The organism is Streptomyces sp. NPDC003697 (genome assembly GCF_053587115.1).
In genome coordinates, this window is sequence record NZ_JBSFNN010000003.1 from 1 (window position 1) to 56,242 (window position 56,242).

At 72.9% G+C, this 56,242-nt stretch carries 52 protein-coding genes and 1 riboswitch (1 of these 53 cut by a window edge); of the genes, 27 read left to right on the top strand and 25 right to left on the bottom strand.

Going from position 1 to position 56,242, the window contains the following annotated elements; genetic code table 11:
* Positions 1-377 precede the first annotated feature (377 nt).
* The gene (locus ACWDNY_RS01610) at positions 378-908 is read right to left on the bottom strand and encodes a DNA-3-methyladenine glycosylase (protein ID WP_451643808.1); all 531 of its coding nucleotides are present in this window, start codon (positions 906-908) and stop codon (positions 378-380) included.
* On the opposite strand from ACWDNY_RS01610, the gene ACWDNY_RS01615 reads away from it, so the two are divergent.
* Together ACWDNY_RS01615 and ACWDNY_RS01620 are read left to right on the top strand one after the other, a co-directional pair.
* Positions 834-1,997 (top strand): recombinase family protein, encoded by a 1,164-nt coding sequence (locus ACWDNY_RS01615; protein WP_451643673.1) that lies wholly within the window; start codon positions 834-836, stop codon positions 1,995-1,997. The two genes, ACWDNY_RS01610 and ACWDNY_RS01615, sit on opposite strands and share 75 nt — an antisense overlap.
* Positions 1,985-2,281, top strand: coding sequence for a hypothetical protein (locus ACWDNY_RS01620; protein ID WP_451643674.1), 297 nt, complete (start codon positions 1,985-1,987; stop codon positions 2,279-2,281). Before ACWDNY_RS01615 ends, ACWDNY_RS01620 begins: the two co-directional genes overlap by 13 nt.
* A 220-nt stretch (positions 2,282-2,501) precedes the next feature.
* Here ACWDNY_RS01620 and ACWDNY_RS01625 read toward each other — a convergent pair whose 3' ends face one another.
* On the bottom strand, positions 2,502-3,113 hold the full coding sequence (locus ACWDNY_RS01625) for a DNA-3-methyladenine glycosylase (protein WP_451643675.1): 612 nt from the start codon (positions 3,111-3,113) through the stop codon (positions 2,502-2,504).
* 231 nt (positions 3,114-3,344) lie between these two features.
* Here ACWDNY_RS01625 and ACWDNY_RS01630 point away from each other — a divergent pair, with 231 nt between their 5' ends.
* The 3 genes from ACWDNY_RS01630 (at position 3,345) to ACWDNY_RS01640 (ending at position 5,605) form a co-directional block, all read left to right on the top strand.
* A complete protein-coding gene (locus tag ACWDNY_RS01630) occupies positions 3,345-4,127 on the top strand; it encodes a sporulation protein (RefSeq protein WP_451643676.1) in 783 nt (260 codons plus the stop codon).
* A 229-nt stretch (positions 4,128-4,356) separates the two neighbouring features.
* Positions 4,357-4,896, top strand: coding sequence for a YbhB/YbcL family Raf kinase inhibitor-like protein (locus ACWDNY_RS01635; RefSeq protein ID WP_451643677.1), 540 nt, complete (start codon positions 4,357-4,359; stop codon positions 4,894-4,896).
* 199 nt (positions 4,897-5,095) lie between these two features.
* A complete protein-coding gene (locus ACWDNY_RS01640) occupies positions 5,096-5,605 on the top strand; it encodes an HNH endonuclease (protein ID WP_451643678.1) in 510 nt (169 codons plus the stop codon).
* Positions 5,606-5,728: 123 nt separating this feature from the next.
* Here ACWDNY_RS01640 and ACWDNY_RS01645 read toward each other — a convergent pair whose 3' ends face one another.
* From ACWDNY_RS01645 to ACWDNY_RS01655, 3 genes are all read right to left on the bottom strand, one after another.
* Positions 5,729-6,688, bottom strand: a complete 960-nt coding sequence (locus tag ACWDNY_RS01645) for an SPFH domain-containing protein (protein WP_451643679.1) — start codon at positions 6,686-6,688, stop codon at positions 5,729-5,731.
* Between the two features lie 144 nt (positions 6,689-6,832).
* Positions 6,833-7,264 carry an NfeD family protein gene (locus tag ACWDNY_RS01650; RefSeq protein ID WP_451643680.1) on the bottom strand — a complete coding sequence of 144 codons (432 nt, stop codon included), beginning with the start codon at positions 7,262-7,264 and terminating at the stop codon, positions 6,833-6,835.
* Between the two features lie 53 nt (positions 7,265-7,317).
* Positions 7,318-8,115, bottom strand: coding sequence for an ABC transporter ATP-binding protein (locus ACWDNY_RS01655; protein WP_451643681.1), 798 nt, complete (start codon positions 8,113-8,115; stop codon positions 7,318-7,320).
* A 155-nt stretch (positions 8,116-8,270) separates the two neighbouring features.
* On the opposite strand from ACWDNY_RS01655, the gene ACWDNY_RS01660 reads away from it, so the two are divergent.
* Entirely contained in the window at positions 8,271-9,065 is a 795-nt protein-coding gene (locus ACWDNY_RS01660; RefSeq protein WP_451643682.1) for a hypothetical protein, read from the top strand.
* A 93-nt stretch (positions 9,066-9,158) separates the two neighbouring features.
* Here ACWDNY_RS01660 and ACWDNY_RS01665 read toward each other — a convergent pair whose 3' ends face one another.
* Positions 9,159-9,800, bottom strand: coding sequence for a response regulator (locus ACWDNY_RS01665; protein ID WP_451643683.1), 642 nt, complete (start codon positions 9,798-9,800; stop codon positions 9,159-9,161).
* Complete coding sequence (locus ACWDNY_RS01670; protein WP_451643684.1) at positions 9,793-10,938, bottom strand: GAF domain-containing sensor histidine kinase; 1,146 nt, start codon at positions 10,936-10,938, stop codon at positions 9,793-9,795. Before ACWDNY_RS01670 ends, ACWDNY_RS01665 begins: the two co-directional genes overlap by 8 nt.
* Positions 10,939-11,436: 498 nt before the next feature.
* Here ACWDNY_RS01670 and ACWDNY_RS01675 point away from each other — a divergent pair, with 498 nt between their 5' ends.
* Positions 11,437-12,192 carry a transglycosylase SLT domain-containing protein gene (locus tag ACWDNY_RS01675; protein ID WP_451643685.1) on the top strand — a complete coding sequence of 252 codons (756 nt, stop codon included), beginning with the start codon at positions 11,437-11,439 and terminating at the stop codon, positions 12,190-12,192.
* Between the two features lie 141 nt (positions 12,193-12,333).
* Here ACWDNY_RS01675 and ACWDNY_RS01680 read toward each other — a convergent pair whose 3' ends face one another.
* Positions 12,334-14,850 (bottom strand): FHA domain-containing protein, encoded by a 2,517-nt coding sequence (locus ACWDNY_RS01680; protein ID WP_451643686.1) that lies wholly within the window; start codon positions 14,848-14,850, stop codon positions 12,334-12,336.
* Between the two features lie 229 nt (positions 14,851-15,079).
* On the opposite strand from ACWDNY_RS01680, the gene ACWDNY_RS01685 reads away from it, so the two are divergent.
* Both ACWDNY_RS01685 and serB read left to right on the top strand, forming a co-directional pair.
* Positions 15,080-17,215, top strand: coding sequence for a streptophobe family protein (locus tag ACWDNY_RS01685; RefSeq protein ID WP_451643687.1), 2,136 nt, complete (start codon positions 15,080-15,082; stop codon positions 17,213-17,215).
* A gap of 219 nt (positions 17,216-17,434) precedes the next feature.
* A complete protein-coding gene (gene serB, locus ACWDNY_RS01690) occupies positions 17,435-18,643 on the top strand; it encodes a phosphoserine phosphatase SerB (protein WP_451643689.1) in 1,209 nt (402 codons plus the stop codon).
* Between the two features lie 210 nt (positions 18,644-18,853).
* On the opposite strand, the gene ACWDNY_RS01695 is transcribed toward serB, so the two are convergent.
* The 4 genes from ACWDNY_RS01695 to ACWDNY_RS01710 form a co-directional block, all read right to left on the bottom strand.
* Positions 18,854-19,372: a SixA phosphatase family protein gene (locus ACWDNY_RS01695; RefSeq protein ID WP_451643690.1), complete on the bottom strand. Its 519-nt coding sequence runs from the start codon at positions 19,370-19,372 to the stop codon at positions 18,854-18,856.
* A 121-nt stretch (positions 19,373-19,493) separates the two neighbouring features.
* Positions 19,494-19,700, bottom strand: coding sequence for a hypothetical protein (locus ACWDNY_RS01700; RefSeq protein WP_451643691.1), 207 nt, complete (start codon positions 19,698-19,700; stop codon positions 19,494-19,496).
* A gap of 170 nt (positions 19,701-19,870) precedes the next feature.
* On the bottom strand, positions 19,871-19,987 hold the full coding sequence (locus ACWDNY_RS01705) for an SGM_5486 family transporter-associated protein (RefSeq protein WP_451643692.1): 117 nt from the start codon (positions 19,985-19,987) through the stop codon (positions 19,871-19,873).
* A gap of 129 nt (positions 19,988-20,116) precedes the next feature.
* Positions 20,117-21,481: a CynX/NimT family MFS transporter gene (locus ACWDNY_RS01710; RefSeq protein WP_451643693.1), complete on the bottom strand. Its 1,365-nt coding sequence runs from the start codon at positions 21,479-21,481 to the stop codon at positions 20,117-20,119.
* Between the two features lie 67 nt (positions 21,482-21,548).
* Here ACWDNY_RS01710 and ACWDNY_RS01715 point away from each other — a divergent pair, with 67 nt between their 5' ends.
* Positions 21,549-22,241 (top strand): FadR/GntR family transcriptional regulator, encoded by a 693-nt coding sequence (locus ACWDNY_RS01715; protein ID WP_451643694.1) that lies wholly within the window; start codon positions 21,549-21,551, stop codon positions 22,239-22,241.
* On the opposite strand, the gene ACWDNY_RS01720 is transcribed toward ACWDNY_RS01715, so the two are convergent.
* From ACWDNY_RS01720 to fabG, 3 genes are all read right to left on the bottom strand, one after another.
* A complete protein-coding gene (locus ACWDNY_RS01720) occupies positions 22,219-22,569 on the bottom strand; it encodes a hypothetical protein (RefSeq protein WP_451643695.1) in 351 nt (116 codons plus the stop codon). The two genes, ACWDNY_RS01715 and ACWDNY_RS01720, sit on opposite strands and share 23 nt — an antisense overlap.
* Positions 22,570-22,851: 282 nt before the next feature.
* Positions 22,852-23,619 carry an enoyl-ACP reductase FabI gene (gene fabI, locus ACWDNY_RS01725; protein ID WP_451643696.1) on the bottom strand — a complete coding sequence of 256 codons (768 nt, stop codon included), beginning with the start codon at positions 23,617-23,619 and terminating at the stop codon, positions 22,852-22,854.
* 5 nt (positions 23,620-23,624) lie between these two features.
* Positions 23,625-24,329, bottom strand: coding sequence for a 3-oxoacyl-[acyl-carrier-protein] reductase (gene fabG / locus ACWDNY_RS01730; protein WP_451643697.1), 705 nt, complete (start codon positions 24,327-24,329; stop codon positions 23,625-23,627).
* 579 nt (positions 24,330-24,908) lie between these two features.
* Between fabG and ACWDNY_RS01735 the strand changes: the two genes are divergently transcribed.
* The 3 genes from ACWDNY_RS01735 to tyrS all read left to right on the top strand — a co-directional run bounded on the left by ACWDNY_RS01735 (position 24,909) and on the right by tyrS (position 29,158).
* Positions 24,909-26,432, top strand: a complete 1,524-nt coding sequence (locus tag ACWDNY_RS01735) for a TldD/PmbA family protein (RefSeq protein WP_451643698.1) — start codon at positions 24,909-24,911, stop codon at positions 26,430-26,432.
* Positions 26,429-27,823 carry a metallopeptidase TldD-related protein gene (locus ACWDNY_RS01740; RefSeq protein WP_451643699.1) on the top strand — a complete coding sequence of 465 codons (1,395 nt, stop codon included), beginning with the start codon at positions 26,429-26,431 and terminating at the stop codon, positions 27,821-27,823. Before ACWDNY_RS01735 ends, ACWDNY_RS01740 begins: the two co-directional genes overlap by 4 nt.
* Positions 27,824-27,889: 66 nt before the next feature.
* Positions 27,890-29,158 (top strand): tyrosine--tRNA ligase, encoded by a 1,269-nt coding sequence (gene tyrS / locus ACWDNY_RS01745; RefSeq protein WP_451643700.1) that lies wholly within the window; start codon positions 27,890-27,892, stop codon positions 29,156-29,158.
* Between the two features lie 141 nt (positions 29,159-29,299).
* Here tyrS and ACWDNY_RS01750 read toward each other — a convergent pair whose 3' ends face one another.
* Entirely contained in the window at positions 29,300-29,587 is a 288-nt protein-coding gene (locus tag ACWDNY_RS01750) for a GlsB/YeaQ/YmgE family stress response membrane protein (protein WP_451643701.1), read from the bottom strand.
* 338 nt (positions 29,588-29,925) lie between these two features.
* Here ACWDNY_RS01750 and ACWDNY_RS01755 point away from each other — a divergent pair, with 338 nt between their 5' ends.
* Together ACWDNY_RS01755 and ACWDNY_RS01760 are read left to right on the top strand one after the other, a co-directional pair.
* Entirely contained in the window at positions 29,926-30,366 is a 441-nt protein-coding gene (locus ACWDNY_RS01755; protein ID WP_451643809.1) for a DUF3099 domain-containing protein, read from the top strand.
* A gap of 222 nt (positions 30,367-30,588) precedes the next feature.
* Complete coding sequence (locus tag ACWDNY_RS01760; protein ID WP_451643702.1) at positions 30,589-30,801, top strand: hypothetical protein; 213 nt, start codon at positions 30,589-30,591, stop codon at positions 30,799-30,801.
* Positions 30,802-30,875: 74 nt separating this feature from the next.
* Here ACWDNY_RS01760 and moaA read toward each other — a convergent pair whose 3' ends face one another.
* The 3 genes from moaA to ACWDNY_RS01775 all read right to left on the bottom strand — a co-directional run bounded on the left by moaA (position 30,876) and on the right by ACWDNY_RS01775 (position 34,016).
* Positions 30,876-31,865, bottom strand: coding sequence for a GTP 3',8-cyclase MoaA (gene moaA / locus ACWDNY_RS01765; protein ID WP_451643703.1), 990 nt, complete (start codon positions 31,863-31,865; stop codon positions 30,876-30,878).
* 178 nt (positions 31,866-32,043) lie between these two features.
* Positions 32,044-33,663, bottom strand: a complete 1,620-nt coding sequence (locus ACWDNY_RS01770) for a solute symporter family protein (protein ID WP_451643704.1) — start codon at positions 33,661-33,663, stop codon at positions 32,044-32,046.
* Positions 33,660-34,016 (bottom strand): DUF485 domain-containing protein, encoded by a 357-nt coding sequence (locus ACWDNY_RS01775; RefSeq protein ID WP_451643705.1) that lies wholly within the window; start codon positions 34,014-34,016, stop codon positions 33,660-33,662. Before ACWDNY_RS01775 ends, ACWDNY_RS01770 begins: the two co-directional genes overlap by 4 nt.
* Positions 34,017-34,263: 247 nt before the next feature.
* Here ACWDNY_RS01775 and ACWDNY_RS01780 point away from each other — a divergent pair, with 247 nt between their 5' ends.
* The 8 genes from ACWDNY_RS01780 (at position 34,264) to ACWDNY_RS01815 (ending at position 45,314) form a co-directional block, all read left to right on the top strand.
* The gene (locus ACWDNY_RS01780; protein WP_451643706.1) at positions 34,264-35,790 is read left to right on the top strand and encodes a S8 family serine peptidase; all 1,527 of its coding nucleotides are present in this window, start codon (positions 34,264-34,266) and stop codon (positions 35,788-35,790) included.
* 82 nt (positions 35,791-35,872) lie between these two features.
* Positions 35,873-37,396 (top strand): S8 family serine peptidase, encoded by a 1,524-nt coding sequence (locus ACWDNY_RS01785; RefSeq protein ID WP_451643707.1) that lies wholly within the window; start codon positions 35,873-35,875, stop codon positions 37,394-37,396.
* A 100-nt stretch (positions 37,397-37,496) separates the two neighbouring features.
* Entirely contained in the window at positions 37,497-38,984 is a 1,488-nt protein-coding gene (locus ACWDNY_RS01790; protein WP_451643708.1) for a CoA transferase, read from the top strand.
* Between the two features lie 618 nt (positions 38,985-39,602).
* Positions 39,603-40,613 (top strand): DEDDh family exonuclease, encoded by a 1,011-nt coding sequence (locus ACWDNY_RS01795; protein ID WP_451643709.1) that lies wholly within the window; start codon positions 39,603-39,605, stop codon positions 40,611-40,613.
* A 229-nt stretch (positions 40,614-40,842) separates the two neighbouring features.
* Positions 40,843-41,634, top strand: a complete 792-nt coding sequence (locus ACWDNY_RS01800) for an SURF1 family cytochrome oxidase biogenesis protein (RefSeq protein WP_451643710.1) — start codon at positions 40,843-40,845, stop codon at positions 41,632-41,634.
* 143 nt (positions 41,635-41,777) lie between these two features.
* Entirely contained in the window at positions 41,778-43,565 is a 1,788-nt protein-coding gene (locus ACWDNY_RS01805) for a glycoside hydrolase family 15 protein (RefSeq protein WP_451643711.1), read from the top strand.
* Between the two features lie 4 nt (positions 43,566-43,569).
* Positions 43,570-44,325 (top strand): SDR family oxidoreductase, encoded by a 756-nt coding sequence (locus tag ACWDNY_RS01810; protein ID WP_451643712.1) that lies wholly within the window; start codon positions 43,570-43,572, stop codon positions 44,323-44,325.
* Between the two features lie 254 nt (positions 44,326-44,579).
* A complete protein-coding gene (locus tag ACWDNY_RS01815) occupies positions 44,580-45,314 on the top strand; it encodes a nucleopolyhedrovirus P10 family protein (protein WP_451643713.1) in 735 nt (244 codons plus the stop codon).
* A 200-nt stretch (positions 45,315-45,514) separates the two neighbouring features.
* Here ACWDNY_RS01815 and ACWDNY_RS01820 read toward each other — a convergent pair whose 3' ends face one another.
* From ACWDNY_RS01820 to ACWDNY_RS01830, 3 genes are all read right to left on the bottom strand, one after another.
* Positions 45,515-46,318: an enoyl-CoA hydratase/isomerase family protein gene (locus ACWDNY_RS01820; RefSeq protein ID WP_451643714.1), complete on the bottom strand. Its 804-nt coding sequence runs from the start codon at positions 46,316-46,318 to the stop codon at positions 45,515-45,517.
* Positions 46,319-46,485: 167 nt separating this feature from the next.
* Complete coding sequence (locus ACWDNY_RS01825; protein WP_003976983.1) at positions 46,486-46,707, bottom strand: helix-turn-helix domain-containing protein; 222 nt, start codon at positions 46,705-46,707, stop codon at positions 46,486-46,488.
* Between the two features lie 418 nt (positions 46,708-47,125).
* A complete protein-coding gene (locus ACWDNY_RS01830) occupies positions 47,126-48,724 on the bottom strand; it encodes an ABC-F family ATP-binding cassette domain-containing protein (RefSeq protein ID WP_451643715.1) in 1,599 nt (532 codons plus the stop codon).
* 361 nt (positions 48,725-49,085) lie between these two features.
* Here ACWDNY_RS01830 and ACWDNY_RS01835 point away from each other — a divergent pair, with 361 nt between their 5' ends.
* Entirely contained in the window at positions 49,086-49,496 is a 411-nt protein-coding gene (locus ACWDNY_RS01835; protein WP_451643716.1) for a VOC family protein, read from the top strand.
* A gap of 136 nt (positions 49,497-49,632) precedes the next feature.
* On the opposite strand, the gene ACWDNY_RS01840 is transcribed toward ACWDNY_RS01835, so the two are convergent.
* The 3 genes from ACWDNY_RS01840 to ACWDNY_RS01850 form a co-directional block, all read right to left on the bottom strand.
* Positions 49,633-51,069 carry a hypothetical protein gene (locus ACWDNY_RS01840; protein WP_451643717.1) on the bottom strand — a complete coding sequence of 479 codons (1,437 nt, stop codon included), beginning with the start codon at positions 51,067-51,069 and terminating at the stop codon, positions 49,633-49,635.
* Positions 51,070-51,259: 190 nt separating this feature from the next.
* A complete protein-coding gene (locus ACWDNY_RS01845) occupies positions 51,260-52,387 on the bottom strand; it encodes an alpha/beta hydrolase family protein (RefSeq protein WP_451643718.1) in 1,128 nt (375 codons plus the stop codon).
* Positions 52,388-52,773: 386 nt separating this feature from the next.
* The gene (locus tag ACWDNY_RS01850; RefSeq protein WP_451643719.1) at positions 52,774-53,496 is read right to left on the bottom strand and encodes a class II aldolase/adducin family protein; all 723 of its coding nucleotides are present in this window, start codon (positions 53,494-53,496) and stop codon (positions 52,774-52,776) included.
* Between the two features lie 341 nt (positions 53,497-53,837).
* Here ACWDNY_RS01850 and ACWDNY_RS01855 point away from each other — a divergent pair, with 341 nt between their 5' ends.
* The 3 genes from ACWDNY_RS01855 to ACWDNY_RS01865 all read left to right on the top strand — a co-directional run.
* Positions 53,838-55,070: an anion permease gene (locus ACWDNY_RS01855; protein ID WP_451643720.1), complete on the top strand. Its 1,233-nt coding sequence runs from the start codon at positions 53,838-53,840 to the stop codon at positions 55,068-55,070.
* Between the two features lie 28 nt (positions 55,071-55,098).
* The gene (locus ACWDNY_RS01860; protein ID WP_451643721.1) at positions 55,099-55,320 is read left to right on the top strand and encodes a hypothetical protein; all 222 of its coding nucleotides are present in this window, start codon (positions 55,099-55,101) and stop codon (positions 55,318-55,320) included.
* 149 nt (positions 55,321-55,469) lie between these two features.
* Positions 55,470-55,610, top strand: a riboswitch (cobalamin riboswitch).
* A 101-nt stretch (positions 55,611-55,711) separates the two neighbouring features.
* On the top strand, positions 55,712-56,242 hold the 5' portion of the coding sequence (locus ACWDNY_RS01865) for a cobalamin biosynthesis protein (RefSeq protein ID WP_451643722.1). Its footprint extends 444 nt past the window's final position; the window shows 531 of its 975 coding nt (coding positions 1-531); it begins with the start codon at positions 55,712-55,714; its stop codon lies beyond the right edge, outside the window.

Sequence of the window (56,242 nt, forward strand, 5' to 3'; positions counted from 1 at the left end):
GGCGTTGACTTTTGGCACGCTGTTGAGTTCTCAAGGAACGGACGCTTCCTTCGTACTCACCCTCTCGGGCTTTCCTCCGGGCGCTTCCCTTCGGTTTTTCCGACTCTATCAGATCTTGGCGATCCGATTCCCGGCCGGCGGGATATGCCGCTGAGTTTCCGGCTTCCGCCGTCGCCCTTTCGACATTCACTACGTTAGCCGATTCCCCGGCTCGATTCATAATCGAGGTCCGCGAGTTCGTATTCGGATGTGCGTGCACGTCCGAAGCGACCCCGCCGAGGGGTGACTGTGAGTAGTGGGTTGGCCGCTCCGGCTGCAGGCGATCGCCGTACCCGGTTCAGCGGCTTGGGCTACGTTACGCACCTCGCCCGCCCAAGTCAACCTCTACGCCGCCTCGGCGCATGAGCCCGGTAGGGGCTCACCGTCGGGTCGTCGGCGATCCAGTAGCGCCAGGGCTGCACGCCCCCGTCTCCGGCCACCCCTGTGCGCGGACCGTTGCGCACCTGGCCGGACGGAACCGGCGTGCCGGTGAGGACGCGCAGGGGTGTCTCGCCGGTGGCGCAGGCGTCGGTGCCGTCGAGGGCCCGGTCCACGTCGAGCGCCGTGGCCAGACGGGCGGGGCCCTTGGCCAGTTCTTTGTCGTTGCGGGCCGACGTCCGGCGGACACGGGCCAGCTCGGCGCCCTCGACGATCTCGCCGGCCCGCAGCAGAACCGCGCTCGCCCGACCCTGCGGTCCGCAGACCAGGTTCATGCAGTGCCACATGCCGTAGGTGACCCACCAAGCACGTGTGTCGTTTCCATCGGCAAGGCAACGACAAGCAGGAGACATGCAGTGCGAGCGATCATCTACGCCAGGCTCAGCCCCACCCCGAGGGGCGAAGAGTCCAAGGGTGGGAACCTGACACAGCAGGTCGAGCTGAGTCAGGCGCTGTGCGACCGGAACGGCTGGTCCGTCGTAGCCGTGATCGTCGAGAAGGACACGTCGGCCTCCACCAAGCGGGGAGCCGAGCGAAGCGACGAGTGGGAGCGCGTCAAGGCTCTGGTGCAGGACGGCAGGGCAGACGCCATCGTGTCTCGCCACTACGACCGCATGTACCGCACCCCCTGGGATCTTGAGGACCTGGTGGACCTGGCCGAGGCGACCGGCGTCACGCTGGCCGCCGCACAGGCTCCGGGAGTGCTCGACCTGTCCACCCCGTCCGGCCGGCTCGCTGCTCGCATAGGCGCTGTTGTGGCTCGCAACGAGACCGAGATGCGAGTAGAGCGTCAGATGCTCGGACACCAGCGCCGCAGAGAGTCGGGGAGGCCCTTCTGGAGTACTCGCCCGTTCGGCTTCGAGCGTGACGGCAGGCATCGTGAGGCAGAGGCGCAAGCCCTACGGCAGGCGTACCGGGATGTCCTGACCGGTGTCTCCCTCTGGTCCATCGCGAAGGACTGGAACGCTCGTGAACTGCTCTCACCGCACGGCAACGAGTGGCGCAGCTCGAACCTTCGGGGTGTCCTCCTGAAGCCGCGGAACGCGGGTATCCAGACGTACTCGCAGTGGGTCGAGAGGCCGGACGGGAAGCGCGTGCGGCTGACCGAGGAGACCGGCGCGGGCAACTGGGAGGCGATCGTCTCCGAGGGCGTGTTCCGGGCCGTGGTCAGCTACCTGAGCGACCCCGAGCGCAACACGGGCGGCGGCGGCAAGCGCAAGGCCCTGTTGTCCGGCGTGGTCCGCTGCTCGAAATGTCGGGCGGTCGCCACTCAGGGGTGGAGCAAGAAAACCGCGGCAGGCGAGCGATACCGCATCTACACCTGTTCAGGTGGCCGATGTATCACCTGCCCGGCAGATGCTCTTGACTCCCTCGTTGTCCGGAAGGTCATCGACAAGGCGGAGGAGGGAACGCGGCACCGGCCACGGATGCCGCAGCCGAGGAGCGAGAGGCCGAACTGCTGGCCGAGGAGACTGCCGCATCCGGGAGGCGCACCGCTCTGGCGGAGATGTTCGCCGTAGGGGATATCGACGCGTCGACCCTGCGGACGGGTATCGGCAGGTGTGACGCCGACCTGACCAAGATCCGGGCCGAGCTGGCAGACCTGGCAGCGAAACGGGTGCGCGTCGACCTGGGCGACATCGAGTACCTGTGGGAGGAACTGGACTACGAGGACCCCGACCGCATCGACTACGTGCGGACCGTCGTCACGCAGGTCTGCGAGCGGGTCGAGCTGATGCCGCGCGGTCGAGGGGTCCGAAGCTTCAAGGCCGAGCACTGCCGGATCACGTTCCGGAACCCCTGATCCGGTCACGAGGGCCGAGCCTGGTGCCGGCGCTCAGTGAGCATGGGCCCTGTCTGACGCAAGTCGGGCAGGTCCCATCGTCGTACTCGGCCAGGAAGAACCGGACATCCCTGAGAGCTTCTGTGCGCCTCCCTCGCCCCCCAGTTCATGCAACAACGTGCATTGGGTCGCGTTGCCGAGTCGGTTCCACCGGCGAGCCGGGAGCAAGGCGCACAGCGGCTCAGGATCCGGCGGACGGCTTGGCTCTCGGGCTCAGCCTGTACGCCGAGACCGTCGGATCACCGGCAAGATAGAACCGGTGCTGCCAGTCGTGGGCCTTGCTCACACCTACCCGAGGACCAACCTGGATGAGCGCGGCAGGTACAGGCTCGCCCTCGGACAACACGACCGAGGTACCTGTCAGGAGGTCCGCGCCGTTGTGCTCGCCCGTGATGCCAAGAGCCTGGCAGAAGTTTCCCGGACCTCGGGCAAGCCGTGGACTCTCGACCCTCTCCCCTCGCCGCTTGCGTGCCAGGTCTTCCCCCTCGATGACCCTGCCTGCCCGGATGAGGACCGCTGTGGCGATGCCGTCTGCCCCGGTGACGACGTTGGCGCACCAGTGGAGACCGTGAGACCGGTAGACGTACAGATGTCCTGCGGGTCCGAACATGACGGCGTTTCGGGGTGTTCTGCCTCGGTAGGCGTGGGAGGCGGGGTCGGCAGCGCCGGAGTACGCCTCGGTCTCCGTGACCGTGATGCTCACGGTTCCTTCGGGAGTCTTGTGGGTGAGGATGGCGCCGAGCAGTCTGGGGGCGACTTCTTCAGCGGGGTAAGCAAGATCCGCAACGTTCATGCTGACCGCCTTGACACGCCATAGGTGAAGTACACGTACACGTGGTCGAAGAACTCCCTGGGCAGGGGCATGCGGTCGGAGGTCGCGAACATGCCGTCCGAGCGTAGTGCAGGGGGATCGGTGCGCGCGGGGTGGCCAGGGGGCCCCGCGTCCTGCCAGGGTGCGGCACGGAACCGGCCGCGGCCGGGGCGCGTTTACAGGGATCAGGGATCCACACGTAGAGGGAGAGTCATGGCGTTCAAGAAGCTGCTCGCGAGCCTGGGGGCCGGCGGGGCTTCCGTCGAGACGGTGCTGCACGAGGACAACGTCGTGCCGGGCGGTGTCGTCCAGGGCGAGGTACGCATCCAGGGCGGGTCCGTCAACCAGCAGATCGAGGGGCTGTCGGTCGGTCTGCAGGCCAGGGTCGAGGTGGAGAGCGGCGACCAGGAGTACAAGCAGGACGTCGAGTTCACCAAGGTGCGGCTCGGTGGTGCCTTCGAACTGCAGGCGGGGGCCGTGCACGCCGTGCCGTTCGGTCTCGAGATCCCGTGGGAGACGCCGGTCACGATGATCGACGGGCAGTCCCTGCGCGGCATGCACATCGGTGTGACCACGGAGCTGGAGATCGCGCGCGCCGTGGACTCCGGTGACCTGGACCCGGTCAACGTGCACCCGCTGCCGGCGCAGAAGGCGATCCTGGACGCCTTCATCGGTCTGGGCTTCCGCTTCAAGAACGCGGACATGGAGCGCGGTCACATCCGCGGCACGCGCCAGCGGCTGCCGTTCTACCAGGAGATCGAGTTCCACCCGCCGTCCCAGTACCGGGGCCTCAACCAGGTCGAGCTGAGCTTCGTGGCCGACGAGCACGCGATGGACGTCGTACTGGAGATGGACAAGAAGCCGGGTCTGTTCAGCGAGGGCAGCGACACGTTCCGGTCGTTCCAGGTGGGTCTGCACGACTACCAGGGGACCGACTGGGCGGCGTATCTGCACCAGTGGATCTCCGAGGTCGGCAGCAGGCGCAACTGGTTCTGAGGGCTGTCGCGTAATCCGCGGTGGATCAGCGCGCGGCGTCGGATGCGGTGCATCGCACGGCGGAGGGTCGTCCTCGTACCGGGGGGTGTTCGGGTGATCCGACAACGCGGCGAGGTGCCGGAGCTGTCGTCGTGCGCCCGCCGGGGAGTGCGGGACAGCCCTTATAGGCTCTGGAACCGGTGACTCCGTTGCTCGCGAGTCATCCCAGAACCGATCAGGAGGTACCGAGGTGACCGAGCTCAAGAGGCGGCCGCTCCCCCATGACTTCCATCCGCCCGTGCCGTCCTTCACGGTGACGAGCGACGACGTCCAGGAAGGGGCGACGCTCAAGGACGCTCAGGTCCACGCGGCGGGGAACACCTCGCCGCACCTGCGCTGGGAGGGCTTCCCGGCCGAGACCAGGAGCTTCGCCGTGACCTGCTACGACCCGGACGCCCCGACGGGCAGCGGGTTCTGGCACTGGGTCGTGTTCGACATCCCGGCCTCGGTGACGGAGTTGCCCGCCGGTGCGGGCAGCGGGAGGTTCGAGGGTCTGCCCGAGGGCGCGGTGCAGGCGCGGAACGACTACGGGACGAAGGACTTCGGGGGTGCCGCGCCGCCGCCCGGGGACGGACCGCACCGTTATGTGTTCACGGTGTACGCCGTGGACCAGGACCGGCTCGGTCCGGATGCGGATGCCTCTCCCGCGGTGGTGGGCTTCAACCTGCGGTTCCACGCCATCGCGCGGGCCCAGCTGATCGGCGAGTACGAGAACCCCGCGCAGGGCTGAGCAGCCGGCCGGGCGTTCACCGGACGTTTGCCCGCCTTCGGTCATGGAAGTGATCGGGGGCGGGCACTTTTGTCTCGGGGGACGCGCGGGTCGCCCTCCCGGGGGGAAGGGATATTGCGTTGTCCCTCCCGGCGTGCCCGGCCAGAGTTGGTCCCAGCCCGCCAGGGGGTGGGCCGGTGCACACGGGAGGTGGGCAGGTATGCGGGACACGCTGGTACTCAACGCGAGCTTCGAGCCGCTGTCGACGGTGACTGTGAATCGAGCCGTCGTTCTGGTGCTCCAGGACAAGGCCGTCGTCGAGCAGGCCCACCCCGAACTGCGGATGCGGGGAGCCGCGGTCGACATACCCGCGCCCCGGGTGATCCGGCTGTGCAGGTACGTGCGCGTGCCCTTCCGAAGACGAGCACCGTGGTCGAGGCGGGGTGTGCTGGTGCGGGACCGGCACCGGTGCGCGTACTGCGGCGGCCGGGCGACGACCGTGGACCACGTGGTGCCGCGGTCGAGGGGCGGGCAGGACACCTGGCTGAACACGGTGGCGTCGTGTGCGCAGGACAACCACCGCAAGGCGAACCGGACGCCGGAGGAGGCGGGGATGCCGTTGCTGCGGCAGCCGTTCGAGCCGAGCCCGGCGGACGCGATGCTGCTGGCGCTGGGGCAGGCGGAGTTGGAGGCGCTGCCCGGGTGGCTGGCGCACGGCGCCGCCGCCTGACGGCCGGCCTGGGCGGCCGAGGTGCTCGCTCGGCAGCGGGCGGCCGGTCGTGGGCGCGTGGGGCGGCTGTCCCCGCGCTCCGGTCGGGGGCGCGGGGACACTTCGCGGTCGTGGGGGCGGGCCTCAGTCGATGCGCGGGCGCTCGCGGCGTTCCGTGCCGCCGCTCTCCGCGGCAGCGGAGGGGCCACTGCCGCCCGAACCGCCGCCCATGGGGCCGAAGTTGCCCATGGCGCCGGACAGGCCCTTGAGGGCGTCACCGATCTCGCTGGGGACGATCCAGAGCTTGTTGGCGTCGCCCTCGGCGATCTTCGGGAGCATCTGGAGGTACTGGTAGGACAGGAGCTTCTGGTCCGGGTCGCCGGCGTGGATGGCCTCGAAGACCGTGCGGACGGCCTGGGCCTCGCCCTCGGCGCGCAGGGCGGCCGCCTTGGCCTCGCCCTCGGCGCGCAGAATCTGGGACTGCTTCTCGCCTTCGGCGCGCAGGATCTCGGACTGCCGGACACCTTCGGCCTGGAGGATGGCGGCGCGCTTGTCGCGGTCGGCGCGCATCTGCTTCTCCATGGAGTCCTGGATGGACGTCGGCGGCTCGATGGCCTTGAGTTCGACGCGGTTGACGCGGATGCCCCACTTGCCGGTTGCCTCGTCGAGGACGCCGCGCAGGGCGGCGTTGATCTCCTCGCGGGAGGTCAGGGTGCGCTCGAGGTCCATGCCGCCGATGATGTTGCGCAGCGTGGTGACGGTGAGCTGCTCGATCGCCTGGATGTAGCTGGCGACCTCGTAGGTGGCGGCCCGGGCGTCGGTCACCTGGTAGTAGATGACGGTGTCGATGTTGACGACCAGGTTGTCCTGGGTGATGACCGGCTGGGGCGGGAAGGGTACGACCTGCTCGCGCAGGTCGATGCGGTTGCGGATGGTGTCGATGAACGGGACGACGATGTTGAGCCCCGCGTTCAGCGTGCGTGTGTAGCGGCCGAAGCGCTCCACGATGGCGGCGCTGGCCTGTGGAATGACCTGGATTGTCTTGATCAGGGCGATGAAGACCAACACCACCAGAATGATCAAAACGATGATGACCGGTTCCATCGTCCCGCTCCCCGTCTCCTTCTCCGCCTCGGCGTTCTCGGAAGATCCTATGGACTGCTGAAGATCTTGCTGGTCGAGTCTGACAGACCGTCGCGTGCCGTGTGGGGTGTTCGGTCCAGTTGCGCCATCCCGCGTTGTCCGAGGTCACATGACGATCGCGGTGGCTCCCTCGATGTCCACGACGTCGACTTCCTCGCCGGGTTCGTAGCTGCGGCCGGTGTCGAGCGCGCGTGCCGACCAGACCTCGCCGGCGAGCTTGACGCGGCCCCCGGAGCCGTCCACACGCTCGAGGACGACGGCCTGTCTGCCCTTCAGTGCGTCGACGCCGGTGGCGAGTTGGGGGCGCTGCCTGCCGTGCCGGTTGGCGATGGGCCGCACGACGGCGATGAGGGCGACGGAGACGACAGCGAACGTGAGCACCTGGGCCACGACGCCGAAGCCGAGTCCCGCGACGACTGCCGCGGCCACGGCGCCCACCGCGAACATGCCGAACTCCGGCATCGCGGTCACCACGAGCGGGATTCCGAGCGCTGCCGCGCCGACGAGCCACCACACCCATGCGTCGATGTCGTTCACACGCTCATGGTAGGTCCGCCGGTCTCACGCGGACAGGGCACGAGGGGGCCGGATCAGGTCAGCGGCAGGCCCTGGGCGGTCCAGCGGTCGCCGACCTGCTCGACGACCAGCGGCAGGCCGAAGCACAGGGAGAGGTTGCGCGAGGTGAGTTCGAGCTCCAGTGGGCCGGCGGCGAGGACCTTGCCCTGGCGGATCATCAGGACGTGGGTGAAGCCGGGAGCGATCTCCTCCACGTGGTGCGTGACCATGATCATCGAGGGGGCGATCGGGTCGCGGGCGAGCCGGCCGAGGCGGCGGACCAGGTCCTCGCGGCCGCCCAGGTCGAGCCCGGCGGCGGGCTCGTCGAGGAGCAGCAGCTCGGGGTCGGTCATCAGGGCGCGGGCGATGAGGGTGCGCTTGCGCTCGCCCTCGGAGAGGGTGCCGAACCTGCGGTCGAGGTACTCGGTCATGCCGAGGCGGTCGAGGAAGGCGCGGGCGCGCTGCTCGTCGACGGCCTCGTACTCCTCCTGCCAGCCGGCGGTCATGCCGTACGCGGCGGTGAGCACGGTCTGCAGGACGGTCTGGCGCTTGGGGAGCTTCTCGGCCATGGCGATGCCGGCGACGCCGATGCGGGGGCGCAGCTCGAAGACGTCGGTGCCGGGCCTGCCGAGGGTCTCGCCGAGGATGGTGGCGGTGCCCTTGGTGGGGTAGAGGTAGCTGGAGGCGACGTTGAGGAGGGTGGTCTTGCCGGCGCCGTTGGGGCCGAGGATGACCCAGCGCTCGCCCTCCTTGACCGACCAGGAGACCTGGTCCACCAGAGCCCGGCCCTCACGGACCACGGATACGTCCTGAAGCTCCAGAACATCGCTCATGAGCGCGTTGTCTCCCCTTGCAGTGTGCCGGTCTCGGCTGTCGCTCGCGTACGCCTGCGGCTCGGTCAGCCGCGCCGGTGGGCGCAGCCCACTGGAAAATCTACGCCACCGGCCGGGGACACCGTTCCGGCGGTCCGGTCCTTAGGGTGGAGGGCATGTTCTCGGAACCGCGTTCTGGACGCCTCGCCGCTTGGGGAAACGCACTCCTGGCCGGGATCGTCTCACCGGACGACGCCGTACTGGCGATCGTCGGGGACGATGCCGTCCACCGGGTTCAGGGGCTGCCCGGCGAGTCGGCGCCGGTCGGGCTGACCCTGGCGCTGGGGCGGTTGCGCGCGCTGGGGGTGAGTGGGCTGCGGGTGGCGCTGCCCGCGCCGGGGCATCCGCTGGGGCTGAGCGGGCCCCCGGAGTTCAACGCGCGGGCGCTGGAGGCCGAGGAGGCCGTGGTCTGTCACGGCGCCGCCGTCGGCCTGGTGCCGGAGGTGTACGAGGCCGGGCCGGAGGGTGACGTGCACGTCGAGGTGGTCTGGCATGTGCTGCCGGTGCGGGAGGCGCCGCCGGCGGACGTGCCGGCGCTGGGCGAGGCCGAGCGGGAGCTGGCGGAGGCCCTGCGGGAGGCCACCGAAGTGTTGTCGCGGCTGGACGTCGCCGGGTCGGGGCCGGTGGCGGAGGCGGCGATCGACGCGTACCGGGCGCGGGCCGAGGGGACACGGGGGCGGGGGGTACTGGCTCCGGGGTATCCGCCGCGGGCGGTGCGGGTGCTGGAGCTGGCGCAGCGGGTGGGGCTCCTGGTGTCGCTGGCCACGGAGAACGGGCACGGGGGCGCGGTGAGTGCGTCGGAGATGGGGGCGCGGGCGGCGGCGTTGCGTCCGGTGGAGCGGACGGCCCGGCGGGCGCGGGTCGCGGCGTACAACTCCGTCGTGGAGGAGCGGGAGAGAAGGGCGTACTGAGGCGGGTGGTGGGCGGCGCCGCGGTCGGGGCGTTCCCGCGACGGTGGGCGTCTCGGAGCGGAGGGGGATCTTCCGTACGCCTGGAGGAGAGGGTCAGCCGGTCACGCCGTGCCGTACGGCCCACAGCGCGGCCTGCGTACGGTCCGCCAGGTCGAGCTTCATCAGGATGTTCGACACGTGCGTCTTGACGGTCTTCTCGGAGAGCACCAGCGCACGCGCTATCTCACGGTTCGAGCGGCCGTCCGCGATCAGGCCGAGCACCTCGCGTTCCCGCTCGGTGAGCGAGCCCCCTCTGCCGTGGCCGGACTGGCCCTCCTCCTGGGACAGCAGGGCACCCGCGACCTCGGGTTGCAGCAGGACGTGCCCGGCGTGCACGGAGCGGATGGCCGCCGCGAGCGCGTCGGGGTCCACGTCCTTGTACACGTACCCGGCCGCGCCCGCCCGCAGGGCCGGCACCACGGTGCGCTGTTCGGTGAAGCTGGTGACGATCAGCACACGTGCCGGGTTGGCGAGTTCCCGCAGCCGCCGCAGGGCCTCGACGCCGTCCATGACCGGCATCGTGACGTCCATGAGGACGACGTCGGGCCGCAGTTCCTCGGCCCGGGCGACGCCGTCCGCGCCGTCCGCGGCCTCGCCCACGACCTCGATGTCGGCCTGCACCTCCAGGAAGGTGCGCAGGCCCCGGCGTACGACCTGGTGGTCGTCGACGACCAGGACCCTGATCGGTTCAGCCACCGGGGACCTCCATCTCGATCGTGGTGCCCTTGCCGGGCGCCGATTCCACCGTCAGCGTGCCGCCGACGCCGCTCGCCCGGTCGCGCATGGAGACCAGGCCGAGATGGCGTCCCGCCCGGGAGACCGTGCCGGGCTCGAAGCCGGCGCCGTCGTCGGCGACCCGCAGGACGGCGCCGTAGCCGCGGCGCTCCAGGGTCACGTCGACGTGCCGGCCCCCCGAGTGGCGCAGCGCGTTGTGCAGCGCCTCCTGGGAGACGCGGAGCAGGGCCTCCTCCTGCGCGGCCGGGAGCGCCCTGACGCTGCGGGCGGTGAAGGTGACGCGTGCGGTGTGGGCGCGGTCGAGGACCTGGATCTGGGTGCGCAGGGTGGCGACCAGGCCGTCCTCGTCGAGGGCCGCCGGACGCAGCTCCACGACGGCGGCGCGCAGTTCGTCGGCGGCCTCCGCGGCGAGCGCGGCCACCTGGTGCAGTTCCTCCCTGGCGCGCGCCGGGTCGCGGTCGACGAGCGCGGTGGCGGCCTGGGCGGTCAGACGCAGGGAGAACAGCTTCTGGCTGACGGCGTCGTGCAGCTCGTGCGCGAGGCGGGAGCGCTCCTCGGCGATGGTGAGCTCACGGCTGCGTTCGTACAGGCGGGCGTTGGTGAGCGCGATCGCGGCGTGCTGGGCGAGGATCGACAGCAGTTCCTCGTCCTCCTCGGTGAAGCCGCAGCTCCCGAGCGGTTTCCGGCAGTCCTTGTTCGCCAGGAACAGTGCGGCGATCACCTCGTCGCCGTCGCGGACCGGCATGCCCAGGAAGTCCGACAGCTCGGGGTGGGCGGCCGGCCAGCCCTCGAAGCGGGGGTCCTTGCGCACGTCGGCGAGGCGCTCGGTCCGCGACTGGCGCAGCATCGCGGCGAGGACGCCGTGCTGGCGCGGGAGCGGGCCGATCGCCCGCCACTGCTCGTCGCTGACGCCGTCGACCACGAACTGGGCGAAGCCGCCGTGGTCGTCCGGGACGCCGAGGGCGGCGTACCGGGCGTCGAGCAGCTCGCGGGCCGAGGCGACGATCGTCTTCAGGACGTCCCGCACTTCCAGGTGCCTGCTCATGGCCAGCAGCGCGGAGCTCACCGCGGCGAGGCCGGACCGGGGACCTTGACTCATGCCGTCACGGTACCGGCGGTGCGGCGGCGGGGACCGGGCCGGCCGTCCCGGCGGCCGCTGCCGCCGGAGCGGTCGGGGCGGCGCGTGGGTGTGAAGGGGCCGTGGGCGAGCAGACGCTCCGGCACGACGTTCGGCGACGGGCATCCCGTCCGCGTGGAGAAGCCGCTCACCCAGCGCGTTGCGAGGGCAACGGCCGGTGAGGCGCGGGCGCCCACGGTGTGAGGACGGGCATAGGGCGCAGATCACGTACGAAGGGGCCTAGGAGACTCAGCAGACCCGTATGAACGGGACATACGACCCTGTCGGCCCCGCCTCACCGATTCCTGCACGACGATCCGGCATAGTACGTCACACCTTTGCCTGGAGTTTTTGCGGCCGCTAAGAATGGCTCTCGTCGCTCAGCGCTGCGGGTTCGGCCCGCGGCGTTCTTGCGGTAAGGCCACTGCCACCGCCGTCCGAGGAGCGACCTCCGCGCAACTCGAAGAGGTCCATTTCGCCATGCCCGAAAACAACGTGCTCCAGCGCAGTCGTGCCCTGGCCAAGTCCCTCACCAGGTCCCACAAGCTGGCCGCCGCCGGTGTCGCCACCCTCGGTGCCGCCGCCATCGCCGTCTCCGCCGCCCCGAGCCAGGCCGAGTCGACCGTGGCCCAGGCTCCCGCGTCCGCTCCGGTGCGCTTCAGCTCCGAGCCGATCAAGGACGTCAAGGCCAGCGTGACCGACCAGCTCGCCACCGACAGCCTGAAGGTCCAGGCCATCGAGGCCAGGAAGCAGGCCGTGGCGCAGGCCGCCGCCCAGCACCGGGCCGCGGCGCAGGCCGCCGCCCAGCACCGGGCCGCGGCGCAGCAGAAGGCCGAGGCCGCCCGCAACGCCGCGCAGGCCGCCTCCCGGGCCGCGGCGCGTCCGCACGTGGCGCCCGTCGCCGCCAAGAGCTACGGCAACAACCTGGACGGCTGGATCCGGCAGGCGCTGGACATCATGGACCGGCACGACATCCCGGGCTCCTACAGCGGCCTGCACCGCAACATCATGCGGGAGTCCTCAGGCAACCCCTACGCCATCAACAACTGGGACATCAACGCCGTCAACGGCATCCCGTCGAAGGGTCTGCTTCAGGTCATCCCGCCGACCTTCGCCGCCTACCACGTCTCCGGCACGTCGAACAACATCTACGACCCGGTCGCCAACATCGTCGCCGCCGCCAACTACGCGGCCGACCGCTACGGCTCGATCGACAACGTCAACAGCGCGTACTGAGGTCGGCGCGGACCTCTGAGACACGCAGAAGGGCGGCACCCGCGGGTGCCGCCCTTCGTCGTGCGGGAACGGGCGGCGCCCCGGCGAGGTGCCGCCCGTCGTCGTGCGCAGGGGTGCCCGGCACCCCTGCGCGCACGACCTCTATTTGCGCATGACCTCCGGTTCGTGACGGCGCAGGAAGCGCGCCACGAGGAAGCCGCAGAGGACGCCCAGCGCGAGCAGGGCGGCCATGTCCATGCCCCACGCCGAGACCTGGTGGTCCCACAGCGGGTCCGTACTGGTCGGGTCGTCGCCGTTCGGGGCGATGTCGTTGAAGTCCAGCGTGGTGCCGGCGGCGGCCACCGCCCAGCGCGACGGCATCAGGTACGAGAACTGATTGACGCCGACGGTGCCGTTCAGGGTGAACAGGCAACCGGTGAACACGACCTGGATGATCGCGAACATCACGAGCAGCGGCATGGTCTTCTCGGCGGTCTTCACCAGCGAGGAGATGACCAGGCCGAACATCATCGAGGTGAAGCCGAGCGCCATGATGGGCAGGCACAGCTCGAACAGCGTCGCATCGCCCAGGATCAGGCCCTCTTCGGGGATCTCGCGGCTGGAGAAGCCGATCAGACCCACCATGAGTCCCTGCAGCACGGTGACGGCGCCGAGGACGACCACCTTGGACATCAGGTACGCCGAGCGGGACAAGCCGGTTGCGCGCTCCCGCTCGTAGATGACCCGTTCCTTGATCAGCTCACGGACGGAGTTCGCGGCGCCCGCGAAGCACGCGCCGACCGAGAGGATCAGCAGCACCGTGGTGGCCGTGCCGTTCGGGATGTGCACCCCGGTCTTCGGGTTCACCGGGTTGACCAGCAGGCCCTTGTCCGAGTCGATCAGCAGGCTGACCGCGCCGAGCACCGCGGGCAGGACGACCGTCAGCACGAGGAAGCCCTTGTCGGAGGCGATGACCGACACGTACCGCCGGATCAGGGTCAGCAGCTGCGAGCCCCAGCCCTGCGGCTTGGGCGGCCTGACCGCCTGCGGCGGAGGCATGTGCGCGGACTGCGGGGCGACGGCGTCGATGTCCGCGGCGTACATCTGGTAGTGCTGCGAGCCCTTCCAGCGGCCGGCCCAGTCGTAGTCGCGGTAGTTCTCGAAGGCGGAGAAGACGTCGGCCCAGGTGTCGTAGCCGAAGAAGTTCAGCGCCTCCTCCGGCGGGCCGAAGTAGGCGACGGAGCCGCCCGGCGCCATCACCAGAAGCTTGTCGCACAGCGCCAGCTCGGCCACGGAGTGGGTGACGACGAGGACCGTGCGGCCGTCGTCCGCGAGGCCGCGCAGCAGCTGCATCACGTCGCGGTCCATGCCCGGGTCGAGGCCGGACGTCGGCTCGTCCAGGAAGATCAGCGACGGCTTGGTCAGCAGTTCCAGGGCCACCGAGACGCGCTTGCGCTGACCGCCGGACAGGGAGGTGACCTTCTTGTCCTTGTGGATGTCGAGCTTCAGCTCGCGCAGCACCTCGTCGATGCGGGCCTGGCGCTCGGTGGCCGTGGTGTCGGCCGGGAAGCGCAGCTTGGCCGCGTACTTGAGGGCCTTCTTGACGCTCAGCTCCTTGTGCAGGATGTCGTCCTGCGGGACCAGACCGATGCGCTGGCGCAGTTCGGCGAACTGCTTGTAGAGGTTGCGGTTGTCGTAGAGGACCTCGCCCTGGTCGGCGGGGCGGTAGCCGGTGAGCGCCTTGAGCAGGGTCGACTTGCCGGAACCGGACGGGCCGATGACGGCGACGAGCGACTTCTCCGGGACGCCGAAGGAGACGTCCTTGAGGATCTGCTTGCCACCGTCGACCGTCACCGTCAACTGGCGCGCGGAGAAGGAGATCTCACCGGTGTCGACGAACTCCTCGAGTCGGTCGCCGACGATCCGGAACGTCGAGTGGCCGACGCCGACGATGTCGGTGGGGCCGAGCTGCGCCGAGCCGCCCTTGGGGATCGGCTGGCCGTTGACGTAGGTGCCGTTGTGGGAGCCGAGGTCGCGGATCTCCATACGGCCGTCGGGCATCGAGTGGAACTCGGCGTGGTTGCGGGAGACCTGCAGGTCCGAGACGACCAGGTCGTTCTCCAGGGCGCGGCCGATGCGCATGACGCGGCCGAGGGAGAACTGGTGGAACGTGGTCGGGCTGCGGTCGCCGTGGACCGGCGGCGCCCCCGCGCCGCCACCGGGGCCCTGCTGCTGCGGAATCGACGCCGAGTGCGCTGCCTGCTGCGGCTGTTGCCAACCGGGCTGCGGGGCCTGCTGGGCCCAGCCGGCGTTCGCGCCGTGGGCGGCGTACGGCTGCTGCTGGGGCTGCGCCTGCGGTGTCGCGACGGCGGCCGCGGCGCCGGAGAGGCCGAGGCGCGGTCCGTCGGTGGCGTTGCCGAGATGGACGACCGAGCCGGGACCGATCTCCACCTGCTGGACCCGCTGCCCCGCCACGAACGTGCCGTTGGTGCTGCGGTGGTCCTCGAGGACCCAACCGCGGCCGTTGAAGCTGATCGTGGCGTGACGCCATGAGACCCTGGCGTCGTCGAACACGATGTCACCCTGCGGATCGCGTCCCAGGGTGTAGGACGTGGACGCATCGAGCGTCCAGGTCCGTCCGTTTGATTCCAGTACGAGTTCCGGCACTCCATGCCCCACTGAGTTGTCCCCCGAATTACCCCCGTCGCAGGGAGTCTAGGGATGTCGAACATCGGGGGGAACTATGACAGGCTCCGCTCTCCGACCGGAAGTCGGGCCGTGGGGAGCGTGCGCGGGGCGCGCTTCCACTGCCTTCGCCGGCGGGGTTGAAACCGGCCCGGAGAGTGGTAATCCACGCGAGGGGGACATGCGCGGCGGCCGGGCCGCGTCCGTGGATCGGGGGTTGGCCATGAGCGCTGCCACGACGGCCGACAGGGCGCGGCAGGACGCCCGTCTGCCGTGGCGGGACATCCTGCCGGCCGCGATCACCTCGGTGAGCTGGGCGTTGTCCGGGATGGCGGCGACGGCCGCGGTCGGTGCGCATCTGCTCGGGATGGACTCGGGCGGGTCGCCGGCGCCGATGGCCGCGGCGCTGATGGCTCTGGCGGTGGGGGGCTCCGTCACAACGTCCGGCGAGGTGTCCGCGTTCGGATGGGAAGGGGCCCGGGCGCACACCGCCGTCGAGGCCACGCCTCTGGGGGTGAGCCTCGTCGGTGCGCTCCTGCTGTCGTACTTCTTCCTGCGGTCCCTGCGCGGGGCGGGAGCGGTGATCGCGCCGTCCCGACTCCTCGTGCGCGCCGCAGCGGTGGTGGTGCTGTTCGTGGCGGCACTGGGCGCGCTGGTCCGGGCGGGCCACGGAGTCGTCGCGATCGACGGCGGTGCCGTCGGGCTGGACCGGGTGACCGGCGGCGGTGGATCCGGGGGCCCGGAGATTCCCGGCCTGGGGAACGCAGGGGACATCGGCGGTCTGCTGCCCGACGCGATCGGTGATCTCGTCGACGTCCGGGCGGCGATCGCCTTCTCCGTACGCACCGCACCCACCCTGCTCGCCGCTGCCGGCTGGGCGGCCGGGGTCCTGTTGCTGGCGCTGCTCACCTCGCGCCGCACTCCCCTGCCGCGCGGGTTCGAAGCCGTCCACCGAGTGGTCCGGCCGGCCGTGTCCGCGCTGGCCGGGGCGCTGCTGGTCGCGGTGGCGGCGGGGCTCGCCGCGGCGGCGTACGCGGCGGCCGGCGACGCCCACCCCGGGCGGGTCGTGGGCGCGGCGCTGCTCGGGGCGCCCAACGGGGTGTGGTCGGGCCTCCCGCTCGGCCTGTTCGTGCCGTCGGACGGCACGGCGACGGGCGCGCTCGCCCGGCTGCTGCCCGGCCCCTTGGACACGGTGCTGACCGCCCGCCCCGGCCGGCCGGTCACGCTGGAACGCCTGGCCGCCCTGGACGGGCGGGTGTGGCTGCTGGCGGTGGGGGCGGCGGCGGCGATGCTTCTGGCGGGGGTGCTGACGGCGGTGCGGACGCCGCCGGAGAGGGCGGGGGCGCGGGCACCGTCGCCGGGGACGGGGGCGCCCGGGTCGCCGGTGCCGGCGGGTGGCGGGCGGGCGCCGCTGCCGGCGGCGGCGGCCGAGTCCTGGGCGGTCGGGGGTCCTGGTTCCGGTTCCTCGTCCGTAGGCGGCCCCGGCGCCCTCCGCGGTCCCGGCGGGCTTCGTTTCGTCGGGCAGTGCGCGGTGCGGCTCGGGGTGGTGACCGCGCTGGTGCTGCCCCTGCTCGTCCGGTGGACGGAGGTCTCCCTGAGCGCCTCGGTGTCCGTGCTCGGCATCGACGCGCTCGACGCGGGGATCGACCTGCACGGGCACGGGGGCACGGCTGCGCTGCTGGGCGCGGTCTGGGGCGCCGGGGCCGGGGCCGCCGGCGCACTGCTGGCGCGGGCGACGGGAGCCGCCGGGCGGCGCGCCGCGCCTCTGGCACGGGGTGACGGGCGCATCGCGGCTACGGCGAAGGGCCGCGGGCCCGCAGGGCCGGCGGGGTCGCCAGGGAGCGGAGAGCGTGCGGGGCACAGCGGTGTCGGGTGGGACGGCTCGGGGGGAACCCTGCCGGACCGGCCGTGGGGCCCGTACGGCGCACGGCCGCCGGACCGGCCCGGGCCACAGCCGCAGGACGCCCCGCCGCCGGACCGGCCCTGGGGCCCGTACGGCGCCCCGCTGCCGGGCAGGCCGAGGTGGGAGCCGTCGGGGGCGCCGGCTCCGGACGGCCCGGGGCGGGAACCCCGGGACACCGGACCGCCCGACCGGCCCCCGCGGCCGGTCCAGGACACTTGGCCACCCGACCGGCCTACGCGGCCACCCCGGTACACGGAGCCACCCGGGCGGCCGGTGCAGGAGGAAGGGCCGGACGCCCCGTCCGGCGACCTGTACAGCGCGCCCACGGTGGCCGGTCCCCTCCTGCCGCCGCCGCTCCCACCGCGGCCCCGCCTCCGCCCCATGGACTGGCCGCCGCCCCCTCCGGACGAGCCTCCCGCGCCCCCACCGCCACCGCCCGGGGCGCCGGGCACGTGATCACGGCCGGGGAGCACGGCCGGACGGACGGCAGCGGCGAACCCCTGCCCGCGGGCGGCTGAGGGGCCGCGGCGAGGACCGGCGTCCGGCGTGCCGGGAAGTCCCCGGCACAACCCGAGCCGTAACCCGCCGGGCACCTGGTGGACAGCAGGAGTTCCCTGTCCGTCAGACGGACCGGACGGGCGGGAGGCACCGCGTGCCGGATACGGTGGAGGCACCATGAGCGCTTCGCAGACCTCCGACGTTCCCACGCTTCTCGTCAAGATCTTCGGGAAGGACAGGCCCGGCATCACGGCCGGCCTCTTCGACACTCTGGCGGCCTTCTCCGTCGACGTGGTCGACATCGAGCAGGTCGTCACGCGCGGCCGGATCGTGCTGTGCGCGCTCGTGACGCATCCGGCGGCCACCGTCGAGGGCGACCTGCGGGCCACCGTGCACAGCTGGGCCGAGTCGATGAAGATGCAGGCGGAGATCATCTCCGGTCACGGCGACAACCGGCCGCGCGGCCTCGGACGCTCCCTGGTCACCGTCCTCGGCCACCCGCTCACCGCGGAGGCGGCCGCCCAGATCGCGGCCCGGATCACCAAGGCCGGCGGCAACATCGACCGGATATTCCGGCTGGCCAAGTACCCGGTGACCGCGGTCGAGTTCGCGGTGTCCGGGGTGGAGACGGAGCGCCTGCGCACCGCCCTGGTGACGGACGCGGCGGCTCTCGGCGTCGACATCGCGGTCGTCGCGGCGGGCCTGCACCGCAGGGCGCAGCGGCTGGTCGTGATGGACGTGGACTCCACGCTCATCCAGGACGAGGTCATCGAGCTCTTCGCCGCGCACGCGGGCTGTGAGGACAAGGTCGCCGAGGTCACCGCGGCCGCGATGCGCGGGGAGCTGGACTTCGAGCAGTCGCTGCACGCGCGGGTGGCGTTGCTGGCGGGCCTGGACGCGTCGGTCGTGGACAAGGTGCGCAGCGAGGTGCGGCTGACGCCGGGCGCCCGCACCCTGCTCCGCACCCTGAAGAGGCTCGGCTACCAGGTCGGTGTCGTCTCGGGCGGGTTCACCCAGGTCACGGACGATCTGCGGGAGCGGCTGGGGCTCGACTTCGCCCAGGCCAACACGCTGGAGATCGTCGACGGAAAGCTCACCGGCCGGGTCACCGGCGAGATAGTGGACCGGGCGGGCAAGGCCCGGCTGCTGCGCCGGTTCGCCGCCGAGGCGGGCGTCCCACTGGCGCAGACCGTCGCGATCGGCGACGGTGCCAATGACCTGGACATGCTGAACGCGGCCGGTCTCGGGGTCGCCTTCAACGCCAAGCCGGTGGTGCGCGAAGCCGCTCACGCGGCGGTGAACGTGCCGTTCCTCGACACGGTCCTGTACCTGCTCGGGGTCACCCGGGAAGAGGTCGAGGCGGCGGACGCGCACGAGGAGGACTGAGCGCGGAGCGCGGGCCGCGGGACCGGGCCTCGCGGGGTCCGGTCCCGGAGCGGGAACGGGCCGCCCGAGCCGGGCCCCGACGGCAGTGGGCGTGGGCCGCCGGGGATCTTGCGGGCCCGCTGACACGAGCACGGGCGGGCGGGCCGGCGCCGGCAAGGTCCCGCCGGGCCCCGGTCACCCGAGCCCCCCGCGGAGCCGGTGCCGGCGTGGTTACTCCGTCGGCGCCCAGTAGTCGGCCAGGGTGGCCGCGGCCGGCTCCAGCCTCTTCCAGGCGCCGTCGAAGGAGAGGACGGCGAAGGCGGCGGCCGGGAACCCGCGGCGGCTCATCCGCTCGCGGGCGTCGCTGTCGGCCGACCCGGACAGCACCTCGGCCAGGCCCTGGATGCCCGGGTTGTGCCCGACCAGGACCACGTTCCGCACGTCGTCCGGGATCTCGTTGAGCACGGCGATCAGCTCGCCCGGCGAGGCCTCGTAGATCCGCTCCTCATAGACGGTTTTCGGCCGATGGGGGAACTCATGGACGGCGATCTTCCAGGTCTCGCGGGTCCGGGTCGAGGTGGAGCACAGGGCCAGATCGAAGGAGATGCCCGTGTCGGCCAGTTTGAGCCCGGCCACCGCGGCGTCCTTGCGGCCCCGCTCGGCGAGCGGTCGCTCATGGTCGTTCACCTGTGGCCAGTCGGCTTTCGCATGCCGGAAGAGGACGATACTGCGGGGTTCTGCGACGCTCATGGAACCCAGCTTCGCATGAAACAGGCCACGCGGCGCAGGGAGTTGACATGCGGATTCTCTGGGTGGGGCGGTCGCGCGCGGCGATCGCGGGAGCCGCGCGCGGGGTCCCCCGCGGGCCGTCTCAGCGGGCGAGCAGTTCCTGGGCGCGCTCGAGCAGCTGGGTGATCGCGGGATCGGCCGTGGCCGCCTGGGCGTGGGACGGGTTCAGCAGGAGGACGAGCAGCGTGGTGAAGGCGAGCACCGGCAGGGCCAGGGCCCACCACGGCAGCCGGGTGTCGGTGCCGCCCGGGGCCGCCGGGTGGTGCCGGGTGTGCGTACGGGCCGGCATGATCGCCTCCGCTGGTCTCCGAGTGGTCCGTGGTCCGCGCCCCGCGGTCACACCTCGAAGTTACGGACCCGGCATCCGTCGGCCCATCCGGTGACCCACCCACTTGACCCTGAGCCGCGCCCCCTAGGGGATGGGGGGACAACCCCACCATCGGCCCGCGGGGAGCGGGGTCACGGAGCGACGAGGGTCGCGACGACGGCGATGACGGCGAAGATGGCGAAGAACGCGCCGAAGACGATCAGCATCTTCTTCTGGCCGTTGCGGGGGTTCGGCTCGAGCACTGGCATACGGCAAGTCTCGCACCCGGCGTCCGGAAACCGGGCCGCGGGGGACCGTCAGCGCGCCGCGCCGCCCGGGGGGCCTCCGCGGGGGCATGGCGCGCCGCGCCGCCCGGGACCGCCCGCCGGCCGCCGCCCTCAGCGCTGCGCCTCGTCCTCCACCGTGCGGTCGCGCCCCGCCAGGTAGCCGACCACCATCTGCGGCAGCATCAGCGCGCTCATCAGGGCGATCGGCAACCCCCAGCCGCCGCTGCCCTGGTACAGGACGCCCACCAGCAGGGGGCCGGGGATCGAGATCAGATAGCCGGTGCTCTGCGCGAACGCCGACAGCTGGGCGACGCCCGCGCCGGTCCTGGCCCGCATCCCGACCATGGTCAGCGCCAGCGGGAAGGCGCAGTTGGACACGCCGAGCAGCAGGGCCCAGGCCCAGGCTCCCGCGGCCGGCGCGAGATACAGGCCCGCGTAGCCGGCGAGGCCGCAGACGCCGAGCACGAGCGCGATGGGGCCCTGGTGCGGCAGCCGGGTGGCCAGCCGCGGGATGACGAAGGCGAGCGGCACGCCCATGACCATGGTCACGGCGAGGAGGACGCCGGCCGTGCCGGCGGGCACCCCCGCGTCGCGAAAGATCTGCGCCATCCAGCCCATGGTGATGTAGGCGGCGGTGGCCTGGAGGCCGAAGAAGACGGCGAGTGCCCAGGCGGTGCGGCTGCGGGTGATGCGCAGCGCGGCCGGCTGCCCCTCCGGCGGCGCGGCCGGTTGCCCCTCCGGCGGCGCGGCCGGTTGCCCCTCCGGCGGCGCGGCCGGCTGCCCCTGCTCCTGCCGCGGCGACGTCCGCGGAATCTGACGGTCCCGTACCAGTGGCAGCCACGGCAGCACGGCCACCGCCGCCAGCACCGCCCACACGGCCAGGCCCGGCTGCCAGTTCCCGCCCAGCGCCCCGGTCAGCGGCACGGTCGCGGCGGCGGCGACGGAGGTGCCGAGGGCGAGAGCCATCGAGTACAGACCGGTCATGGGACCGACCCGGTCGGGGAACCAGCGCTTGACGATCACCGGCATCAGGACGTTGCTCACGGCGATGCCCATGAGGGCGAGGGCGCTGGCCGCCAGGAAGCCCGGCGTGCCGCCGGCGTACGGCCGGACCGCCAGTCCCACGGCGATGGCGGCCATGCCGGCGCACACCACCGCGGCGGGTCCGAAGCGGCGGGCCAGGCGCGGCGCCGTCACGCCGAAGACGGCGAAGCACAGTGAGGGCACGGAGGTCAGCAGTCCGGCCACGCTGCCGCTCATGCCGAGCCCGTCGCGGACCTCCTCGAGGAGCGCGCCGAGGCTGGTGATGGCGGGCCGCAGGTTCAGTGCGGCCAGCACGATGCCGACCACGACCAGGCGTATCGCCCATCCGGACGGCGCGGTGGGGCCGGGTTCCCGGGGGGCGGCGGTCGCGGCCGGGGTTCGTTCGGTCGTCGGCGTCGTCCGGGTTTCCTCGCTTGCCATGGGGCACATCATAGAATCATGGGATGACGTGTCCACGGCCCGGCCGACGCCCGCCGGGCCCCGCGTGCGAAGGTGTGTCATGCCGCTGAGCCATCCCCGCCGGTCGGTGTTGTCCGAGCAGGTCATCGCCGAGCTGCGGAACCAGATCACCTCGGGCGAGTGGCCGGTCGGCTCCCGCATCCCGACGGAGCCGGAGCTGGTGGAGCAGCTCGGCGTCGCCCGCAACACCGTCCGGGAGGCGGTCCGCGCACTCGCGCACAACGGCCTGCTGGACATCCGCCAGGGCTCCGGCACCTACGTCGTGGCGACCAGTGAGCTGGCGGGCGTGATGCACCGCCGCTTTGCCGGCGCCGATCCACGGCACATCGCCGAACTGCGCTCCACGCTGGAGTCGGGGGCGGCGAAGCTGGCCGCCGAGCGGCGCACCGAGAGGGACCTCAAACAGCTCGACGCGCTGCTCGTACGGCGCGAGGAGGCGTGGGAGTCCGGGCACGCGGAGGCGTTCGTGGCGGCGGACGCCACCTTCCACCTGGCAGTGGTGGCCGCCTCCCACAACGACGCCATGACGGCGATGTACGCGGACCTGGGCGAGGTGCTGCGGGACTGGCTGCGCGCGGACGTCGGGCCCGGGCTGACGCCGGAGACGCGCATGGACCACACGCGGCTGCTCGACGCGATCCGCGCGGGCGACGCCGAGTCGGCCGCCGCGGAGGCCGCGAGCTATCCGCTGTCGTGCCGCCCGGGCCGGTTCAGCCGGCCCGCTGGTGACTGATCCACGCCGAGGCGACCTCCGCCCAGCAGCGGCCGGTCAGCCGCACGGTCTGGGCGGGGTCCGCGTCGACCGGGGACCCGTCGCTGTCGAGGTCCCACCAGCGCGCGCACTCGACGTGCAGGCTGACCCGGTCCGGCCCCGGGTAGGGATTGTGGCAGTAGGCGGTGACGTGGGAGCCGCTGACGCGGGTGCGGCAGGCGGCTCCGAACGGCTCGGGGCTCGCGGCTTCCCGGACCCGGGTGAGCGGATGCGGCATCGCTTCACAGGGCAGGGCGAGCACGAGGGTGACGGCCGCGGTCACTGAGGCCACGCTGCTGGACAGGCGCACAAGGGGACCTCCTCGGCCGGGCTGGGGAGGAAAGCGCGGGGGAGGGCGGACCACGCACTCCCAGCGTGCCGGGCGGGCACGTCCCCCGCCCGGTGGGATGAGCCGGACGGGTGACGCACTCCCCCACGCCTTCGCCGGCCCTGTCCCCCCGTCGGCGCGGGAGGCCGCTCCACCGACGCCGGGTCCGCTCCCCCGACGCCGAAGGCCCGCGCCCCCGGTCGTCGGGGGCGCGGGCCTTCGGGCGCGGGCTTTGCCGCCCGGGTGCGGTCCGGGCGATTCCGCTCAGGCGCCGATGGCGTGCAGACCGCCGTCCACGTGGATGATCTCGCCGGTGGTCTTCGGGAACCAGTCGCTCAGCAGCGCCACGACACCGCGGCCGGCCGGCTCGGGGTCCTTCAGGTCCCACTCCAGCGGGGAGCGGGTGTCCCACACGGAGGCCAGCTCGCTGAAGCCCGGGATGGACTTCGCGGCCATGGAGCCGAGCGGGCCCGCCGAGACGAGGTTGCAGCGGATGTTCTGCTTGCCCAGGTCGCGCGCCATGTAGCGGCTGGTGGCCTCCAGGGCGGCCTTGGCCGGGCCCATCCAGTCGTACTGCGGCCAGGCGAACGAGGCGTCGAAGGTGAGGCCGACGACCGAGCCGCCGTTCTGCATCAGCGGCAGGCAGGCCATGGTCAGCGACTTCAGGGAGAACGCCGAGACGTGCATCGCCGTGGCGACTGACTCGAACGGCGTGTTGAGGAAGTTGCCGCCGAGCGCGTCCTGCGGCGCGAAGCCGATGGAGTGGACGACGCCGTCGAGGCCGCCGAGCTCCTCGCCCACGACGTCGGCGAGCCGGCCGAGGTGCTGGTCGTTGGTGACGTCGAGCTCGATGACCTTGGTGGGCGCGGGGAGCTTCTTGGCGATGCGCTCGGTCAGCGTGGGCCGCGGGAACGCGGTGAGGATGACCTCGGCGCCCTGCTCCTGGGCCAGCCTGGCGGTGTGGAAGGCGATGGAGGCCTCCGTCAGCACACCGGTGATGAGGACGCGCTTGCCCTCGAGGATTCCGCTCATGGTGATCAGTGACCCATTCCCAGTCCGCCGTCAACGGGGATGACGGCTCCAGTGATGTACGAGGCCTCGTCCGAGGCGAGGAACCGCACCGCGGCGGCGATCTCCTCCGGCTGCGCGTACCGGCCGAGCGGCACCTGCGCCACGATGTTCGCGCGCTGCTCGTCGTTGAGCGCCCGGGTCATGTCGGTGTCGACGAAGCCGGGGGCGACGACGTTGAAGGTGATGTTGCGCGAGCCCAGCTCACGGGCGAGGGACCGCGCGAAGCCGACCAGGCCGGCCTTGGAGGCGGCGTAGTTCGCCTGCCCCGCCGAGCCGAGCAGACCGACGACCGAGGAGATCAGGACGACGCGGCCCTTCTTGGCGCGCAGCATGCCGCGGTTGGCGCGCTTGACGACGCGGAAGGTGCCGGTGAGGTTGGTCTCGACGACCGAGGTGAAGTCCTCCTCGGACATGCGCATCAGGAGCTGGTCCCGGGTGACGCCGGCGTTGGCGACCAGGACCTCGACCGGGCCGTGCTGGGCCTCGATCTCCTTGTAGGCCTGCTCCACCTGCTCGGGGTCGGTGATGTCGCACCTGACGGCGAGGAACCCGGCCGGCGGCTCCCCCGAACGGTACGTGATCGCGACCTGGTCGCCGGCGTCGGCGAACGCACGGGCGATGGCGAGGCCGATGCCCCGGTTGCCTCCGGTGACGAGAACCGAGCGGCTCAACGGATCACCCTTTCGATAGCGGTCTGACAACCCGCCCGGACACCTGGATGAGCAGGCGGCTTCCCCGAAAACCTATCGGTCCGGCCGCACCGGCGGACAATCGGGCACCAACAGTGGCGCATCTCCGCTCCTGTCGGGTTCCTACAGTCGGCGGCCCGGCCGGTCCACCGTGCCGGGCAGGCGGACGGCTGTCCGTGACTGCGGCCCCCCGGCATCAGTCCGCCGTGGTGACCGGGCGCCGGGTACGCCGCCGGGTGTGAGGCCGGTCCGTGCGGGGCGCGGGGCGGATCCGCCACCCGGCGGCGGCCCGGCGCGGAGGCACCGCAACTCCCCTGTGCCGTTGGGTCCTTGCGGCGGACGGTCGTCGACTGCGCCGGAACGGGACGGGAACGTGGGCGGTTCGCCGTCCCCCCGCACGGCCTCGCGCGGACCCGGACCCTCCCGAGACGTGACGGCCTTCCGTCGAAGTGCCGTGCCCGCGCCGGAGCGTGTGTTTTTTCCACGGGATGCGCGGCGCTGAGACGTGATTCACTGCCTGCGACGGTCACCGCAGGAGAGCATTCGAAGGGAAACCCACCCGTGCCCCACGAAGTGGATCAGTCATTCCTGGCCCTGCCCCTACGCTCCCTGGCCGACGCGGCGCTCGCCCGCGCGCGGGCGCTCGGGGCCGAGCACGCCGACTTCCGGTTCGAGCGGGTGCGCAACGCGTCCTGGCAGTTCCGGGACGCCCGGCCCGCCGGGTCCTCGGACACCACCGACCTGGGGTACGCGGTCCGGGTCGTGCACGGCGGCACGTGGGGGTTCGCCTCCGGCGTGGACCTGACCATGGACGCGGCCGCCCGGGTCGCCTCGCAGGCCGTGGCGATGGCGAAGCTGTCCGCCCAGGTGATCGCGGCGGCCGGGTCGAAGGAGCGCGTGGAGCTCGCGGACGAACCGGTGCACGCCGACAGGACGTGGGTGTCGTCGTACGAGGTCGACCCGTTCACGGTGCCGGACGAGGAGAAGCAGGCGCTGCTGACCGAGTGGAGCGCGCGACTCCTGGCGGCGGGCGGCGTCGACCACGTCGACGCCTCGCTGCTCACCGTGCACGAGAACAAGTTCTACGCGGACACCGCCGGGACGGTGACCACCCAGCAGCGGGTGCGCCTGCATCCGCAGGTGACGGCCGTGTCGGTCGACGGCTCCAGCGGCGAGTTCGACTCCCTGCGCACCCTCGCCCCGCCCGCCGGGCGCGGCTGGGAGTACCTCACCGGCACCGGCTGGGACTGGGAGGGCGAACTCGCGCGGATCCCCGAGCTGCTCGCGGAGAAGATGCGCGCGCCGAGCGTCGAGCCGGGCCAGTACGACCTGGTCGTCGATCCGTCCAACCTGTGGCTGACCATCCACGAGTCCATCGGCCACGCCACCGAGCTGGACCGGGCCCTCGGCTACGAGGCCGCCTACGCCGGCACCTCCTTCGCCACCTTCGACCAGCTCGGCAGGCTGAGGTACGGCTCGGAGCTGATGAACGTCACCGGCGACCGCACCGCCGAGCACGGCCTGGCCACCGTCGGCTACGACGACGAGGGCGTCGAGGCCCAGTCGTGGGACCTGGTCAAGGACGGGACGCTGGTCGGCTACCAGCTGGACCGGCGCATCGCGCGGCTGACCGGGTTCGAGCGGTCCAACGGCTGCGCCTTCGCCGACTCGCCGGCGCACGTGCCGGTGCAGCGCATGGCCAACGTGTCGCTGCTGCCGGACCCGGCGGGGCTGTCGACGGAGGACCTGATCGGGGGCGTCGACCGGGGCATCTACGTCGTCGGGGACCGGTCGTGGTCCATCGACATGCAGCGCTACAACTTCCAGTTCACCGGGCAGCGCTTCTTCCGGATCGAGAACGGCCGCCTCACCGGGCAGCTGCGGGACGTCGCCTACCAGGCCACGACCACCGACTTCTGGGGCTCCATGGCGGCCGTCGGCGGGCCGGGGACCTACGTCCTGGGCGGCGCCTTCAACTGCGGCAAGGCCCAGCCGGGGCAGACCGCGGCGGTCTCCCACGGCTGCCCGTCGGCCCTTTTCCGGGGCGTCACCATTCTGAACACCACGCAGGAGGCCGGCCGATGAGTTCGCGCACCGACAAGCCGTACGAGACCGTCGAGCGGGCCCTGGAGCTGTCGCGCGCCGACGGGTGCATCGTGATCGCCGACGAGCGGTCCACGGCCGATCTGCGCTGGGCGGGCAACGCGCTGACGACGAACGGCGTCACGCGCGGGCGCACGCTCACCGTCATCGCGACCGTCGACGGCAAGGAGGGCACCTCCTCGGGCGTGGTGTCGCGGTCCGCGGTGACCACCGGGGAGCTTGAGCCACTGGTGCGGGCGGCCGAGGCCGCCGCGCGCGGCGCCGGGCCGGCCGAGGACGCGCAGCCGCTGGTCGCGGACGTGCCCGCGTCCCCCGACTTCACCGACGCGCCCGCCGAGACGTCGTCGGCGGTGTTCGCGGACTTCGCGCCGGCGCTCGGCGAGTCGTTCGCCCGCGCCCGGGCCGGCGGGCGCGAGCTGTACGGCTTCGCCCACCACGAGATGGTGTCGACCTACCTGGGGACGTCGACGGGGCTGCGGCTGCGTCACGACCAGCCGGGCGGCACGCTGGAGCTGAACGCCAAGTCCGCCGACCGCACCCGGTCGGCGTGGGCCGGCCGGTCGACGCGCGACTTCAGGGACGTCGACCCCGCCGCGCTCGACGCGGAGCTGGCCGTCCGGCTGGGCTGGGCCGAGCGACGGACCGCGCTGCCCGCGGGACGCTACGAGACGCTGCTGCCGCCGACCGCGGTCGCGGACCTGCTGATCTACCAGATGTGGTCGTCCTCGGGGCGGGACGCGGCCGAGGGGCGGACGGTGTTCTCCCGGCCGGGTGGCGGTACGCGCGTCGGGGACAAACTCAGCGAGCTGCCGCTGACCCTGCGCAGCGACCCGCACGCGTCGGGTCTGGAGTGCGCTCCGTTCGTGGTCGCGCACTCCTCCGGGGGCGACCAGTCCGTGTTCGACAACGGACTGCCGGTGCCCGCGGTGGAGTGGATCGGCGACGGCGCACTGCGGCACCTGCTGACCACCCGGCACAGTGCGGGCCTGACCGGGCTGCCGGTGGCCCCGTCCGCCGGGAACCTGATCCTGGACGGCGGCTCGGACCGCTCCCTGGAGGAGATGGTGGCGGGCACCGAGCGGGGGCTGCTGCTGACCTGCCTGTGGTACATCCGCGAGGTGGACCCGGCGACGCTGCTGCTCACCGGGCTGACCCGGGATGGTGTCTACCTCGTGGAGAACGGCGAGGTCACCGGCGAGGTCAACAACTTCCGGTTCAACGAGTCGCCGGTGGACCTGCTCGGCCGGGCGGCGGAGGCGGGCCGTACGGAGAAGACGCTGCCCAGGGAGTGGAGCGACTGGTTCACCAGGGCCGCGATGCCGCCGCTGCGCATCCCCGATTTCAATATGAGCTCCGTCAGCCAGGGCGTATAACCTCGTAGGCGTTCGCAATCGGCCGTCACCCGACCGGCCGTAGATCATCGAGGAGACACGAGAACCGTGACGGACATCGTCGACGAGCTGAAGTGGCGCGGGCTGTTCGCCCTGTCCACCGACGAGGACGCCTTGCGCAAGGCGCTCGCGGACGGTCCCGTGACGTTCTATTGCGGCTTCGACCCGACGGCGCCGTCACTGCACGTGGGGCACCTGGTGCAGGTGCTCACCGTGCGCCGGCTCCAGCAGGCCGGTCACCGGCCGCTGGCGCTGGTCGGCGGCGCCACGGGCCTGATCGGCGACCCTCGCCCGACCGCGGAGCGCACCCTGAACGACCCGGAGACGGTCGCCGGCTGGGTGGACAGGCTGCGCCGCCAGATCGAGCCGTTCCTGTCCTTCGAGGGCGAGAACGCGGCGGTCATGGTGAACAACCTGGACTGGACGCGGGACCTCTCCGCGATCGAGTTCCTGCGCGACATCGGCAAGCATTTCCGCGTCAACAAGATGCTGACGAAGGACTCCGTCGCCCGGCGTCTGGAGTCCGACCAGGGCATCAGCTACACCGAGTTCAGCTACCAGATCCTCCAGGGCATGGACTTCCTGCAGCTGTACCGCCGGTACGGCTGCACGCTCCAGCAGGGTGGCAGCGACCAGTGGGGCAACCTCACCGCGGGCCTGGACCTGATCCACCGGCTGGAGCCGCACGCCACCGTGCACGCGCTGGCGACGCCGCTGATGACGAAGGCGGACGGCACCAAGTTCGGCAAGACGGAGGGCGGCGCCGTCTGGCTGGACCCGGAGATGACGACGCCGTACGCGTTCTACCAGTTCTGGCTGAACGTGGACGACCGGGACATCTCCCGCTACCTGCGCATCCTGTCCTTCAGGTCCCGCGAGGAGCTGGAGGAGCTGGAGGAGCAGACCGAGGAGCGTCCGCAGGCCCGGGCCGCGCAGCGGGCGCTGGCCGAGGAGCTGACGACGCTGGTGCACGGCGCCGACCAGACGGCGGCCGTGATCGCCGCGTCCAGGGCCCTGTTCGGCCAGGGGGAGCTGGCGGACCTCGACGAGCGGACGCTGGCCGCGGCCCTGTCGGAGGTCCCGCACGTCCGGGTCGCCGAGCTCGGCCCGGCGGTCGACCTGTTCGCCGAGGTCGGTCTCGTGGCCAGCAAGTCGGCCGCGCGCCGCACGGTGAAGGAGGGCGGCGCCTACGTGAACAACGTCAAGGTCACCGCCGAGGACGCGGTGGTCACCGGGCAGGAGCTGCTGCACGGCCGGTGGCTGGTGCTGCGCCGCGGCAAGAAGAACCTGGCGGCGGTGGAGGTCGCCGGCGCCTGAGCCGGGACGCACGGCGAAGGGGGCGGCTTCCCGGACGGAGCCGCCCCCTTCGCCGTCCGGCCTCCCCGGGCAATCGGCAGCCGCGCCGAAGCCGCCACGGGTGCGCGGCCCGGGTCCGTCCTCCCGGTCCGGACGACGCCGTCAGACCGCATGCCGCTGCTTCCTCCTGTTGTTGCGCAGGGCCATGTAGGCCATGTCACCGACGCCGACGATGATGATCGCGGCGACGAGCTGGAACAGGTGCCGCCACCAGTCGATGCCGGGGGTCGCCCCGACTCCGAGCGCACGGGCGATCGCATTGCCGACGAGGGCGCCCAGCATGCCGAAGATGGTGGTCAGCCACAGGGGACTGTGCTGCTTCCCGGGGATGACCGCCTTGGCGATCAGGCCCAGCACGAATCCCACGATGATTGCCCACAACCAGCCCATGGCTGCCTCCTCGTACGCCTCGGCCGACGGTCACCGCCAGTGTCGGCCGCCCGGACGTACGGCGCATGTCGGACGGAGCGCGCACGGCGGAGGCGGGGCGTGTGCGCGGGCTGGGGCCACCGTCGCGTGGGAGGGCCCGGGGCGCCGGCGCCCCTGCGCGGGTCGGCCGGCCGGAGCGGAAGGGCGCATACCGGGCGCGCCACGCGGGGAGCCCGGTCTCGAACGCGGCGGGGCCGCGGCGTACCGTGGAGCTGTTCGGGTTCGCGCTCCCGACCGGATGCGGGCGGGGCCACGGGCCGGGAGAAGTCCGAGCGGGCGGATGGTGGATCGTGGTGCGGATGCAGCGTGGCGGCGGCGCCGAGGTGTTCCGGATCACCGGAGCCCGGACGGGGCTCCAGGAGGACGTGCGGGGCCGCCAGCGGCGGTATGTGATCTCGATGTCGGTCCGGACGCTGGCGGTGATCCTCGCGGCCACCCTGTGGAACGTCGAGCGGTACGTGGCGATCGTGGCCCTGGTGCTGGGTGCGGTGCTGCCGTACATCGCGGTCGTGGTGGCCAACGCCGGGCGTGAGCGGGCGCCGTCGCTGCCGTCGACCTTCGTGACCGTGCCGACGCGCCCCATGATCACGCCTCCGTCCACGACCGGCGCGGACTCCGACGACGGTGCCGAGGGCGGGAAGACGGACGGCGGTGGCCGCGACTTCGGGCGATCCGCTCCGCGGGAGGCCGCCGCCGATCCGGCCGCGGGAGTGCCCGGCGAGCGGTCCGGACCGAGCTGACCTCCCCGGCCGGGCGGGACGGGGAACAAACGGAGCGAGAGCTTCGCACGAAGCTCAGGAAAACCTCAGATCAATCATGTTGTTCCGGTGCCGGGCGGCGGGTTACCCGTGACATACTTCGTAGGCGCTCCGCATCCCCCGTCGGAGCGACAGACCGACGCCGGGCAGCTCCCCCCGTGGCTGCTCGGCGTCGCCTTGTTCACGCTGTGGTGAGACGAACCTGTGAGTGACACGATCTGCTCCGCAAAGGGCTGCCGCGCCGACGCCGTGTGGGTGCTGGCCTGGAACAACCCCAAGATCCACACGCCGGAGCGGCGCAAGACCTGGCTGGCCTGCGACGAGCACCGGGAGCACCTCTCGCAGTTCCTCGGTGTGCGGGGCTTTCTGAAGGACGTGGTGCTCCTGCGGGAGTGGCAGGCGTCCGAAACCCCATAGGACCTCTCGTTCGCCGGCGGGCCGGGCTCGCGGGCCCCGGCACCGCGCCTGCGGCATGGTCCGCCGTACAGCCGCTAACCGCCGATCGCCGACATCGGGCGGTCCGGCTGCACGAACGACGGGTCGTCCAGTCCCGCGCCCGCCTTCTTGCCCCACATCGCCAGCCGCCAGACGCGGGCGATCTCCTCGTCGGGCGCGCCCGAGCGCAGGGCGGCGCGCAGGTCGGTCTCCTCGGTGGCGAACAGGCAGGTGCGTACCTGGCCGTCGGCAGTGAGGCGGGTGCGGTCGCAGGCCGAGCAGAACGGGCGGGTGACGGAGGCGATGACGCCCACGCGGTGCGGGCCGCCGTCGACGGTCCAGCGCTCCGCCGGCGCCGAGCCGCGCTCCTGAGCACCTTCGGCGGTCAGCTCGAAGCGGGTGCGCAGGGAGGCCAGGATGTCGCCCGCGGTGACCATGCCCTCGCGCTTCCAGCCGTGCTGGGCGTCCAGGGGCATCTGCTCGATGAAGCGGAGCTCGTAGTCGTGTGCCATGGCCCAGGCGAGCAGGTCGGGGGCCTCGTCGTCGTTCAGGCCCGGCATCAGGACCGCGTTCACCTTCACCGGGGTCAGACCGGCCTCGCGCGCGGCGTGCAGGCCCTCGAGGACGTCCTTGTGGCGGTCCCGGCGGGTGAGGGTCTTGAAGACGTCCGGGCGCAGGGTGTCCAGGGAGACGTTGACCCGGTCCAGTCCGGCGTCCCTCAGGGCCGTCGCCGTGCGCTTGAGGCCGATGCCGTTGGTCGTGACGGACATCCGGGGGCGGGGGCCGAGAGCCGCGACGCGCTCCACGATGCCGACCAGGCCGGGGCGCAGCAGGGGCTCGCCGCCGGTGAAGCGGACCTCCTCGATGCCCAGGGAGGTGACCGCGACGTCGATGAGGCGGACGATCTCGTCGTCCGTGAGCAGATCGGGCTTGGCCAGCCACTGCAGGCCCTCCTCGGGCATGCAGTAGGTGCACCGCAGGTTGCAGCGGTCGGTCAGGGAGACTCTCAGGTCGGTGGCCACCCGGCCGTAGGTGTCGATGAGCACGTGGGCCCCCTCCCGCGTCGCGGATCCCGTCTTCCGTCATCTGCGAGCCTACGTGACGGCACCGACATCGACAGCAACCCGGTGCGACGGGATGCGGCACGGCCGCGTCGTGAGTGTCCCCCGTTCCGGGGGACGTCACCACGCGGCCGTGCCGCGGGCGCCGGGGCGCCCGGCGGTTTCAGTGGGCTCCGGTGCCGGTCAGGGACCGCACCTCCAGTTCCGCGTACTTGGCCGGGTCCGGCTCCTCCTTCGACAGCAGGGTGCCGACGATACCGAGCAGGAAGCCCGCCGGGATGGAGATGAGCCCGGGGTTCTCCAGCGGGAACCAGTGGAAGTCGGCCTCCGGGAACATCGACGTCGGCTTGCCCGACACCACCGGGGAGAACAGCACCAGGCCGACCGCGGTGACGAGGCCGCCGTAGATCGACCACAGGGCTCCGGAGGTGGTGAACCGCTTCCAGAACAGGCTGTAGAGGAGCGTCGGCAGGTTGGCGGAGGCGGCGACCGCGAAGGCGAGGGCCACCAGACCGGCCACGTTCATGTCGCGGGCGAGGGCGCCCAGCAGGACGGAGACGGCGCCGATGCCGACCGTGGCCCAGCGGGCCGCGCGCATCTCCTCCTTCTCACCGGCCTGCCCCTTCTTGATGACGTTGGCGTAGATGTCGTGCGCGAAGGAGGACGACGAGGCCAGGGTCAGGCCCGCGACGACCGCGAGGATCGTGGCGAAGGCGACCGCGGAGATGGTGGCGAGCAGGATGGCGCCCCAGGTGGAGTCGACGCCTCCCAGGTGCAGGGCGAGCAGGGGTGCAGCCGTGTTGCCCGCCTTGTTGGAGGCGATGATCTCCTCCGGCTTGATCAGCGCCGCGGCGCCGAAGCCGAGGGCGATGGTCATCAGGTAGAAGGCGCCGATGAGGCCGATCGCCCAGTTCACGGACTTCCGGGCGGCCTTGGCGGTGGGCACGGTGTAGAAGCGGATCAGGATGTGCGGCAGGCCCGCGGTGCCCAGGACCAGGGCGATGCCGAGGGAGACGAAGTCCAGCTTGGTCGTGCCGCTGGCGCCGTACTTCAGGCCGGGCTCCAGGAAGGCGGTGCCCTTGCCGCTGTTGCTCGCGGCCTTGCCGAGCAGGTCGGAGACGTTGAACCCGAACTTCAGCATCACCAGGAAGGTGAGCAGCAGGGCGCCCGCCATGAGCAGGACGGCCTTGACCATCTGCACCCAGGTGGTGCCCTTCATGCCGCCGATGGTCACGTACACGATCATCAGCACGCCGACCAGGGCGACGATGGCGATCTTCCCGCCGTCGCTGGTGATGCCGAGGAGCAGCGAGACGAGGACGCCCGCGCCGGCCATCTGGGCCAGCAGGTAGAAGATCGAGACGACGATCGTCGACGTGCCCGCCGCGGTGCGGACCGGCCGCTGGCGCATCCGGTAGGCGAGGACGTCGCCCATGGTGTAGCGGCCGGAGTTGCGCAGCGGTTCGGCGACCAGCAGCAGGGCCACCAGCCAGGCCACCAGGAAGCCGATCGAGTACAGGAAGCCGTCGTAGCCGAAGAGGGCGATGGCGCCCGCGATGCCGAGGAAGGACGCGGCGGACATGTAGTCGCCGGAGACGGCGAGGCCGTTCTGGAAGGCGGTGAACTGCCGCCCGCCCGCGTAGAAGTCGGCGGCGCTCTTCGTCTGACGGCCCGCCCAGACGGTGATGCCGAGCGTGGCGAGGACGAACACCGCGAACAGGGTGATGATCAGCGGCCGGTGCTCGCCGGCCTCGCCGGCGGCCAGGACCAGTGCGTGGCTCATGCGGCGCCCTCCATACGGTTCTTGATGGCCTCGGCCTTCGGGTCGAGCTTGGCGGCGGCGTGCCGCGAGTACCACCACGCGATGAGGAACGTGGTGAGGAACTGGCCGAGTCCGAGCACCAGGGCGACGTTGACGTTGCCGAACAGCTGGGTGCCCATGAAGTCACCGGCGTAGTTCGACAGCAGGACGTAGACCAGGTACCAGGCGATGAACGCCACGGTCAGCGGGAAGGCGAAGGAGCGGTAGGAGCGGCGCAGTTCGCCGAACTCCGCGCTCTGCTGCACCTGTGTGTACTCCTCATGGGTGGGGAGCGGTTGCTGCGCTGCCGAGGGGGGCGGTGCGTCGGTGGCCACGGGATCTCCTCGCGGTGCGGGTGCGGTTGCGGCAGGGGGCCCGGCGGTGCTCGCGCCTCCTTGGTAGGTCCACGGCGCCGCGTGGGGACCGGTTCACGTCATCGGCGGACTTCTTGAAGTCGTGTGCGGAAGTCATTGCTGGCCAGCCGGGCGGGGGGATAGTTTCGCCCTGCGACACCCGTCATGTACCTGCCCGGGAACCACCTGTGTCTCGGGCGGATTTGTACCCGGATGATGTGGAGACCCCATGGCTCATTCGCGTTCCAGACGCAGGCTCGCTCTCGCCGTACCGGTCGTGCTGTCGCTGACCGCCTCGCTCGGCTTCCTCCCGGCGGCGGCGTCGGCGGCGCCCCGCGCGGAGTCCACCACCCGGGCCGCGGACACGCCCGTCCTCGCGTACGTCGTCAACACCAGGCCCGACCGCCGCACGATCGCCTCCGTGGAGCGGGCGATACGGGCGGCGGACGGCACGATCGTGGTGACGTACGACAGGATCGGCGTCATCGTCGTCCACTCCGCGAACCCCGGCTTCGCGCAGCGGATGCGCACGGTGCGGGGCGTGCAGTCGGCGGGTGCCACGCGGACCTCGCCGCTGGTCGCGTCAGGCACGACGGACGAGGGCGCGGTGCGGTACCTGACGAAGTCTCAGGCGGCGCGGGCCGTCAAGGCCGCCGCGGGCGGGAGCGAGCCCCTCGAGGCCGACCAGTGGGATCTGCGCGCGATCGGCGCCGACAGGGCCGCGAGGATCAACCCGGGCAGCAGGAACGTGACGGTCGCCGTGATCGACACCGGCGTCGACGACACCCACCCGGACCTGGCCCCCAACTTCTCCCCCTCGCAGTCGGCGAACTGCGTCAGCGGCAAGGCGGACACCACCTACGGCTCCTGGCGGCCGGTGGACGCCGACCACTACCACGGCACCCACGTGGCGGGTGAGATAGCCGCGGCCCGCAACGGCGTCGGCGTCGCCGGTGTGGCGCCCGGCGTGAAGGTCGCCGGCATCACCGTCGCCCAGCCGGACGCGGACCAGCTGTTCTTCCCCGAGAGCGTCGTGTGCGCCTTCGTGTTCGCCGCCGACCACGGCGTGGAGATCACCAACAACAGCTACTACGTGGACCCCTGGCAGTACAACTGCCTCGGCGACCCGGACCAGAAGGCCATCGTCGACGCGGTCGACCGGGCCCAGCTGTACGCCCGGAGCAAGGGCACCCTGAACGTCGCCGCGGCCGGCAACGCCAACCACGACCTGGACGCCGACGCGATCCTCGACGACGCCAGCCCCGACGACTCCACCGCCGTGGAGCGGACGATCGACCCGCACACGTGCTTCGACATCCCGACGCAGCTGCCGGGTGTCGTCACGGTCGGCGCGGTCGGCGTCAAGGGCACCAAGTCGTACTACTCCAGCTACGGCCAGGGCGTCGTCGACGTCGCGGCGCCGGGCGGCGACAAGTACCAGATACCCGACACGCCGTCACACAACGGCCGCATCCTGTCCACCCTGCCCGGCAACGAGTACGGCTTCCTGCAGGGCACGTCGATGGCCACCCCGCACGTCGCGGCCGTGGCGGCCCTGCTCAAGTCCGCCCACCCGCACGCCACTCCGGCCCAGCTGCAGGCGCTGCTGAAGGCCCAGGCGGACAACCCCGGATGCCCGGCCGGCCCGTACGACGGTGACGGCGACGGGGTCGCGGACGCCACGTGCGTCGGCGGCAAGCGCGTCAACGGCTTCTACGGACACGGCGTCGTGAACGCGCTGCGCGCGGTCGAGTAGCCCCACCCCCCCCCACGCCTTTCCACACGGCCCGCTGGTCGGATGAGCGGTCGTGAACCCGACGAACTGGAGAGACCATCACATGACAGCGCCTCACCCGCGCTACCGGCGCGCCCTGGTCCTGCCCCTGGGCATGGCCATGGCGTCCGCCCTCGCGTTCCTGCCGAACACGGCGTCCGCGGCCCCGGCCGCGCCCGCCGCCTCGACGGCCGGCGCGACCTCGCTCAGCTACGTCGTCAACGTCCACCCCGGACACGGCGTCGCCGCGCACGTGAAGAAGGCGATCGGCGAGGCCGGCGGCACCGTCGTGGCGTCGTACGACCAGATCGGCGTCATCGTCGTCCACTCGTCGAACCCGCGCTTCGCCGAGACCGTGCGCAGGGTCCGGGGGGTGGACTCCGCGGGTGCCACCCGCACCGCCCCGCTGCCCGCCCAGTCGACCACCGACGTCGGCGCCCCCAAGGCGCTGACCGCCGCGGAGATGGCGCAGGCCCGGACGGAGGCGGCCGCCGGGCAGGACCCGCTGGAGCCGCTGCAGTGGGACCTGCCGGCCATCAAGGCGGACAAGGCGCACGAGAAGTCCCTCGGCAGCCCCGAGGTCACCGTTGCCGTGATCGACACCGGCGTCGACGACACCCACCCCGACATCGCCCCGAACTTCGACCGCGCGGCCTCCGTCAACTGCGTGTCGGGCAAGCCGGACACGGCCGACGGGGCCTGGCGTCCGGGCGCGTCGGAGAGTCCGCACGGCACGCACGTCGCCGGTGAGATCGCCGCCGCCCGCAACGGCGTCGGCATGACGGGCGTGGCGCCGGGCGTGAAGGTCTCCGGCATCAAGGTCGCCAACCCGAACGGGTTCTTCTACACGGAGGCCGTGGTCTGCGGCTTCGTGTGGGCGGCCGAGCACGGCGTCGACGTGACGAACAACAGCTACTACACCGACCCGTGGTACTTCAACTGCGCCGACGACCCGGACCAGAAGGCGCTGGTGGACGCCATCACCCGGGCCACGCGCTACGCGGAGAAGAAGGGCGCGGTCAACGTCGCGGCGGCGGGCAACGAGAACTACGACCTGGCATCGCACTCGATCACCGACCCCTCCTCCCCGAACGACTCCACGCCGTCGGACCGGGTGATCGACCCGCACAAGTGCTACGACATACCGACCCAGCTGCCGGGCGTCGTCACCGTCGCGGCGACCGGGGCGAAGGGCCTGAAGTCGTCCTTCTCCAACTACGGCCTGGGTGTCGTCGACATCGCCGCGCCCGGCGGCGACTCGACGGCCTACCAGAAGCCGGACGCCCCGGCGACGAGCGGCCTGATCCTCGGCACGCTGCCCGGCGGCAGGTGGGGCTACATGGCCGGTACGTCGATGGCGAGCCCGCACGTCGCGGCGGTCGCCGCCCTGATCAAGTCGACGCACCCGCACGCCCCCGCCGCCGCGGTCAAGGCGCTGCTGTACGCGGAGGCGGACGCCGTGAAGTGCACGGACCCGTACGACATCGACAGCGACGGCAAGGTCGACGCGGTGTGCCAGGGCCCGAAGAACCACAACGGCTTCTACGGCTGGGGCATGGCCGACGCGCTGGACGCGGTCACCAGGTAGCCGGCACGGAGCAGGGCGGCGGACAGCCGTGAGGGCCGGGCGGACGCTTCCGCCCGGCCCTCGTCGCACGCCGGCCGATCACATGCTGCATGCTGCCGTCATGACCGACACGGAGTTCGCATGGACGGCCCTGGGCGGCGACCCCGCCCTGCTCTCCCGGGTGTCCACCGTCGCACGCGACGGAGCGCTCGACGCCCGGCTGCCCGTGAGGGAGCTGGCGCGGGCGTGCGTGGGAGCGTGCGCACTGGCCGCCGCCGAGCTGGGAGCACTGAGGGCCGGACTGCCCCGGGTTCCCGCGGTGCGGGTGGACGACGGGGCCGTGGCCACGTCGTTCGTCAGTGAGCGTCACCTGCTGGTGGACGGGCGGGCCGGCGCCACGTTCGCGCCGCTGTCGCGCTTCTGGCGGACCGCGGACGGCTGGGTGCGCACGCACGCCAACTATCCCCACCACCGGACGCGGCTGCTGAAGGCGCTGGCACTGCCCGGGGACGCCTCCGCGGACGACGTCGCGAGCCGGCTCGCCGAACGGTCCGCCGTCGAGGTGGAGGACACGGTGTACGGCGCCGGCGGCCTCGCGGTGGCTCTGCGCACGGCGCGGGAGTGGGCGGCGCACGAGCAGGGCGCCGCGGCGGCCGCGGGGCCCCTGATCGAGCGGGAGCGGCTGGACACGGCCGCCGCGCGCGTGCTCCGGCCGGCCGGGACCGCTCCGCTGCTGCCCGCCGGCGGACTGCGCGTGCTGGACCTGAGCCGGGTCATCGCCGGCCCGGTCGCCACCCGCGCGCTCGCCCTGCTGGGCGCGGACGTGCTGCGCGTCGACGCCCCGCACCTGCCCGAACTGCCGGACCAGCACGCCGACACCGGCTTCGGGAAGCGGTCGGCGGCCCTGGACCTGGCGGCCGACCGGGCGACGTTCGAGGAACTGCTCGCCACGGCGGACGTCGTCGTCACCGGATACCGGCCGGGCTCCCTGGACCGCTTCGGCCTCTCCCCCGCGGCACTGGCCGAACGCCGGCCCGGGCTGGTCGTCGCCCAGTTGTCGGCGTGGGGCACCCGCGGCCCCTGGGCCGGCCGGCGGGGCTTCGACAGCCTGGTGCAGGCCGCCACCGGCATCGCGGCCGTCGAGGGACCGGCGGAGCGGCCCGGCGCGCTGCCCGCGCAGGCACTGGACCACGGCACGGGCTATCTGCTGGCGGCGGCGGTGCTGCGGGCGCTGACGGACCAGGCCGCCGACGGCGGCAGCCGCACCGTCCGCCTCTCTCTGGCCCGCACGGCGGCCTGGCTGACCGGCACGGCCGGGCGGAACGACGCCGACGGTACGGCCGGGCCGAGCGAGGCGGTCGGTAGGGCGGACCGTGGGACGCGGGGGCCTGCCGGGGGCGCTGCCGACGGCGGTGGGACCCCACCCGCCTCCACGGCCGGCGGCGCGGCTGCCGCGCCGTACGACGGGCCGGCCCCATGGCTCGGCGAGCGGGACAGCCCGATCGGCCGTCTCCGGTACGCGCTGCCCCCCGTCTCCTTCACCGACGGCCCGGCCGACTGGGCGCGGCCGCCGGGCCCGTGGGGCGGGGACCGGGCGCGCTGGGCCTGACGGAGGAGACGCCTCCGGCGGGCCGGGGGCCGGGACCTCTCAGGGCGGCGCGGACGTCCGCAGCCGGCGGCTCCCGACCACCCCAGCCGGTCGCGACAAACGCCTGGCCGACCGCTCACAGTTGGACGAACAGGGCACACCGGGTGTTTTTTCCGGAGTTCCCGGAGCGGCTCCGTGGCCGGAGAGGTGGTGGCCCCCGGCGCCCGCGCCGCTTGTCAGGTGCCGCACGGGCGGCCGCCGCGCCCGCCGCGCCGACGACAAGGCCCGCCGCGGACACGATTGCGTCGTTCCGCCCCGAGGACCGCCGCCCACAGCCGTCCTCGGGGCCGCTGCCCGCCGCCGTCCTCCGGGCCGCCGCCCGCAGCCCGTTGGGCCACGCGCCGAACCGTCCGCTGTGCGCCTCGCCCGTGCGCTGCCCGCGTCACGGAGCCGGCGAGGGCATCCGGACCCGGCTCGGCCCCGGCCCCGGCCCCCCGCGGTGCCCGTCGGACACGGTGCCGCTTCCCTGGCAGGGCGCCGTCGCCTGACACAGCGTCACCAGGCAGCGGCCGCCGTCGGCGGGTGGACCGGCAAGGGTGGGCGAAGCACTGTCGGTCGCGGCCCGTATCCTCAGGGACCATGCTCGAAGACCGTATGTCCGCAGTGTCCTCCCCCGCATCGTGGCCGACCGCGTATCCCCAGGGATACGCGGTCGTTGACGTGGAGACCACCGGCCTGGCCCGGGACGACCGCATCATCTCCGCGGCCGTGTACCGGCTGGACGCGCGCGGCGAGGTCGAGGACCACTGGTACACGCTCGTCAACCCCGAGCGGGACCCGGGTCCGGTCTGGATCCACGGCCTGACGAGCGAGGTGCTGGAGGGCGCCCCGCTCTTCGCGGACATCGCCGAGGAGTTCGCCGCCCGGCTGCGGGACCGGGTGCTCGTCGCGCACAACGCGGTCTTCGACTGGCAGATGATCGCCCGGGAGTACGCGCGCGCCCGGCGCGAGGCGCCGGTGCGGCAGCGCCTGTGCACCATCGCCCTCTCCAAGGAGCTGCGGCTGCCGCTGGCCAACCACAAGCTGGAGTCGCTGGCGGCGCACTTCGGCGTCGTGCAGCGGCGGGCGCACCACGCGCTGGACGACGCGCGCGTACTGGCGGAGGCGTTCCGGCCGAGCCTGCTGGCCGCGGCGGCGGGCGGAATACGGCTGCCGTTGCTGGAGTGCCGCCCCCTGACGGAGTGGTCCGACCGGCCCGTGCCGCGCCAGCAGACAGGCGGCTACGGCGGGTACCGGCCGGGCAGTTGGCGCCCCTCCCGCAAAAGGCCCGCCTGTCCCTATCCCAACCCCGGCCGGTACGAAGAGGGCAAACGACTCAAGCAGGGCATGCGGGTCGCCTTTTCGGGCGACACCTCGGTGGACCGCGAGCTGCTGGAGGACCGCGCGACCGAGGCCGGCCTGCACGTGGCCACCAGCGTCTCCCGGCTGACCAGCCTCCTGGTCACGAACGACCCCGACTCCGCCACCTCGAAGGTGGCCAGGGCACGGCAGTACGGGACACCGGTGATGGACGAGGCGGCGTTCGGCCAGCTGCTGCGCGACGTCGAGCCCGCGGACGAGGACTGCGGGGCCGCGCCGTCGGACGGGTGACCGGCCGGCGGCCTGCCCTCCGGCGCCGACGCACCGGCGGGAACGCGGGGCACGCACGGGGAGTCGCGCGCGTCTCTCGTAGCCGCGTCCGTCCCCCCGCGCGGTGGGGAGGGCCGCCACCAAGGGTCCGCGCCCCCGCCCGCGTCGCCCCGGCGGCCGCGGCGACGTCGGCTGCGAGGTGAGCACCCCGGTCGCACACACCTCGCGGCCCGAGTTGTACCGTCGTGGGGTGTACCGCTTCCTGTTGTCCCGGCAGTGGGTGATCCTCACCCTCGTGGCCCTGGCACTCATCCCCACGATGATCGAGCTGGGCTTCTGGCAGTTGCACCGGCACGAGCACAGGGTCGCACTGAACACGGTGATCGCCGACTCCCTGGCGGCCACGCCGGTGCCGGCCGAGTCGCTGACCGCGCCGGGCGAGCAGGTGCGGCACGCCGACCTCTACCGCAGGGTCACCGCGAAGGGGCACTTCGACACCGCCCGTGAGGAGGTCGTGCGCCGCCGTACGAACTCCGACGGGAAGGTCGGCTACCACGTGCTGACCCCGTTCGTCCTCGACGACGGCAAGGTCCTCCTGGTCAACCGCGGCTGGGTCCCGGCGGACGGCGCGCAGACCGCGTTCCCCGACATTCCCGCGCCCCGGCGGGGCGAGATCACCCTCACCGGGCGGCTGATGCCCGACGAGACCACCGCGCAGAGCGGCATCAAGGAGGTCAAGGGCCTGCCCGACCGTCAGGTGATGCTGATCAGCAGCGAGCAGCAGGCGCGGCGGCTCGGCGAGCGGGTTCTCGGCGGCTACGTGGAGCTGGTCGCCCCCACCCCCCGGGGCGGCAGCCCCGAACCGCTGCCCGACCCCGAGCACGGCGACATCGGCCCGCACCTGGCGTACGCCGTCCAGTGGTGGCTGTTCGCGGCCGGGGTCCCCTTCGGCTGGCTGGTCCTGGCCCGCCGTGAGGCCCGGGAACGGGCCGCTGCGGCGGCGCAGGAGCCGGCTCCCGCGGCGGAGGCGGCCGCGGTCTGAGGACCGGCCGCTCCCGTCCGCCGCCGCCCCTTTCACCCCGTCGCGGTCCGGGGCGGCCGCTCCCGTCCGCCCCCTCGTTCACCCGCGTCACGGGCGCGCGACCACCCGGATTGCCCCGCCCGCCGCCGGGAAGGCGCACATCCGTGCATCCGCGGATCGAGGACTACGCGCTCATCGGCGACGAGCAGACCGTCGCCCTGGTCGGCAGGGACGGCTCCATCGACTGGCTCTGCCTGCCCCGCTTCGACTCCGGGGCCTGCTTCGCCAGGCTGCTCGGCGACGAGGACAACGGCCACTGGCGCATCGCGCCGAAGGATGCCGACGGGCCCTGCACCCGCCGTGCGTACCGCCCCGACACCCTCGTCCTGGACACCGAGTGGGACACCCCGCAGGGGTCCGTCCGCGTCACCGACCTGATGCCGCAGCGCGACCGCGCTCCCGACGTGGTGCGCGTCGTGGAGGGCCTGAGCGGCCGGGTGACCGTGCGCAGCACGCTCCGGCTCCGCTTCGACTACGGCTCGATCGTGCCGTGGGTGCGCAGGACCGACGGCCACCGGGTCGCCGTCGCCGGACCGGACTCGGCGTGGCTGCGCAGCGAGCCGGAGGTGCCGACGTGGGGCGAGGACTTCGCCACCCACGCGGAGTTCACCGTGGCCGAGGGCGAGAAGGTGGCCTTCGTGCTGACCTGGCACCCCTCCCACGAGCCGCGGCCACCGCAGGTGGACCCGCACGAGGCGCTGCGGCACAGCGTGGCGGACTGGCAGGCGTGGGCGTCGCGCTGCCGCTACCACGGACCGCACCGGGACGCCGTCGTCCGCTCCCTGATCACGCTCAAGGCGCTCACCTACAGGCCGACCGGCGGCATCGTCGCCGCGCCCACCACGTCCCTGCCCGAGGAGCTGGGCGGCGTGCGCAACTGGGACTACCGCTACTGCTGGCTGCGCGACTCCACCCTCACCCTGGGCGCGCTGCTCACGGCCGGCTACCAGGAGGAGGCCGTGGCGTGGCGGGACTGGCTGCTGCGCGCGGTCGCGGGCGACCCGGCCGACCTCCAGATCATGTACGGCGTCGCGGGCGAGCGGCGGCTTCCGGAGTACGAGCTGCAGTGGCTCCGCGGCCATGCCGGCTCCGTGCCGGTACGGGTCGGCAACGGCGCCGTCCGGCAGCTCCAGCTCGACGTGTACGGCGAGGTCCTGGACTCGCTGTGGCTGGCCCGCCACTCGGGCCTGCCCGTGGGTGAGGACATGTGGCGGCTGCAGTGCAAGCTGCTGGAGTACCTGCGCACCGCCTGGCGGGAGCCGGACGAGGGGCTGTGGGAGGTGCGCGGCAGGCGGCGGCACTTCGTGCACTCGAAGGTGATGGTGTGGGTGGCCGCCGACCGCGCGGTGCGCACGCTGGAGGAGAACCCGGAACTCGGGGGCGACCTGGAGGGCTGGCGCGCACTGCGCGACGAGGTGCACCGCGACGTGTGCGAGCGGGGCTACGACCCGGAACGGAACACCTTCACCCAGTCCTACGGCTCCCGCGCGCTGGACGCGGCCCTGCTGCTCATCCCGCGCGTCGGTTTCCTGCCGGCGGACGATCCACGGGTCCTCGGCACCATCGAGGCGGTCCGGGCGGAGCTGGGCGAGGGCGGGCTGGTGCGCCGGTACACCGCCGACGCCACCGCGGTGGACGGGGTGCCCGGCGGCGAGGGGACGTTCCTGGTGTGCTCGTTCTGGCTCGCGGACGCCCTGCACATGGCGGGCCGGACGAAGGAGGCCCGTGAGCTGTTCGAACGGCTGGTCGGCCTCGCCAACGACGTGGGGTTGCTGTCCGAGGAGTACGACCCGGTGCTCGGCCGGCAGCTCGGCAACTTCCCCCAGGCCTTCAGCCACATCGGCCTGGTCAGCACCGCCCTGGCCCTGTACGGGGGCGACCGGGCAGGATAGGGGCATGGATCTTGGACTGAAGGACCGGGTGTACGTCGTCACAGGGGCCACGCGCGGGCTGGGCAACGCCGCCGCGCGGGAGCTCGTGGCCGACGGGGCGAAGGTGGTCATCACGGGCCGCGACAAGCAGCGGGTCGCCGACGCGGCGGCAGAGCTCGGCGCGAACGCCGTCGGTGTGGCCGTGGACAACTCGGACGCGGAGGCGCCCGCCCGGCTGGTGGCGGCCGCACATGAGCACTTCGGCGGCTTCGACGGCGTCCTCGTCAGCGTGGGCGGTCCGCCGCCCGGTTTCGTCGCGGACAACACCGACGAGCAGTGGCAGGCGGCGTTCGAGTCGGTCTTCCTGGGCGCGGTCCGGCTGGCCCGCGCGGCGGCGGCGGAGCTGGAGTCCGGCGGCGTCATCGGGTTCGTGCTGTCCGGCTCCGTGCACGAGCCGATCCCGGGGCTGACCATCTCCAACGGTCTGCGGCCCGGTCTCGCCGGGTTCGCCAAGTCCCTGGCGGACGAGCTGGGACCGCGCGGCATCCGTGTCGTCGGGCTGCTCCCGGCCCGAATCGACACGGACCGCGTGCGCGAGCTGGACGGCCTGTCGGCGGACCCGGAGGCGACCCGGGCGGCCAACGAGGCCCGCATCCCGCTGCGGCGTTACGGAACGCCGGAGGAGTTCGGCCGGACGGCCGCGTTCCTGCTGTCGCCGGCCGCGTCGTATCTGACGGGCATCATGGTGCCGGTCGACGGCGGGATGCGGCACGGGTTCTGATCCCTCCCGCTCCCTCCGCTCGGGCAACCGGGGGCTTCCGCTCCCCCTCCGGGACCGCCGGCTTCCGCTCCGGCGCCCCGGAGCCGGGCGCCGGTGTCGGCGGGGCCGCTGGCGGCGTTCTCGCCGTTGTCCGGGCTGGAGAAGCCGCCCTCGGCGGCCGTCTCGGTCCCCCGTACCTCCCTTCGGCCGCCCCGGCGCCGCACCGTGCGCGGGGGCGGCACGATCCCGCGCCCGGTATGCGGCAGGCTGGAGGAATGACGGCGGACCGGTGGGCGAGTACGGTGAGGCGGCAGCTGGCGCTCGGCAGGATCCTGCCCCTGGGCGGGCCGGGCGACGGCGCGTGGATCGCGGAGAGCGCCGCGGCGGCGGTGCTGCGGCGCGCCGCGGAGGACGAGCCGGGCGTACGGCTGGGCGAGCTCCGCATCGCCCCGGCCGGCCCCGGGGAGACCTCCGCCCCGGTCGTTCCGCCGCCACCGAGCGCACTGCCTCCCGGTCCGCTGCGGGTGACCGCGGATCTGTCGGCGACGGCCGCCGAGCCGCTGCCGGTGGCGGCGGCACGGCTGCGCGGGACCCTGGCGTCGGCCGCGACGGACGCGCTCGGTCTGACCGTCACCGACGTCGACCTGCGGGTGACGGCTCTGCTGGACTCCCCGGCCGAAGCCGGGGAGCGCGCCTCCGTACGGGTGTCCCGGCCGCCTGAGGCGGCCCGCGGCACGGACGCCGAGGCGAACCGGGTGGCCGCGGCCGTGCTCGCGGTGCCGGGGGTGGCCCATCTGACGGGTGTCCTCAGCGGTCCGGACCGGGCGGTGCACGTCGAGGAGCGGCAGGAGGGCACGGGCGCCGCCCTGCCGCGGCGCCACGTCCGGGTGGAGGTCGCGCTCCGCGCCGGCCACCGGGCGCTGGACGTGGCCCGGGAGGTCCGCGCGGTGGCGGCGACGGCCCTGACGGACCGGCCGACGGTGGCGGTCCTGGTCACCGAGGTCGGCTGAGGACACGGCAGCCCCCGGCGCCCGTGCAAGCCGGGATCAGCCCGCCCTCACGGGGCCCGGCCCGCACATCTGCCGCGTTTGTCGCCGGCTGCCGACGCCCGCGTCGACACCCGCCTCCGCGCCACAGCCGGACGCACCGGACCCCGCTGGTCGGCCGCAAGGCACCGCACCGAGAGCCGGGACCTGTCCGGACTGCGCGACTAGTCGCCGATGCCGGCCAGGTCACGCAGCCGCCGGGCCTGGGCCTGGCGCTCGGCGGCCCGCTGCTCCTCGTAGGACCGGTCCTGGACTCCGCGCAGCAGGGCCTTGGTCTCGATCACGGCGTCGCGCGGGGCGGCCAGGACCGCCGAGGCCAGGTCCCGTACGGCGCCGTCGAGCTGGTCCAGCGGCACGGCGAGACTGGCCAGGCCCGTGTTCACCGCCTCCTCGGCGGTGACGAACCGGCCGGTCAGGCAGATCTCCAGGGCCCGGCCATAACCGACCAGCCCCACCAGCGGATGCGTGCCGGTGAGGTCCGGCACCAGGCCGAGGCCGGTCTCCCGCATGGCGAACTGGACGTCGTCCGCGACGAGGCGCAGGTCGCAGGCGAGTGCGAGCTGGAAGCCCGCGCCGATGGCATGCCCCTGCACGGCGGCGACGGACACGATGTCGCTGCGCCGCCACCAGGTGAACGCCTCCTGGTACTCGGCGATGGTGGCGTCCAGCTCCTCGTCGGTGCCGCGCGCGAGGTCGATGAACGACGGCTCGCCGTCGAAGCCCTCCGGCGTGAACGCCTGCCGGTCCAGTCCGGCGGAGAACGACTTGCCCTCGGCACGCAGCACGACGACACGGACGGAGCCCGGCAGCAACCGCCCCGCCTCGCTGAGCGCCCGCCACAGGGCAGGGCTCTGGGCGTTGCGCTTGGCGGGGTTGGTCAGCGTCACCGTGGCGATCGCGTCGTCGACGGTGAGCCGTACGCCGTCCTTGTCGAGAAGCGGATCGAGGTCGTGCTCGGGCGAAGCCATGGGGCGCCTCCGATGGGTGCGGTCGTCCTGTCATGCCCACGGAGGGCATCTCGAAGTGACTGCACAGTAACCACCCGGCCGATCCCTGGTCACCCCAGCCCCCCGAAGGCGCTGGGGACGACCGACCGGGTGGCCACCGTCGAAGCCGATGGGCCGCCCGCGGTCAGTCAGGCCGACGTGGCCTTCTTGCCCCGCGTCGCCCCGCCACGTCCACGGAGCGTGACGCCCGACTCGCTGAGCATCCGGTGCACGAAGCCATACGAGCGGCCGGTTTCCTCGGCCAACGCCCGAATGCTCGCACCGGCGTCGTACTTCTTCTTCAGGTCTGCCGCGAGCTTGTCGCGCGCGGCGCCGGTCACCCGGCTGCCCTTCTTCAGAGTCTCGGCCACCCGTGCCTCCTCATGGGAAGTGCGCTCTGGTCTCCTCATGATCACCCCTCCGGGGCGTGATGGCCACCCATTCGGCAAGGTCCGTGAGACATCGTTGTGACGACAGGAGCGCGTCCGCACATGCGGAATTTACCCTTCCGCCCGGCGGCGTCCGTACGGCCGAACGAGCCGCCCCGTGAAGTGCCAGGTCAGGGGCGCGCGACGGCCGGGCCCCGGTTATACGAGGCCCGGCCGGAAAATCGGTGTAGGACACACCTCGGTACCAGGAGATCTCACGCAGATGAGGGATCACCGGTGGGCCGAATGATCCATCAGCAGTGGATCATTCCCACCGCAGAGCGCCGCGGTCCCGGAATACCGCGGCCCCGGGGCGCCGCCGCAGCGGCATCCCGGGGCCGGTCCGGCACCAGCCGCGGCACTAGGCGAGGGTGACGAGGTCCGCGTAGTCGGCGCCCCACAGGTCCTCCACCCCGTCGGGCAGCAGGATGATCCGCTCGGGCTGGAGCGCCTCGACCGCGCCCTCGTCGTGCGTGACCAGGACCACCGCGCCCTTGTACGTGCGCAGCGCGCCGAGGATCTCCTCGCGGCTGGCGGGGTCGAGGTTGTTGGTCGGCTCGTCCAGGAGCAGGACGTTGGCGGAGGAGACGACCAGGGTGGCGAGCGCCAGCCGGGTCTTCTCCCCGCCGGAGAGGACCGCGGCCGGCTTGTCGACGTCGTCGCCGGAGAACAGGAACGAGCCGAGCACCTTGCGGACCTCGACGAGGTCCAGGTCGGGCGCCGCCGAGCGCATGTTCTCCAGGACCGTGCGGTCCGGGTCGAGGGTCTCGTGCTCCTGCGCGTAGTACCCGAGCTTGAGGCCGTGGCCGGGGACGACGGCGCCGGTGTCGGGCTGCTCGACACCCGCCAGCAGCCGCAGCAGGGTGGTCTTGCCGGCGCCGTTGAGGCCGAGGATGACGACCCGGGAGCCCTTGTCGATGGCGAGGTCGACGTCGGTGAAGATCTCCAGGGAGCCGTACGACTTCGACAGGCCCTCGGCCATCAGCGGCGTCCTGCCGCAGGGCGCGGGCTCGGGGAAGCGGAGCCTGGCCACCTTGTCGGCCTGGCGGATGTCTTCCAGCCCGGACAGCAGCTTCTCGGCGCGGCGGGCCATGTTCTGCGCGGCGACCGTCTTGGTGGCCTTGGCGCGCATCTTGTCGGCCTGGGCGTTGAGGGCGGCGGCCTTCTTCTCGGCGTTGGCGCGTTCGCGCCTGCGGCGCTTCTCGTCCGCCTCGCGCTGCTGCTGGTAGAGCTTCCAGCCCATGTTGTAGACGTCGATCTGGGCACGGTTGGCGTCCAGGTAGAACACCTTGTTGACGACCGTTTCGACGAGGTCGACGTCGTGGGAGATGACGATGAAGCCGCCGCGGTAGGTCTTCAGGTAGTCGCGCAGCCAGACGATCGAGTCCGCGTCGAGGTGGTTGGTCGGCTCGTCCAGCAGCAGGGTGTCCGCGTCGGAGAACAGGATGCGGGCGAGCTCGATGCGGCGGCGCTGACCGCCGGAGAGCGTGTGCAGCGGCTGGCCGAGCACGCGGTCGGGCAGGTTGAGCGCGGCGGCGATGGTGGCGGCCTCGGCCTCGGCGGCGTACCCGCCCTTGGTGAGGAACTCGGTCTCCTGCCGCTCGTACTGCCGCATCGCCTTCTCGCGCGTGGCGCCCTGGCCGTTGGCGATGCGCTGCTCGTTCTCACGCATCTTGCGGATCAGGACGTCCAGGCCGCGTGCGGAGAGGACGCGGTCGCGGGCGAGCACGTCGAGGTCGCCGGTGCGGGGGTCCTGCGGGAGGTAGCCGACCTCACCGGACCGGGTGACGGTGCCCGAGGCGGGGATGCCCTCGCCGGCCAGGACCTTGGTGAGGGTGGTCTTGCCGGCACCGTTGCGTCCGACCAGGCCGATGCGGTCGCCCTTGGCGACGCGGAAGGTGGCGTTCTCGATGAGGATGCGGGCACCGGCGCGCAGCTCGATGCCGGAAGCGGAGATCACGGACAGACTCCAGGGCGGGTGTGGCGGGCGGGATGGGCGGCTGAGGACGTTCCCGCCGTCTAATGCGCGAGGAGAATGGCCATGGGGCCAGTCTAACGGGACCGTGCAAGCGCTTTTTCAGCGTCGGTGTCCCGGCATGGCCGGAGGATTCGGCGCGCCCGGTGCCGCCGGGCCCGTCCCGTCGCCGGTGGCCGTCCGCCGAAGGGCCCGCCTGTCCCGCCGCCGGTAGTCCGCCGGAGGGCCGTCCCGGGGCGGCCGTCCCCCGTCCGCGCCGCGGCGCGCGGCGCTGCCGGTGGCCGGTGCCACACTGACGGGCGGGCCGGGTCCCCGGCCGGCACCGGCTCACGAGGGAGTGATCGGCATGGCGGGCACGGACGGGCGTCCGAGTATCTACCCGACGCTGCTCTACGCGGACGCCAAGGCGGCCGTGCGGCAGCTGACGGACGCGTTCGGCTTCACGGAACTGTCGGTGTACGAGGGCGAGGACGGCCTCGTCCAGCACGCCGAGCTGGTGCTCGGCAACGGCGCGGTGATGATCGGGTCGACGGGCCGCGGCGGCCGGTTCGACGAGGCGATGCGCGGCGCGGGCCCGGCCGGGGTGTACGTCGTCGTGGACGACGTGGACGCCCACCACGGGCGGGCCCTCGAGCACGGCGTGGAGATCCTGATGCCCCCCACCGACCAGGAGTACGGCGCACGGGACTACATGGCCCGGGACGCCGAGGGCAACATCTGGAGCTTCGGCACGTACGCCCCCGACATCGGCTCCTGACCTCCTCGGGGCGCCGTCCGGAGGTGCCGGCGCGGCACCGCGCCGCCGTGCCCGGAGCCCGGGGGTCGTCCGCCACTCGGGTGCTCCCTGTGCGGCCCGGGCGGCCGTGGGCGCTGCCGTGGCCCGGGCGAACGCCTCAGCTGCCCCCGGTGTGCACCTGGAAGGCGGCCCGGCGGACGGCCTTGGCCAGGGCCGGGTCGGGGTGCGCGGCGGCGAGCGCGACGAGCACCTGCACGGTGCGGGGATGGCCCACGGCACGGACCTCGTCCAGCAGCATGGGGACCGTCGGCTGCACCGCGGACTCCAGGTGCCTCACGAGCATCGCGCTCTCGCCGTGGTCGGTGACGGCCGCCGCGGTGTCGACCCACAGCCACGTGGCCTCCTCACGGGTGAGGACCTCGTGGGCGTCCTCGGGGTCGATGCCGTCGTGCTCGGCCAGCCACAGCAGGGCGTACGGTCTCAGCGTCGGCTCCGCCAGCACGGCCCGCACGTCGGGCTCGGCGGGCGCGCCGACGACGCGCAGCGCCTCGAAGGCGAGGCCGCGCAGCAGGGCGTCCTCGCCGCGGGCGGCGGCCAGCAGTTCGGTGACGGCGCTGCCGACGGGGCGCGCGGCGAGCCAGGCCCGGTACTCGGCGCGGGCCGCGTTCGGACGCAGCTGCGCGCAGCCGCGGAGCATGTCCTCGGCGGCCTGCTCGATGTTCCCGGCGGGGCTCTGGGCGGCGACGCAGATCTGTTCCAGCTTGACCCAGACGGCCCAGCTGCCGAGGGGGGTGAGGGTGGCCTGGCCCTCGCCGTAGGTGAGCGCTCCCACGGAGGCCAGGGCCCGCAGCGCCCAGTCGAGGAGCGGGGCGAGCGGCGCCCCGTCGGCGGGCTCGGCGGCCGGGCCGGCGCTGCCCGGCACCACGGGGACGAGACGGGCCGGCCCGGGCTGCGAGCCGTAGGGCACCTCGCAGCGTTCGGTACGCAGTTCGGTGACGCGCTGCTGGAGCAGGTCGAGGAGCTGCTCCACGGGCACCGGGCCGGCGGACAGCTGGAGGAAGGACAGCACCTGCGGCATGGCCGAGACGACCTCGGCCACGGCGGCGGTCTCGTGGCGCTCGGGTTCCGGGCAGGCGAGCGACCAGGCGTCGAAGAGGGCGACCCAGCCGCGCAGCACCGCGCTGTCGTCGCGGTTCCAGGCGCGCAGCCGCCAGCCGGGGCGGGCGCTGTCGCCGTGCACCTCGATCAGTCCGGCGAGGCGGGCGGTGTCCCAGTCGGCGCGGACCTGGCCCGCAGTCAGGCCCAGCTCGGTGGCCGCCCGTTCGGCGGTGGCGGCGGAGAGGGTGGCCTTGCCGTCGGCTGTCGCGGCGTCACCGCCGGGGCCGAGGGCGGCGTCGGCCCAGCGGGCCACGCGGGCGGCCCCGGCCAGGAGGGAGCGTGCCATTCCGGCCAGCTCCGCGAGGGCCGGGGTGCCTTCCGGTGGGCGCGGTGCGGGACGGCGCGAGCGCCGCTGGTTCACGGCTCGGGGGGCGGCGGCCAGGGGTCGCGGGCGGACGAGTCGAAGCCTGGAGTCGCGCGGGATACGGGACGTCACAGGTGCAGTCTCGCGGTTGACGGTCCGAAAACCCAAACGGAATGTCACCCCGGGCGACGAGGATGGCCAACGCCCCGGCCCTGGCAGGCCCGCATAAGGCGCGATCAGGCCACCGGCGGCTCTCAAGCGGAACCGGCGTGGGTCGGGCGCGCGACTCGCCGGCCCGGCCCCGGCCGACGCCCGTCCCAGGTCACATGAGCGGGGTGAGGAAGCGGCGCAGCACCTCCTCGTAGGCGTCCGGGTCGGCGTTCCACATCGCTCCGTGCGGTGCCTGCCGGACGGTGTGCAGGGCGACCAGGTTGGGGTGGCGGTCGGCGAGGCGGCGGGAGAACCGCCAGGGGGCCACCGTGTCGTCCGGGCCGTGGAAGATCAGGGTCGGCACCGTGATCCGCACGGAGTGGGCCGCGGCCACGGCACCCTCCCCGTGCAGCCCGGTGCGCCCCTGTGCGGCGCGCACCGCGAGCGGCAGCAGGACGCCCGGTGTGTGCCGGGCCGAGGCCAGCGCGCGCACCGTGGTCTGCCAGTCGAGGACCGGCGAGTCGAGGACCAGGCCGGAGATGCGGTCGCGCAGTGCCGAGTGGGTGGCCGCGTGCAGTGCCATGGTGGCTCCGGTGGACCAGCCGTGCAGGACCACCCGTTCGGCGCCGTGCCGGACGGCGTAGCGAATGGCCGCGTCCACGTCGCGCCACTCCGTCTGGCCCAGGTGGTTCAGGCCGTCCGGGGGGCGGGGCGCGCCGAGGTCGCCGCGGTAGGCGAGGTCCAGCACGGGGAAGCGCCGGCGGTGCAGGAAGCCCATGACGTTCATGGGGAGTTCGCGGGTGGACCCCAGCCCGTGCACCGTGATCACCCAGGTGTCGCGGACGCCGGGCACGAACCACGCGGGCAGCGCGCCGAGCTCGCCGGGGACGTCCACGTCGGCGTGGTCCAGGCCGAGGGCCGAGTCCGGGTTGCCGACGTGCACGTTCGGGGTGAGCCAGACCTTGTCGCCGGGGCTCAGGGTGCCGTGGGTGACCCGTTCCAGGCGCCGTACGACGGCGTCGGGGGAATGCGGGACGGCCGGCTGCACCGGGCCGACAACGGCGTGGGAGCCGCTGCCGGCGAGCCCGTAGGTGCCCGGCCGCAGGGACGCCAGGTCGCGGGTGAGGGTGATGTGGCCCGCGGTGGTGCCGTGCACGGTGAGCCGTGGCTCGGTGGGCAGGGGACGACCCGGCGGCGCCTTCAGCGCGGCGTCACTGGCGAACCGGCCGGCGGCGACGCTCGCCGCCCCGGCCGTCAGCACCGCGGTGACGGCCGCGGCCGTCGCTGTGACTGTGCGCACGGGTCCAGTGTCCTGGCGCGCTCGGTGGGCGGCCAGCGGGAAGGGGAATCGGGGTGACATGTCCTCGCCGTTTTTGGGAGCAGCGGCCCTGGACCGTGTTCCCCGCCGCCCGTGCGGCATGCGCCGCGGCCGGCGGCGGGGAGCGGGGCCCCGGCGCCGCGAGCTGCGAGGTGCCGCCGGTCTCCTCGGACCTGATCCGCCGGACGGTCCTGGGCCGTGTCCGCAAAGCCCCACCTGCCCCACGACACCCGACACGCGCACTCGCCGCACCGGGCGAAGCCCCGCGTACGTCCGGTACGGAGGCCTGCGCCCGGCACGCCGAGAGCACGCACCGGACGCCGCGGAGTCCACCCTCCGGGCGGACGACGGGACCTTGCGGACACGATCTAGTGCCGCCCCTGCCCGTACCCCCGCAGCCGCTCCCCCGCCTCCGCCAGCTGACCCGGGGACAGCAGGTGCGGCGTGCGGCCCGGTACCGAGGACGCCGTCAGCCACACCCGGCACATCCACTCCAGCTGGGCCGTGCGGTCCCAGGCCTGGTCCAGTGAGGCGCCGTAGGTCACCGTGCCGTGGTTCTGCAGGAGGCAGCCGGAGCGGCCGTCGAGGGCGCGGAGCATGTTCGCGGCCAGTTCCTCGGTGCCGTACGTCGCGTAGGGGGCGACGCGGACGGGCCCGCCGAGCGCGGCGGTCATGTAGTGGATCGCGGGCAGCTCGGCCAGGAGCGTCGAGACGGCCGTCGCGTGCACGGCATGGGTGTGGACGACCGCCGACGCGTCCGTGCCGCGGTAGAGCGCGAGATGCAGGGGCAGCTCGCTGGTCGGGACCAGAGTGCCGAGGACCCGCCGGCCGTCGAGGTCGACTCCGGTGACGTCCTCCGGTGTGAGGCGGTCGTACGGCACGCCCGACGGCGTGACCAGGACGGTGTCCCCGACGCGCACCGAGACGTTGCCGGAGGTGCCGACGACCAGCCCCTCGGCGACCGTGCGGCGGGCCGTCGCGACCAGTGCCTCCCAGGCCCGTGCCTCCTCCTCGCGCACGCCGCGACTGTGCCCCGCGTCCCCGCCGGCGCCCCGTGCCTCCGGCCGATCGTGGCCTCGCTGTCCGTCCATGCCGCGATCCTGCCAGCCGGTGTCGGGGCGCGGGTGCCGGCCCGCGTGACCGGGGCCGGAGCCCGCGCTCGGGCCCTCACCTCAGCCTCCGGTTCATTTCGGGCGATAACCGTGAATTCGACGCGACAGCGCCATGTGGCCTTAATCTCACCCAAGCGCCGACGAAAGTGGCCGCAGGCCTCGCCCCTCGGCCTGCCGCCCGGAAAACACGGCGCCGTGACGGCGGGACGGAACGCCGGACCCCTCTTCGGGACACTCCGGCGACCGGCCCAGTTCATCTTCCGTTCACTCACGTTACGTACGTTCGACCAGCCAACGACCTCGAACGATTGCCTGGGTAAATGGAAAGCTTCTCGCTGATCCTCGCGATTGTGGTGGTAACCGCACTCGCGTTCGATTTCACGAACGGTTTCCACGACACCGCCAACGCGATGGCCACGACCATCTCGACCGGCGCGCTCAAGCCCAAGGTCGCGGTGGCCATGTCCGCCGCGCTCAACCTTGTCGGCGCCTTCCTCTCGGTGGAGGTCGCCAACACGATCTCCAAGGGTCTCGTCGACGAGACCGGCATCCGTCCCGAGGTCATCTTCGCCGCCCTGGTCGGCGCGATCCTCTGGAACCTGCTGACCTGGCTCGTCGGTCTCCCCTCCAGCTCCTCCCACGCCCTCATGGGCGGTCTGATCGGCGCGACCGTCGCCTCGGCCGGTTTCACCGCCGTCCACGGCGGCGTACTGGTCACCAAGGTGCTGCTCCCGGCCGTGGCCGCCCCGGTCGTCGCGGGGGTCGCGGCGATGGTCGCGACCCGCCTGTCGTACGCGGCGGGCTCGAAGGCGGGCGGCAGGGCCGCCGAGAAGGGCCACCGGGCCGGCCAGATCGCCTCCGCGGGCCTGGTCTCGCTGGCGCACGGCACCAACGACGCCCAGAAGACGATGGGCATCATCACCCTGGCCCTGGTGACCGGCGGGGCCGTCGCCCCCGGCTCCAACCCTCCCACCTGGGTCATCCTCTCCGCGGGCCTCGCCATCGCGCTCGGCACCTACATCGGCGGCTGGCGCATCATCCGCACCATGGGCAAGGGCCTGACCGACCTGGAGCCGCAGCAGGGCTTCGCCGCCCAGACCAGCGCGGCCACCGCCATCCTGGCCTCTTCCCACCTCGGCTTCTCCCTGTCCACCACGCACGTCGTGTCCGGCTCGGTGATGGGCGCGGGCCTGGGCCGCAAGGGCGGCGTGGTGCGCTGGTCGACCGCGACGCGCATGCTCGCCGCCTGGGCGCTGACCCTGCCGGCCGCTGCGCTGGTCGGCGCCGGCGCGGAGGCCGTGACCCGCCTCGGCGCCTGGGGCACCGCGCTCGTCGCCGTCTTCCTGGTGGCCTCGAGCGCCGCGATCTGGAAGATCTCCCGCCGTGAGGTCGTCGACCACAGCAACGTCAACCACGTCGAGGAGCCGGCCGGTGTGGTGACCACCGCCATGGCCGTCGTGATCCCGCCGCCGACCGACGCGGCGATCGCCGAGGAACGGGCCGTCATCCCGGCCCCCGCCGCCGAGCCCGCGAAGCCGCCGGCCGCCGTCTGAGCCCGCTCACCGCAGAAGGAAGAGAACGATGAAGATCGACTGGGCGGCCATCGGTTCCGTCTTCGGCGTCAGCCTCGGCGTCACCGTGGGCCTGGTGGTCCTGTTCACCCTGGGCATCAGCGCTCTCACCCACCGGGAGCGGGCCGCCGCGGGCGGCGGCTCCGGCGCCCTGGCGCTCACCGGCGCCTCCGTCTGCTTCGCCGCCTGCGCGGCGGCGGTGGCGTACGGGATCTCCCTGATCGTGGCCTGACGGGCCGCGCCGGGAACCACCGGCGGGGTGCGGGACGGTGGTCCGTCCCGCACCCCGCTTTTTTCGTACACAGTCTGCAACTCTCCGCCGGACACCCGTGTGTGGGCCTCGGCACACTGCGCCCTCGCAGGTCAGCGGCAGGTTGACGGGTGTTCGCGGACCGTGGTGGACTTCCCGGGCCAACTACGGCGGCAGGAGAGGAAGCCCGGTGCGAATCCGGCGCGGTCCCGCCACTGTGACCGGGGAACGACTCCCCGGGAGCCAGGAACTCTCACCGCCGGTCTCGTCGAACCAGGGCGTGGACACCCTGAGTGAGGACCTATCGCGATGCGCGGCTGCCGACCGAGGTTGACCACCGGCGTACCGACCGACCCCGCGGCCGGCTGAACCGATGGGTGCCGATCGCGTCTTCGCGTACGGCGCCGCCACCGGCCTCCTCGGCGACCTGCTCCTCGGCGATCCGCGCCGCGGGCACCCGGTCGCCGTGTTCGGGCGGGTCGCCGGCGCCGTCGAACGGACCCTGTGGCGTGACGACCGGGTGCGGGGTGCCCTGCACACCGCCGTCTGCGTCGGCGGCGCCCTGTCGCTGGCGGGGCTCGCCGCGTCCGCCGCGCGTCCCTCCCGTACCGCGTCCGTCGCCCTGACCGCCGCCGCCACCTGGGCCGTCGTCGGGGGGACGTCGCTGGCGCGGGAGGCCCGGGTGATCGGGCGCGCGCTCCGGGCCGGCGACCTCGACGCCGCCCGGGCGCGGCTGCCGCACCTGTGCGGGCGCGACCCGCAGGCCCTGGACGCCGACGGGATCGCCCGCGCCGTCGTTGAGTCCGTCGCCGAGAACACCTCCGACGCGGTGGTGGGGGCGCTGGTGTGGGGCGCCGTCGCCGGTGTGCCCGGGCTGGTGGGATTCCGCGCCGTCAACACCCTG

Excerpts from the sequence above, each read along its gene's own strand:
- ACWDNY_RS01620 (WP_451643674.1), top strand. The coding sequence starts at position 1,985 with ATGTTCGCCGTAGGGGATATCGACGCGTCGACCCTGCGGACGGGTATC.
- ACWDNY_RS01625 (WP_451643675.1), bottom strand. The coding sequence starts at position 3,113 with ATGAACGTTGCGGATCTTGCTTACCCCGCTGAAGAAGTCGCCCCCAGA.
- ACWDNY_RS01630 (WP_451643676.1), top strand. The coding sequence starts at position 3,345 with ATGGCGTTCAAGAAGCTGCTCGCGAGCCTGGGGGCCGGCGGGGCTTCC.
- ACWDNY_RS01640 (WP_451643678.1), top strand. The coding sequence starts at position 5,096 with ATGCGGGACACGCTGGTACTCAACGCGAGCTTCGAGCCGCTGTCGACG.
- ACWDNY_RS01645 (WP_451643679.1), bottom strand. The coding sequence starts at position 6,688 with ATGGAACCGGTCATCATCGTTTTGATCATTCTGGTGGTGTTGGTCTTC.
- ACWDNY_RS01655 (WP_451643681.1), bottom strand. The coding sequence starts at position 8,115 with ATGAGCGATGTTCTGGAGCTTCAGGACGTATCCGTGGTCCGTGAGGGC.
- ACWDNY_RS01660 (WP_451643682.1), top strand. The coding sequence starts at position 8,271 with ATGTTCTCGGAACCGCGTTCTGGACGCCTCGCCGCTTGGGGAAACGCA.
- ACWDNY_RS01670 (WP_451643684.1), bottom strand. The coding sequence starts at position 10,938 with ATGAGTCAAGGTCCCCGGTCCGGCCTCGCCGCGGTGAGCTCCGCGCTG.
- ACWDNY_RS01675 (WP_451643685.1), top strand. The coding sequence starts at position 11,437 with ATGCCCGAAAACAACGTGCTCCAGCGCAGTCGTGCCCTGGCCAAGTCC.
- ACWDNY_RS01685 (WP_451643687.1), top strand. The coding sequence starts at position 15,080 with ATGAGCGCTGCCACGACGGCCGACAGGGCGCGGCAGGACGCCCGTCTG.
- serB (WP_451643689.1), top strand. The coding sequence starts at position 17,435 with ATGAGCGCTTCGCAGACCTCCGACGTTCCCACGCTTCTCGTCAAGATC.
- ACWDNY_RS01695 (WP_451643690.1), bottom strand. The coding sequence starts at position 19,372 with ATGAGCGTCGCAGAACCCCGCAGTATCGTCCTCTTCCGGCATGCGAAA.
- ACWDNY_RS01700 (WP_451643691.1), bottom strand. The coding sequence starts at position 19,700 with ATGCCGGCCCGTACGCACACCCGGCACCACCCGGCGGCCCCGGGCGGC.
- ACWDNY_RS01705 (WP_451643692.1), bottom strand. The coding sequence starts at position 19,987 with ATGCCAGTGCTCGAGCCGAACCCCCGCAACGGCCAGAAGAAGATGCTG.
- ACWDNY_RS01710 (WP_451643693.1), bottom strand. The coding sequence starts at position 21,481 with ATGATGTGCCCCATGGCAAGCGAGGAAACCCGGACGACGCCGACGACC.
- ACWDNY_RS01715 (WP_451643694.1), top strand. The coding sequence starts at position 21,549 with ATGCCGCTGAGCCATCCCCGCCGGTCGGTGTTGTCCGAGCAGGTCATC.
- fabI (WP_451643696.1), bottom strand. The coding sequence starts at position 23,619 with ATGAGCGGAATCCTCGAGGGCAAGCGCGTCCTCATCACCGGTGTGCTG.
- ACWDNY_RS01740 (WP_451643699.1), top strand. The coding sequence starts at position 26,429 with ATGAGTTCGCGCACCGACAAGCCGTACGAGACCGTCGAGCGGGCCCTG.
- ACWDNY_RS01750 (WP_451643701.1), bottom strand. The coding sequence starts at position 29,587 with ATGGGCTGGTTGTGGGCAATCATCGTGGGATTCGTGCTGGGCCTGATC.
- ACWDNY_RS01755 (WP_451643809.1), top strand. The coding sequence starts at position 29,926 with ATGCAGCGTGGCGGCGGCGCCGAGGTGTTCCGGATCACCGGAGCCCGG.
- ACWDNY_RS01770 (WP_451643704.1), bottom strand. The coding sequence starts at position 33,663 with ATGAGCCACGCACTGGTCCTGGCCGCCGGCGAGGCCGGCGAGCACCGG.
- ACWDNY_RS01780 (WP_451643706.1), top strand. The coding sequence starts at position 34,264 with ATGGCTCATTCGCGTTCCAGACGCAGGCTCGCTCTCGCCGTACCGGTC.
- ACWDNY_RS01785 (WP_451643707.1), top strand. The coding sequence starts at position 35,873 with ATGACAGCGCCTCACCCGCGCTACCGGCGCGCCCTGGTCCTGCCCCTG.
- ACWDNY_RS01790 (WP_451643708.1), top strand. The coding sequence starts at position 37,497 with ATGACCGACACGGAGTTCGCATGGACGGCCCTGGGCGGCGACCCCGCC.
- ACWDNY_RS01795 (WP_451643709.1), top strand. The coding sequence starts at position 39,603 with ATGCTCGAAGACCGTATGTCCGCAGTGTCCTCCCCCGCATCGTGGCCG.
- ACWDNY_RS01810 (WP_451643712.1), top strand. The coding sequence starts at position 43,570 with ATGGATCTTGGACTGAAGGACCGGGTGTACGTCGTCACAGGGGCCACG.
- ACWDNY_RS01815 (WP_451643713.1), top strand. The coding sequence starts at position 44,580 with ATGACGGCGGACCGGTGGGCGAGTACGGTGAGGCGGCAGCTGGCGCTC.
- ACWDNY_RS01820 (WP_451643714.1), bottom strand. The coding sequence starts at position 46,318 with ATGGCTTCGCCCGAGCACGACCTCGATCCGCTTCTCGACAAGGACGGC.
- ACWDNY_RS01835 (WP_451643716.1), top strand. The coding sequence starts at position 49,086 with ATGGCGGGCACGGACGGGCGTCCGAGTATCTACCCGACGCTGCTCTAC.
- ACWDNY_RS01850 (WP_451643719.1), bottom strand. The coding sequence starts at position 53,496 with ATGGACGGACAGCGAGGCCACGATCGGCCGGAGGCACGGGGCGCCGGC.
- ACWDNY_RS01855 (WP_451643720.1), top strand. The coding sequence starts at position 53,838 with ATGGAAAGCTTCTCGCTGATCCTCGCGATTGTGGTGGTAACCGCACTC.
- ACWDNY_RS01860 (WP_451643721.1), top strand. The coding sequence starts at position 55,099 with ATGAAGATCGACTGGGCGGCCATCGGTTCCGTCTTCGGCGTCAGCCTC.